This is a genomic window from Archangium sp. (assembly GCF_036277355.1).
Lineage (GTDB): Bacteria > Myxococcota > Myxococcia > Myxococcales > Myxococcaceae > Archangium.
Window position 1 is genome coordinate 1 of the sequence record NZ_DASUNC010000093.1, and the last position, 56,204, is coordinate 56,204.

Annotated in this window: 50 protein-coding genes and 2 pseudogenes (1 of these 52 running past the window's edge); 17 read left to right on the forward strand and 35 right to left on the reverse strand. The window is 68.9% G+C overall.

From position 1 onward, the window contains the following. The 7 genes from VFZ09_RS51870 to VFZ09_RS24040 form a co-directional block, all read right to left on the reverse strand. Window positions 1-405, reverse strand: a 405-nt coding sequence (locus VFZ09_RS51870) for a PAAR domain-containing protein (protein ID WP_329728677.1), incomplete at its 3' end; no start/stop codon positions are given. Next, window positions 402-1,712: a hypothetical protein gene (locus VFZ09_RS24015; protein ID WP_329729972.1), complete on the reverse strand. Its 1,311-nt coding sequence runs from the start codon at window positions 1,710-1,712 to the stop codon at window positions 402-404. The genes VFZ09_RS24015 and VFZ09_RS51870, both read right to left, overlap by 4 nt. Before the next feature lie 491 nt (window positions 1,713-2,203). Beyond that, window positions 2,204-3,133, reverse strand: a complete 930-nt coding sequence (locus tag VFZ09_RS24020) for a DUF2381 family protein (protein WP_329729973.1) — start codon at window positions 3,131-3,133, stop codon at window positions 2,204-2,206. A 90-nt stretch (window positions 3,134-3,223) separates the two neighbouring features. After that, window positions 3,224-4,999, reverse strand: coding sequence for a serine/threonine-protein kinase (locus VFZ09_RS24025; protein ID WP_329729974.1), 1,776 nt, complete (start codon window positions 4,997-4,999; stop codon window positions 3,224-3,226). A gap of 162 nt (window positions 5,000-5,161) precedes the next feature. Then, on the reverse strand, window positions 5,162-6,403 hold the full coding sequence (locus tag VFZ09_RS24030; RefSeq protein ID WP_329729975.1) for a cyclic nucleotide-binding domain-containing protein: 1,242 nt from the start codon (window positions 6,401-6,403) through the stop codon (window positions 5,162-5,164). A gap of 115 nt (window positions 6,404-6,518) precedes the next feature. Further along, window positions 6,519-8,129, reverse strand: a complete 1,611-nt coding sequence (locus VFZ09_RS24035; RefSeq protein ID WP_329729976.1) for an adenylate/guanylate cyclase domain-containing protein — start codon at window positions 8,127-8,129, stop codon at window positions 6,519-6,521. A gap of 31 nt (window positions 8,130-8,160) precedes the next feature. Further along, complete coding sequence (locus VFZ09_RS24040) at window positions 8,161-10,041, reverse strand: protein kinase domain-containing protein (protein WP_329729977.1); 1,881 nt, start codon at window positions 10,039-10,041, stop codon at window positions 8,161-8,163. 306 nt (window positions 10,042-10,347) lie between these two features. On the opposite strand from VFZ09_RS24040, the gene VFZ09_RS24045 reads away from it, so the two are divergent. Further along, window positions 10,348-11,028 (forward strand): Crp/Fnr family transcriptional regulator, encoded by a 681-nt coding sequence (locus VFZ09_RS24045; RefSeq protein ID WP_329729978.1) that lies wholly within the window; start codon window positions 10,348-10,350, stop codon window positions 11,026-11,028. Between the two features lies 1 nt (window position 11,029). Here VFZ09_RS24045 and VFZ09_RS24050 read toward each other — a convergent pair whose 3' ends face one another. The 3 genes from VFZ09_RS24050 to VFZ09_RS24060 form a co-directional block, all read right to left on the reverse strand. Continuing rightward, window positions 11,030-12,343, reverse strand: coding sequence for a M18 family aminopeptidase (locus tag VFZ09_RS24050; RefSeq protein WP_329729979.1), 1,314 nt, complete (start codon window positions 12,341-12,343; stop codon window positions 11,030-11,032). Between the two features lie 65 nt (window positions 12,344-12,408). Next, the gene (locus tag VFZ09_RS24055; RefSeq protein ID WP_329729980.1) at window positions 12,409-13,824 is read right to left on the reverse strand and encodes a hypothetical protein; all 1,416 of its coding nucleotides are present in this window, start codon (window positions 13,822-13,824) and stop codon (window positions 12,409-12,411) included. A 212-nt stretch (window positions 13,825-14,036) separates the two neighbouring features. Continuing rightward, window positions 14,037-16,097: a S46 family peptidase gene (locus VFZ09_RS24060; RefSeq protein WP_329729981.1), complete on the reverse strand. Its 2,061-nt coding sequence runs from the start codon at window positions 16,095-16,097 to the stop codon at window positions 14,037-14,039. 313 nt (window positions 16,098-16,410) lie between these two features. Here VFZ09_RS24060 and VFZ09_RS24065 point away from each other — a divergent pair, with 313 nt between their 5' ends. Then, on the forward strand, window positions 16,411-17,448 hold the full coding sequence (locus tag VFZ09_RS24065; protein ID WP_329729982.1) for an acyl-CoA desaturase: 1,038 nt from the start codon (window positions 16,411-16,413) through the stop codon (window positions 17,446-17,448). A gap of 432 nt (window positions 17,449-17,880) precedes the next feature. After that, window positions 17,881-19,059, forward strand: coding sequence for a heparin lyase I family protein (locus VFZ09_RS24070; RefSeq protein WP_329729983.1), 1,179 nt, complete (start codon window positions 17,881-17,883; stop codon window positions 19,057-19,059). Window positions 19,060-19,089: 30 nt separating this feature from the next. On the opposite strand, the gene VFZ09_RS24075 is transcribed toward VFZ09_RS24070, so the two are convergent. Further along, window positions 19,090-19,548 carry an Imm26 family immunity protein gene (locus tag VFZ09_RS24075; RefSeq protein WP_329729984.1) on the reverse strand — a complete coding sequence of 153 codons (459 nt, stop codon included), beginning with the start codon at window positions 19,546-19,548 and terminating at the stop codon, window positions 19,090-19,092. A gap of 560 nt (window positions 19,549-20,108) precedes the next feature. Then, window positions 20,109-21,023, reverse strand: coding sequence for a transcriptional activator NhaR (gene nhaR / locus VFZ09_RS24080; RefSeq protein WP_329729985.1), 915 nt, complete (start codon window positions 21,021-21,023; stop codon window positions 20,109-20,111). A gap of 138 nt (window positions 21,024-21,161) precedes the next feature. Between nhaR and VFZ09_RS24085 the strand changes: the two genes are divergently transcribed. Continuing rightward, a complete protein-coding gene (locus VFZ09_RS24085) occupies window positions 21,162-21,959 on the forward strand; it encodes a carbonic anhydrase family protein (RefSeq protein WP_329729986.1) in 798 nt (265 codons plus the stop codon). 150 nt (window positions 21,960-22,109) lie between these two features. Further along, window positions 22,110-23,648, forward strand: coding sequence for a Ca2+-dependent phosphoinositide-specific phospholipase C (locus VFZ09_RS24090; protein ID WP_329729987.1), 1,539 nt, complete (start codon window positions 22,110-22,112; stop codon window positions 23,646-23,648). 23 nt (window positions 23,649-23,671) lie between these two features. Here VFZ09_RS24090 and VFZ09_RS24095 read toward each other — a convergent pair whose 3' ends face one another. After that, the gene (locus VFZ09_RS24095) at window positions 23,672-24,673 is read right to left on the reverse strand and encodes a hypothetical protein (protein ID WP_329729988.1); all 1,002 of its coding nucleotides are present in this window, start codon (window positions 24,671-24,673) and stop codon (window positions 23,672-23,674) included. Between the two features lie 44 nt (window positions 24,674-24,717). Beyond that, window positions 24,718-25,413 carry an isochorismatase family protein gene (locus tag VFZ09_RS24100; protein WP_329729989.1) on the reverse strand — a complete coding sequence of 232 codons (696 nt, stop codon included), beginning with the start codon at window positions 25,411-25,413 and terminating at the stop codon, window positions 24,718-24,720. 214 nt (window positions 25,414-25,627) lie between these two features. On the opposite strand from VFZ09_RS24100, the gene VFZ09_RS24105 reads away from it, so the two are divergent. Beyond that, window positions 25,628-26,626 carry a LysR family transcriptional regulator gene (locus VFZ09_RS24105; RefSeq protein ID WP_329729990.1) on the forward strand — a complete coding sequence of 333 codons (999 nt, stop codon included), beginning with the start codon at window positions 25,628-25,630 and terminating at the stop codon, window positions 26,624-26,626. 90 nt (window positions 26,627-26,716) lie between these two features. Beyond that, window positions 26,717-27,256, forward strand: coding sequence for a TlpA disulfide reductase family protein (locus tag VFZ09_RS24110; RefSeq protein WP_329729991.1), 540 nt, complete (start codon window positions 26,717-26,719; stop codon window positions 27,254-27,256). A gap of 16 nt (window positions 27,257-27,272) precedes the next feature. On the opposite strand, the gene VFZ09_RS24115 is transcribed toward VFZ09_RS24110, so the two are convergent. The 3 genes from VFZ09_RS24115 to VFZ09_RS24125 are packed head-to-tail and all read right to left on the reverse strand — an operon-like array spanning window position 27,273 to window position 28,828. Beyond that, window positions 27,273-27,563, reverse strand: coding sequence for a hypothetical protein (locus VFZ09_RS24115; protein ID WP_329729992.1), 291 nt, complete (start codon window positions 27,561-27,563; stop codon window positions 27,273-27,275). Beyond that, complete coding sequence (locus VFZ09_RS24120) at window positions 27,560-28,108, reverse strand: RNA polymerase sigma factor (RefSeq protein WP_329729993.1); 549 nt, start codon at window positions 28,106-28,108, stop codon at window positions 27,560-27,562. Before VFZ09_RS24120 ends, VFZ09_RS24115 begins: the two co-directional genes overlap by 4 nt. Window positions 28,109-28,120: 12 nt before the next feature. Beyond that, on the reverse strand, window positions 28,121-28,828 hold the full coding sequence (locus VFZ09_RS24125) for a DUF6249 domain-containing protein (RefSeq protein WP_329729994.1): 708 nt from the start codon (window positions 28,826-28,828) through the stop codon (window positions 28,121-28,123). A gap of 111 nt (window positions 28,829-28,939) precedes the next feature. On the opposite strand from VFZ09_RS24125, the gene VFZ09_RS24130 reads away from it, so the two are divergent. Together VFZ09_RS24130 and VFZ09_RS24135 are read left to right on the forward strand one after the other, a co-directional pair. Then, on the forward strand, window positions 28,940-30,196 hold the full coding sequence (locus VFZ09_RS24130) for a hypothetical protein (protein ID WP_329729995.1): 1,257 nt from the start codon (window positions 28,940-28,942) through the stop codon (window positions 30,194-30,196). Window positions 30,197-30,227: 31 nt separating this feature from the next. After that, complete coding sequence (locus VFZ09_RS24135; protein ID WP_329729996.1) at window positions 30,228-30,809, forward strand: hypothetical protein; 582 nt, start codon at window positions 30,228-30,230, stop codon at window positions 30,807-30,809. A gap of 16 nt (window positions 30,810-30,825) precedes the next feature. Here VFZ09_RS24135 and VFZ09_RS24140 read toward each other — a convergent pair whose 3' ends face one another. The 3 genes and pseudogenes from VFZ09_RS24140 to VFZ09_RS24150 form a co-directional block, all read right to left on the reverse strand. After that, a complete protein-coding gene (locus tag VFZ09_RS24140; RefSeq protein WP_329730029.1) occupies window positions 30,826-31,542 on the reverse strand; it encodes a hypothetical protein in 717 nt (238 codons plus the stop codon). Then, window positions 31,539-31,733: an Imm52 family immunity protein gene (locus VFZ09_RS24145; RefSeq protein WP_329730027.1), complete on the reverse strand. Its 195-nt coding sequence runs from the start codon at window positions 31,731-31,733 to the stop codon at window positions 31,539-31,541. The genes VFZ09_RS24140 and VFZ09_RS24145 overlap by 4 nt, the downstream gene beginning before the upstream one ends. Further along, window positions 31,714-32,164: pseudogene (locus VFZ09_RS24150) on the reverse strand (transposase); the annotation flags it as partial. The pseudogene VFZ09_RS24150 and the gene VFZ09_RS24145, both read right to left, overlap by 20 nt. Window positions 32,165-32,166: 2 nt before the next feature. Between VFZ09_RS24150 and VFZ09_RS24155 the strand changes: the two are divergent. Next, entirely contained in the window at window positions 32,167-32,325 is a 159-nt protein-coding gene (locus VFZ09_RS24155; RefSeq protein WP_329729997.1) for a hypothetical protein, read from the forward strand. Window positions 32,326-32,338: 13 nt separating this feature from the next. Here the strand turns inward: VFZ09_RS24155 and VFZ09_RS24160 are convergent, their stop codons facing one another. The 4 genes and pseudogenes from VFZ09_RS24160 to VFZ09_RS24175 form a co-directional block, all read right to left on the reverse strand. Then, window positions 32,339-33,430: a HEPN domain-containing protein gene (locus tag VFZ09_RS24160; protein WP_329729998.1), complete on the reverse strand. Its 1,092-nt coding sequence runs from the start codon at window positions 33,428-33,430 to the stop codon at window positions 32,339-32,341. A gap of 30 nt (window positions 33,431-33,460) precedes the next feature. Continuing rightward, on the reverse strand, window positions 33,461-34,762 hold the full coding sequence (locus VFZ09_RS24165) for a DUF262 domain-containing protein (RefSeq protein WP_329729999.1): 1,302 nt from the start codon (window positions 34,760-34,762) through the stop codon (window positions 33,461-33,463). A gap of 12 nt (window positions 34,763-34,774) precedes the next feature. After that, window positions 34,775-35,938 (reverse strand): annotated as a pseudogene (locus VFZ09_RS24170) (DNA methyltransferase); the annotation flags it as partial. A gap of 235 nt (window positions 35,939-36,173) precedes the next feature. Continuing rightward, window positions 36,174-37,523 carry a DUF6986 family protein gene (locus VFZ09_RS24175; protein ID WP_329730000.1) on the reverse strand — a complete coding sequence of 450 codons (1,350 nt, stop codon included), beginning with the start codon at window positions 37,521-37,523 and terminating at the stop codon, window positions 36,174-36,176. Window positions 37,524-37,723: 200 nt separating this feature from the next. Between VFZ09_RS24175 and epsC the strand changes: the two genes are divergently transcribed. Together epsC and cysK are read left to right on the forward strand one after the other, a co-directional pair. Continuing rightward, on the forward strand, window positions 37,724-38,569 hold the full coding sequence (gene epsC / locus VFZ09_RS24180; RefSeq protein WP_329730001.1) for a serine O-acetyltransferase EpsC: 846 nt from the start codon (window positions 37,724-37,726) through the stop codon (window positions 38,567-38,569). Window positions 38,570-38,622: 53 nt separating this feature from the next. Further along, entirely contained in the window at window positions 38,623-39,543 is a 921-nt protein-coding gene (gene cysK, locus VFZ09_RS24185) for a cysteine synthase A (RefSeq protein WP_329730002.1), read from the forward strand. 62 nt (window positions 39,544-39,605) lie between these two features. On the opposite strand, the gene VFZ09_RS24190 is transcribed toward cysK, so the two are convergent. From VFZ09_RS24190 to VFZ09_RS24230, 9 genes are all read right to left on the reverse strand, one after another. Beyond that, complete coding sequence (locus VFZ09_RS24190) at window positions 39,606-40,973, reverse strand: DUF4215 domain-containing protein (protein ID WP_329730003.1); 1,368 nt, start codon at window positions 40,971-40,973, stop codon at window positions 39,606-39,608. Window positions 40,974-41,002: 29 nt separating this feature from the next. Then, entirely contained in the window at window positions 41,003-42,001 is a 999-nt protein-coding gene (locus tag VFZ09_RS24195) for a carboxypeptidase-like regulatory domain-containing protein (RefSeq protein ID WP_329730028.1), read from the reverse strand. Window positions 42,002-42,009: 8 nt separating this feature from the next. Then, window positions 42,010-44,904 carry a serine/threonine-protein kinase gene (locus VFZ09_RS24200; protein ID WP_329730004.1) on the reverse strand — a complete coding sequence of 965 codons (2,895 nt, stop codon included), beginning with the start codon at window positions 44,902-44,904 and terminating at the stop codon, window positions 42,010-42,012. A gap of 314 nt (window positions 44,905-45,218) precedes the next feature. Then, window positions 45,219-45,398 carry a hypothetical protein gene (locus VFZ09_RS24205; RefSeq protein WP_329730005.1) on the reverse strand — a complete coding sequence of 60 codons (180 nt, stop codon included), beginning with the start codon at window positions 45,396-45,398 and terminating at the stop codon, window positions 45,219-45,221. After that, complete coding sequence (locus VFZ09_RS24210; protein WP_329730006.1) at window positions 45,388-45,612, reverse strand: hypothetical protein; 225 nt, start codon at window positions 45,610-45,612, stop codon at window positions 45,388-45,390. The genes VFZ09_RS24205 and VFZ09_RS24210 overlap by 11 nt, the downstream gene beginning before the upstream one ends. Next, a complete protein-coding gene (locus VFZ09_RS24215; protein ID WP_329730007.1) occupies window positions 45,609-46,481 on the reverse strand; it encodes a hypothetical protein in 873 nt (290 codons plus the stop codon). Before VFZ09_RS24215 ends, VFZ09_RS24210 begins: the two co-directional genes overlap by 4 nt. Then, the gene (locus VFZ09_RS24220; protein WP_329730008.1) at window positions 46,478-47,542 is read right to left on the reverse strand and encodes a hypothetical protein; all 1,065 of its coding nucleotides are present in this window, start codon (window positions 47,540-47,542) and stop codon (window positions 46,478-46,480) included. Before VFZ09_RS24220 ends, VFZ09_RS24215 begins: the two co-directional genes overlap by 4 nt. A 59-nt stretch (window positions 47,543-47,601) precedes the next feature. Continuing rightward, window positions 47,602-49,149: a hypothetical protein gene (locus VFZ09_RS24225; protein ID WP_329730009.1), complete on the reverse strand. Its 1,548-nt coding sequence runs from the start codon at window positions 49,147-49,149 to the stop codon at window positions 47,602-47,604. Next, window positions 49,131-49,904, reverse strand: coding sequence for a TadE/TadG family type IV pilus assembly protein (locus VFZ09_RS24230; RefSeq protein ID WP_329730010.1), 774 nt, complete (start codon window positions 49,902-49,904; stop codon window positions 49,131-49,133). Before VFZ09_RS24230 ends, VFZ09_RS24225 begins: the two co-directional genes overlap by 19 nt. Window positions 49,905-50,110: 206 nt before the next feature. On the opposite strand from VFZ09_RS24230, the gene VFZ09_RS24235 reads away from it, so the two are divergent. The 3 genes from VFZ09_RS24235 to VFZ09_RS24245 are packed head-to-tail and all read left to right on the forward strand — an operon-like array spanning window position 50,111 to window position 53,274. Continuing rightward, on the forward strand, window positions 50,111-50,812 hold the full coding sequence (locus tag VFZ09_RS24235; protein ID WP_329730011.1) for a zf-TFIIB domain-containing protein: 702 nt from the start codon (window positions 50,111-50,113) through the stop codon (window positions 50,810-50,812). Window positions 50,813-50,830: 18 nt separating this feature from the next. Further along, complete coding sequence (locus tag VFZ09_RS24240; RefSeq protein WP_329730012.1) at window positions 50,831-52,240, forward strand: NADase-type glycan-binding domain-containing protein; 1,410 nt, start codon at window positions 50,831-50,833, stop codon at window positions 52,238-52,240. Next, on the forward strand, window positions 52,237-53,274 hold the full coding sequence (locus tag VFZ09_RS24245) for a hypothetical protein (RefSeq protein ID WP_329730013.1): 1,038 nt from the start codon (window positions 52,237-52,239) through the stop codon (window positions 53,272-53,274). The genes VFZ09_RS24240 and VFZ09_RS24245 overlap by 4 nt, the downstream gene beginning before the upstream one ends. Before the next feature lie 6 nt (window positions 53,275-53,280). Here VFZ09_RS24245 and VFZ09_RS24250 read toward each other — a convergent pair whose 3' ends face one another. Next, the gene (locus VFZ09_RS24250; RefSeq protein ID WP_329730014.1) at window positions 53,281-53,586 is read right to left on the reverse strand and encodes a YciI family protein; all 306 of its coding nucleotides are present in this window, start codon (window positions 53,584-53,586) and stop codon (window positions 53,281-53,283) included. A 53-nt stretch (window positions 53,587-53,639) separates the two neighbouring features. Between VFZ09_RS24250 and VFZ09_RS24255 the strand changes: the two genes are divergently transcribed. Together VFZ09_RS24255 and VFZ09_RS24260 are read left to right on the forward strand one after the other, a co-directional pair. Next, complete coding sequence (locus VFZ09_RS24255) at window positions 53,640-55,415, forward strand: serine/threonine-protein kinase (RefSeq protein ID WP_329730015.1); 1,776 nt, start codon at window positions 53,640-53,642, stop codon at window positions 55,413-55,415. Between the two features lie 17 nt (window positions 55,416-55,432). Next, on the forward strand, window positions 55,433-55,873 hold the full coding sequence (locus tag VFZ09_RS24260) for a DUF1801 domain-containing protein (protein WP_329730016.1): 441 nt from the start codon (window positions 55,433-55,435) through the stop codon (window positions 55,871-55,873). An 82-nt stretch (window positions 55,874-55,955) separates the two neighbouring features. Here the strand turns inward: VFZ09_RS24260 and VFZ09_RS24265 are convergent, their stop codons facing one another. Further along, window positions 55,956-56,204, reverse strand: the final stretch of a protein-coding gene (locus VFZ09_RS24265) for a hypothetical protein (protein WP_329730017.1). 273 nt of this gene lie beyond the right edge of the window; 249 of the gene's 522 nt are visible here — the last part of the coding sequence; the start codon falls outside the window, past its right edge; its stop codon occupies window positions 55,956-55,958.

Consider the following 56,204-nt stretch of genomic DNA (forward strand, 5'->3'; position numbering starts at 1 on the left):
GGTGGGCAGTTGCAGCGTCTTCGCGCCCGGCCCCTTCTTGCGCGGCGGCGAGGGCATGCCGATGTCCTGGCAGCTGAGCACCGGCAGCAGCATGTACGTGAAGGGCTCGTCCTCCACCACCACGGTGGAGCTGCCCATGAACGTCTCGTTCTCGTTGCCGGGCGGTTTGGCGAAGACGCCTCCCATCGGGAAGTGCGGCGGCAGCGTGCGCCCGCCCGTGCCCGCCTGCGCCCGAGGCAGCCCGTTCACCACCACCGTCGCCCCGATGATGGGCAGGTAGTCGAACGGGTCGAACACGATTCCAATATGCGGGTGGGGAATGGGCACCACCGGCCCGGGCGGGGTGATGATGAAGTGGATGTCCACGCCCAACACCGGGTCCAGGTGCTTCACCGCGGGCATCATCGCGGCTGCCCTCCCTCGGCCGGAGCCTCCGGCCGCCAGTCCGTGCCCAGGAGCGACTCCACCTCCGATTCCATGGCCCGCGCCGCCCGCGCCCCCTGCCGCTCATGGCTCAGCCGCACCAGCGCCTCCGCCACGTAGGGCAGCGTCGAGGTGTCCCGTGTCTGCGCGTCCATGGCCCGGCCCACCTCCCACGCGCGCTGGCCGTGCTCCCACGCCCGCTCCACCTCCTTCGTCACCTCGCGGCACCAGCTCGCCATCCGCCAGCACTCCAGCTCCATGCGCGCGTCCTTCAGCTCGCGCGCCAGGGGCGCCGTCTCCTCGTACAGCGCCGCCGCCTGGGCGTACTCCTGGGCCGTCACCCGCGCGGCGCCCTGTGCCATACGCGAGCTCAGCCGGAGTTGTGCGCCCTGGGGCTGTCCTTTCGCCGCGGACTCCCCGGCCGCCGCCTCCGCCTGCTGGTACTGCTCGAGCGCCTCCCGGGGCCGGCCCGCTCCCAGCAGCGCTCCCCCCACCGCGAAGTGCGCCGCCACCACCAGCTCGTACAGCCCCTGCCCGGCCGCCACGGCCACCGCCTGTGCTCCCAACGTCCGCGCCCTCTCCACGTCCCGCTTCGCCGCCGCGTTGCCCAGGCGCACGAAGAGCTCCCGGAACTGCCCTCCCGGGCTGTCCAGGTTGCCGGCCTCCTGTGACAGCTCCTCCAGCGCCCGGCCCATCTCCAGCTTCGCCGGTATCGTCACCACCTTGTCGGGCCGTGCCTCCGCCAACGGCTCCAACACCCGCGTCCTCGCGTCGTCCAGCACCACCAGGCGCACGTGGGCGGACCGCGCCTTCTCCACCGCGCTGCCCAACCACTTCAGCCAGGCGCTCGCATCCGTCCCCTGCGCCGGCAGCAGCACCACCACCAGGTGCTCGCACAGGCTCTCGTAGTGGCTCCGCAGCGAGTCGCACGCCGCCAGGAAGGCCTCCACGTCCATTCCCCCCTCCTTCACCGGCGGGCACCTCCAGCCCGGCAGACCCTCCTCCTCCAGCCCGGCGCGGCTCTCCTCCTCCATTCGCACCAGCGCCTCACGCAGCGCGTATCCGTAGCGCACCGGCTCATCGAAGGGCTCGTCCAGGCGCAGGAAGAGGTCCGGGCACTCCCCCATCCGCTCATCCCCCTCCTTCTCCAGGAACGCCTCCACCATCCGCACCTCGTCCGGCTCCACCACCCAGCGCAGCAGGCGCGCCTCGGGGAGCTGGGCGAACTCCATCCACTGGTCGTGGAGCAGGTCCAGCCGCCGCTCCACCGCGTTCTTCCGCACCATCATCGCGTTCCTCCCAGCGCGGAAATCCTCGCCTCCTCCAATCCCCCGAGGCTGGTGGCCCATGTCCGTTGGTGGGCTGCGAACGCGCTGAATGGCTCCCAGGCTAGACGAACACTTTCATGCCCCTCAACCCTCCACTCCGCTTCCCATCACCTCATGCATTTCCCTCTGGCTCGGATCCTCCATCGGCTCCGGCCTCACCCACAGCGCCGGGAGCTCCGCGTCACCCTTCTCGAAGGAGTCGAGGATCGGCGGCCAGCGCTCCCAGAACGAGAGCAGGGGCGGTCATCGTGTACTGGACGGGTGAAGAGCCATCCTGCGCTGTCGGAACGCCGCACGCCGAAAGAGAGGGGCTCGTGCCAATCGTGACCACGTTCGCACCAGCGCGACAACTGGAGGACGTGGCCGGGCGCTTCGGCGTCACCTCATCGGAAGTCGCGACCCTCCTCGTGGATGCTCAACGGAGGGGCGTCTGAAGCGGACCCTTGGTGGAGCTACGGGAAGGTCACGCCGTCGAAGTGCTCGCTCGCGCGGCCCGCCTCCCGGCCCCACCACTTCAGGGTGAAGGTGCCGCGCGCCGCCTCCCGCGGCACCTCCACCTCCACCCCGACGCTGCGCTTCTTCCCTGGAGCAATGGATTCCTCCGTCCACACCCCCAGCACCTTCCACTCCTCTCCCTTCGGCCCCACCAGCACCGCGCCCCCGGGCGTCCAGGGCGTGCTCCCATTGTTCTGTAACTGCTGCGTCACCAGCAGCCGCACCACCTCGTGCCCGCCCGCCACGCGTGTGGTGTCCGAGCGGTAGCTGCGGGCATCCATGGATTCGAGGGTGTTGCCCGGACGAGAGATGACGCTCCGGGTGATGTCCTTGCTGGCGATGCCGCTCTCGCCCAGCAGCCCCTGGGCGAGCAGGCCCAGGACTCCGCGCTGTCCGCCGCACTCCTCCGCCAGGCGCGCCTTGTCCTCCTGGCATTGCCGCGCTTCCGCTCGCGCCTGCTGCTCGCCTTGCCGGTTGGACTCGAGCGAGCGCGGCTGGCGTGTCACCTTCACCAACCGCGCGGCCTCGGACGGATGCACCACCAGCAGGAAGCGCACGCCCTTCGGGTCCGCGCCGTCCTGGAAGGTGAAGCCCAGCTGTACACGCTCTCCTGGGGTGAGGGCCCCCGTGGGCACGAGCGCGAACCCTGTCTCACCCGCCATCACCTGGAACCGTTCCCGTCCGGGCAGTTCCACGCGCCCCAATTCCGCGTCGAAGAGGAAATGGGTGGGCAGCCCCGGATGGATACACACCGCCAGCGCCTCGCCGGGGGTGTCCTCCGTCAACTCCAGGTGGCGTGTGCCTGCTTCACAGGCAGGCGGCGCGGCGTCCATGGGAACGGCGAGCAACACGAGTCGCAACAGGGCAGCGGCGGAGAGCACGGACATGAGGAAGGCACCTCACGGGGACGAGACCGGAGGAGTGGGGCTCTACCACACCTCCTGTCCGGTCGTGTCCGTCCCGATTCCGGGACGCCCCTACGGGAAGCGGTCCACCACCCGCACCCGCACGACGGGGTCCACCATCATCTTCCCCGGCCCGCTGCCGGGCTGGAGCTCCAGGCCGACGTTGCCACCCGTATCCATCAACTCCAGGCACACCGGGTACACCACCCCTTGAGGCGTGCGGGCCTCGGTGAAGCGGCCGTACACCCGCCCCTTGTGGACATAGAGCCTCCCGAAGAGGCGGGTGTTGTTCGGCAGCGCCACCGCCCCGCCCTTGCCCCCCCAGTTCGCTCCCACCTCCCAGTCTCCCCCCACCCGGAGGGTCGCGTCCTCCTGGACGTGCACGGACCTGCCGCGCACGCTGCTCCAGTCCACGCTCGTCCTTTCCCCGAGGCTCAGGCCGAGCGTGTTCGTCATGGTCTCCACGGCCCCGGCGGGGCACGCCTGGGGAGGCGGAGCGGGGCGCTCGGACGGCATCTGCTGCGGGGTGCCCATACAGGCCTGGAGCGCGGCGCCGGTGAGTCCGAGACACGCGGTGCGCACGGCGGCTCCCTGGCGCTTGGGGGCCATTTCAGGTGGGGGGCTGGAGGGCTGCTGTTTCACGGGAGCACTGTCCTTTCGAGGCGCCAGCGGCGGGGCGGCGGCCGGGGGAGGAGGCGCCTCGGGCGGAGGCGCGGCCACGGCCCGCACAGGTTCCGGTGCTGGCCCACCCGGCGCCACTTCCCGGCTGGAGCCGAGCCACCACGCCCCCACCGCCACCGCCAACCCCACGCCGACCCCCGCCAGCGCCCGGGCCCAGCGCGCCCAGGGCTTCACCGCGCGCCGCCGCTCCGGGTGCAGCACCTGCCGCCAGTCCACGTCCGTCCGGGCCCTCAATTCCTTCAGCGCCCGGCACAGCGTCACGGCGTCCGGGTAGCGAGCCTCCGGTGTCTTGGCCAGCAACCGCAGGCACACCGCCTCCACCTCCAGGGGCACCCGCGGGTTGACGAGGTGCGGCGGCAAGGGCTCGCGGTGCAGCACCGCCTCCACGTCCTCGCCCCCGTGCTCGGCGGGGCGGAAGGGAAAGCGGCCCGTCAGCAGCCGGTAGAGGACGACGCCCACCGCGTACAAATCATCCCCCACGCCGGCCCGGTAGTGCGCCCCTGGCTCGCCCGCGTGCGCCCGGCCATACGCCCACGCCTCGGGGGCGCGGTAGGCCGGCGTGCCCGGAGGAAACATCCCCTGTGTCAGCGTGGGGCAGGCCGGGTGCCAGCCCACCCCGAAGTCCACCAGCACCGCCTCGCCCGTCTTCTGGCACACCAGGATGTTGGCCTCCTTGACGTCACGGTGGATGACGCCCGCCTCGTGCGACACCGCCAGGCCACGCGCCACCTCCAGCGCCCGGTCCATCACCTCGCCCAGCGTGCGCCCGGGCGCCAGTCCCCACGTGTCCAGGGTGGGGCCCTCCACCAGCTCCAGCTTCACCCACAGGTAGCGCGGGTTCTCCAGGGGCCACTGCCCCGCGCCCAGCTGACGCACGAGGTTGGGGTGGTTCAGGCGCGCGCCCAGCGCCATCTCCCGCCAGGCGCGCTCGGCCCGCTCGGGGCCCTGGTCCAGGGGCAGCACCTTGAGGGCGGACACGTAGCCGCTCTGGCTGCGCACCCGGTACACCGTGGCGAAGCCGCCACGCCCCAGCACCCCCTCCACCACGTCCCCACCAATCCGGGTGCCCACCGGCAGCGGCGGCGTGTCATCGGGCGGAAGCAGGGCGGCCACTGCGCCGCGGAGAATGGGGTGCTCGGGGCTGGGGGATGGCGGATGTGTGGACACGCGGGGCCTACCTCGGAGGACTCAACGTAGCAGGTTGAGCGGCCCCCAAGGCACGGGACGCCTGGCGCGCCTCGCCTCGCTTCACTCGTTGACGTCAACGATCATCACACACCCACCCACACCACTCATTGACGTCAACGAGTGGTGTACGGCTGACAGCACTCAGACGCGCGAGTCGCCCTCGAGCGGCTCCTGTCCGGAGACGAGCAGCGCGGTGCGCTGGAGGCGCTCGGTGCTCAGCCGCGAGAGCGCCTCGCGCACCCCGGGCTGCACGAGGATGTGCTTCTCGAAGGACTCCCGGTCCAGCCGCAGCAGCGTGCAGGGCGAGTCCGTGCGCACGCTGGCGGTGGCCGGCAGGCCCAGCATCATGGACAGCTCGCCGAACACGTCGCCCTCGCGCAGCATCGGGTACGGGCTGTCCTTCCCATCCGGGTGGCGGTGCGTCACCCGGCACCGGCCCCGGAGGACCAGGTACAGGGCCTCGCCCCGCTGGCCCTGGTTGAGCAGCGTCCTGCCCGCCGGCTGCGTCTCCATCTGGAAGGACTGGGCCGCGGCCTCGCGCTGCTTGGGCGTGAGCGTGGCGAAGAGCTTGTTGCCGCGCAGCACGTTGGCCAGCAGCCGCTCCTGGTGGAAGGAGCGCAGCACCCGCCCCACCGACGCGTCCCGCTGCACCAGCCGCGCCACCATCGCCCGCGTCAGCTCCAACACCACCGTGCGCTCGGCCGCCACCACGCTCGCCAGCCGGGGACTCTTGGACAGCAGCGCCATCTCCCCGAAGAAGTCCCCCTCCCCCATGGCGGCCACCTTGCGCCGCTGGCCCCCCTCCAACTGCCGCACCACGTCCACCCGCCCTTCCACGATGGCGAACATGGACGTGCCCGCCTCCCCCTCCGTGACGATGGCCACCCCCGCCTCGAAGGTCTTCAGCTCCAACCCCTCCAGCAGCGCCACGAAGGACTCCTGGCCCAGCTGCGAGAAGATCGGAATGCGCGGCAGCGCCGCCAGCGCCTCGGGTTGCGCCGCCTTGGACGGCTCGGGCGCCACCGCCACCGGCACCGTGTGGATCATCCGCGCCGGCTGCTCCATGCGCCGCGCGTACAGCTCCGCCAGCATCCGCTGCGTCCGCCCATGCCTCGGGTCGATCTGCAGGATGACCTTGCACAGCGCGATGGCGCGCAGCAGCCAGCCCTGCTTCGCCCACTCACCGGCCACCCCCGCGTAGGCCTCGATGGCCTCCTGCTTGCGGTTCAGCCGCTGCAGCACCTCCGCCACCTTCTGGCGGCTCGCCAGGTCCTCCGGAGCCACCCCCGCCACGAACCGGTACTCGGCGAGCGCCTCCTCCAGCCTCCCCTCCGCGAAGAGTTGGGCGGCCTTGTCCTTGTGCTCCCGAAGATTCTCGACCATGGCGTGACTCCCTGGATGAACTCCGCGGCTCCTTCCAGGCCCGCGAACATCTCCCTTCTCTCACGGAGCCCCTGACCCGGAAGTGACGCGGTCAACACGCCGGGAGTGAGGTCCGTCACAACGTCATCGAGAAATCGCGCCACTCCAACCGGTAGAGCGTCAGCGCCTTCTCCTTGCCCTTCACCTGGACGGGAGGCAGCTGCTGCACGGGCCACTCCCTCGCGAGCCAGCGCTCGAAGGTCGTCTCGTTCATGCAGATCTCCCCGTCCTTGGCGGCGGAGCACACCCGGCTGGCCACGTTGGTGGCGTCTCCAATGGTGGCGTACTGCACGTACTGCTCGGAGCCGATGTTCCCGGCCGCCACCCGGCCCGTGTTCAGGCCCACGTGGATGTTCAGCTCGGGCCGGCCCTGGGCCCGCCAGCGCGCGTTGAGCTCGGCCAGTGCCCGCTGCATCTCCACCGCGGCGCGCACCGCCCGGTCCGCGTCGTCCGGGTGGGAGAACGGCGCGCCCCACACCGCCATCAGCGCGTCGCCGATGTACTTCTCCAACGTCCCCTCGTGCCGGAAGACGATGTCCGCCATCACCGGGAAGTAGTCGTTGAGCAGATCCACCACCTGCCGGGGCTCCAGAGTGGAGGACAGCGCGGTGAAGCCACTGATGTCCGAGAAGAGGACCGTCACCTCCGTCTCGATGGTCTCCAGCGGGCCGCCCCGGGCCATCTGCAGCTTCTTGAGGGTGGCCGGGGGGAAGAAGCGCAGGTAGACGTTGCGCAGCACCGCCTCCTCCTCGAGCCGCTTGGAGAGGAGCGAGTTGTCGAGCGCGATGGCCGCCTGGTTGGCGAAGGCGGTGAGGAACTCCAGGTCCTCCTCGCTGAAGCCGTTGGGCCGCGAGAGGTTGTCCACGTACAACACGCCGAGCACCTCGTCCCGGGGCTTGAGCGGCGCGCACATGGAGGCCTGGATGGACTGCAGCACCACCGAGGCGGCGTCATCCAGGCGGGGATCCAACCGGGCGTCGGAGAAGAGCGCCGCCACGCTGTGCGAGCGCACGTAGTCGACGATGCGCTGGCTGAAGAACGGGCCCGAGGGGGCCTCGCCGGCCGCGGTCCGGGCCACCCGGGGAACCAGGCGCCCACTGGCCGCATCCACCAGCAGGATGGCCGCCCGGTCCACCTCCATGATTTGGAAGACGAGGTCCAGGATGCGCTCCAGCAGCGCGTCGATGGAGCCGGGCGAGGACAGCAGCTGGCTCACCTTGAGCAACACCTGCAGCTTGTCGGTGGCGCGGTTCTCCCGGTTGGCGTGCCGCACCTTCAGGGCCGAGCCCTCGCCGGGCTCCGAGTGCCGCTCCAGCAGCTCGTCCATGGAGCCGGGAGAGAAGCGCGTGAGGAGCGGCTGCACCTGCGTGGGTGACAGGTCCGCCGGCAGCGGGAGCGCGGAGGACACCAGCTTGAAGCGGACCTCGCCACACCGGAAGGCCTCGCCGCTGCGCAGCTCGTGGCGCTCGACACGGGCCTCGTTGACGAACGTCCCGTTCTTGCTGTTCAGGTCGACGAGGAGGATCCGCTCGCCCTCCCGCTCGAGCCGCGCATGCCGCCGCGACAGGCTCTTGTGGAGCACGCAGATGGTGCTCTCCTCCGTACGGCCGATCGTCACGGAGCCTTCGGGGAGCTCGAACACCTGCTCATCCAGCAGGCCCGGATTCATGATGAGCTGCATAGACATGGGACGTTAACACCCGAGCCCGAGGCGGGGGCTAGCCGATGGAGACGGTCCGATCCGCGCTGGAGACCCGCTGCTCCCTGCGGGCCACGACCTCATGGACACCCAGCTCCGAGCCGCGGCCGGGCAGGTTCCTCGTTCCCACGCCCAGGCAATCGAAGCCCGTCTCCACCCGCGGCAGGAGATGGGCCCCGATGAGGAGCTGATCCTTTCCGGCCTGCTGGGCCAGCCAGGCCGCGGTATTCACCGGCTCCCCGAGCACCGTGTAGTCCAGCCGGCCCAGGCCCCTGGCGCCGATGCTGCCGCAGAGCAGCTCGCCCGAGTCCAGGCCGATGCACAGGCCATGGGCATACGGAGAGGCGTCCCCGGAACGGAAGGCCATGGCGCGCAGCTGCTGGCGGGCCGCCAGACAGGCCTCCAGGGCCCGGCCCAGGTGCCCCTGGCCCCGGAACACCGCCATCACCGAGTCCCCGACGAACTTGTCCACCACCCCGCCCCGCGAGAGCAGCTCCGGGACGATGACCTCGAAGTTCGCGTTCAACCGGCGCACGGCCGCCTCGGGCTGCTCCTGGCGCACCACCGGCGTGAAGTCCTCCAGGTCCAGGAAGGCCACCGTGGCCTCCACCCGCTCGCCTTCCAGCATGTCCGGGCCGCGCATCAGCGGGGTGGCCCGCTCGAGCACGCCGCCGTGCACGAACATCCGCAGCAGCTGGTTCTCCTCCGCCGAGCGCACCATCTGGCGGAACTCCTTCACGTGCTTCAGCGCCTTGACGAGCGTGGCCTCCAGGTCCTGGAAGTCGATGGGCTTGACGAGGAAGTCGAAGGCCCCGCGGTTCATCGCCACGCGGATGTTGCTCATGTCGCTGTAGGCGGAGACCATGATGACCTTGACGAGCGGATTCACCTCGCCCACCCGGGCCAGGAAGGTGAGCCCGTCCATCCTCGGCATGTTGATGTCGGACAGCACGACATCCGTATCCGGGTGCTGGCGCAGCTTCTCCAGCGCGTCCTCGCCATCGCTGGCGAAGATGAACTCGTAGACCTTGTCCCGGATGAGCTTGCGGAAGCGCTGCCGCATCAGCAGCTCCACGTCCGGCTCGTCATCGATGACCAATATCTTCGAGGCGCGCGAGGGGCGGCTGGCCTCCACCAGCGAGGCGAAGGCCGCGGCCAGCTCCCGCGCGGACTGGAAGCGGCGCGTGGGGTCCGCGTCCAGGGCGCGCGAGAAGAAGACATCCACGCCCTGGCCCAGCTCGGGCACCAGGGTGGACGGCGGCTCGGAGAACGGGAGGGTGCCGCCGCGGCCCAGCTCTCCGAGCGCATCCGCGGCGAAGGGGAAGCGGCCGGTGAGCGCCCGGTAGGCCACCACGCCCAGCGACCAGACATCCGTGCGGGAGTCCACCCCGGCCTCGCCCCGCATCTGCTCGGGGCTCATGTAGCGCGGGGTGCCCATCACCCGGCCCGGCTGCTCCGAGACGGCCGCGCCGCCGGCGTCCCACCGCGCCAGCCCGAAGTCGAGCACCTTCACCACCTCGGCGCTGTCCACGCGGGCCAGGAAGAGGTTCGCCGGCTTGAGATCCCTGTGGATGACGCCACAGGCATGCGCGGAAGACAGCGCCCGGGCAATCTGATTGAGCAGCGAGGAGACCACGGCGGGCGACAGCCGGCCCTGCCGCTCCAGGCTCGTCTCGAGATCCTCCCCCTCGAGCAGCTCCATCACGATGAAGGGCGTGTCCCCGTCCACGCCGTAGTCGTGGATCTGCACCACATGCGGGTTGCGCAGCTGCGCGACCGCCTTGGCTTCCTGCTCGAACTGGTGGCGCGCCGAGGAGGAGGTGATGCGCTCGGGCGCCATCAACTTGAGCGCCACCCGCCGCTGCAGCTGGGCGTCGAGCGCCACCCAGATGGCACCCATGCCACCGCCAGCGACCCTGCGCTCCAAGACATACCTGCCGCCAATCCTGCGTCCCGACATAATCCTCGATCCACCTCGGGGGGCCGGGAGTGCCAGTCCCCATTCTCCACATTCGAGAAGCATCATCGCACAAGGACCGGGGATGCGTCGTGCGGCCCGGGATGCACCCCTGGCGCGAATCCCGCGCGAAGATGAGCGGGTCTGGACAAGGAAGCGTGCAGGGCGTCGCTCGACCCTGGCCCGGCCGCGTGGCTCCGTGCAAGATGACTTCCGGGTGGGCAGGTTCCACCAGGAAAGCAGCGAGCCATGTCCTATTCGGAGCTCCTCTCCCAGGTTCCTCTCTTCTCGTCGCTCGGGTCCGACGACCTGGAGCGGCTCTCCGCCAGCCTTCAGCCACGCCGCTACGAGCGGGGGGAGATCATCTTCCACCAGGGCGATGTGGGGACGGACCTCTACATCATCCGCAAGGGCGAGGTGACCATCCGCCTCAGCTCGGCGGATGGGCGGGAGGTCGCCCTGGCCCTGCTGCGGCGGGGAGATGCCTTTGGCGAGCTGGCGCTGCTGGACGAGGCGCCCCGCTCGACGGACGCGGTGGCGCGCGAGGAGACGGCGCTGCTGGCCTTGAACCGCAAGGACTTCCAGAAATTCCTGGAAGAGCGCCCCCAGGTGGTGCCCACGCTGCTGGCCGAGCTGAGCCGGCTGGTGCGGCGCGTCACGCAGACGGTCCACGACGCCAGCTTCCTGGATGCACGCGCCCGGCTGGCGCGCGTGCTGTTGGACCTGGCGCAGCGGCGGGGAGAGCCCGGGAGCGAGGGGGTGTCCATCACCCCCCGGCTCACCCAGACGGAGCTGGCCAACCTGGCCGGGCTCACCCGGGAGAGCACCAACCGGTGGCTGCGCTTCTACGCTCGCGAGGGACTGCTGTCCTACGAGGAGGGGCGCATCACCCTGTTGGAGCCCGACAACCTGCGGCTGAACGTGGAGTGAGTCAGCGCACGTAGCACTGGCGCAGCACGGAGATCATCGCCGCCACGTCCGCCGCGGCGGCCAGCTCGCGGATGGAGTGCATGGACATCATGGGGTTGCCCACGTCCACGGTGCGCATGCCCAGCTCGCCGGCGGAGATGGGGCCGATGGTGCTGCCACAGCCCAGGTCCGTGCGGGTGACGAAGTTCTGCGGCGTCACGCCCGCCTCGCGGCAGCAGAGGGCGAACCAGGCCGCTGTCTCTCCGTCGGTGGCGTAGGACTGGTTGACGTTGGACTTGATGACGGGGCCGCCGCCCAGCACGGGCGCGTGTCTGGGCTCGTGCATGGAGGCGTAGTTGGGGTGCAGCGCGTGCGCCATGTCCGCGGACACCAGGTAGGAGCGCTGGATGGCGCGGTGCAGCGAGTCCCCCCGCCCGTCCGAGTGCGCCAGGGTGATGCGCTCGAGCAGGTCCTTCAGGAAGGGAGACGCGGCGCCCTGGGCACTGACGCTGCCGCACTCCTCGTGGTCGTACAGGATGACGCCGCAGGTGGCCTCGCGCGGCCCGCTCATGGAGAGCAGCGCGGACAGGCCGGCGTGGCTGCTGGCCAGGTTGTCCAGGCGCGGCGCGTGGAGGAACTCGCCAAAGGCGCCGGAGCGGGTGGAGGGCTGCAGATCATAGAGGCACAGGTCGAAGCCGAGGATGTCCGCCGGCTCCACCTGGGCGCCGCTCCGGGCCAGCTCCGCGGAGAGCATGCCCTTGAGGTCCACCGTGCCCGAGCGCTCCAGGGCGAGCACCGGCACCAGGTGCTCCTGGGCGTTGAGCTTGAGGCCGTCGGTGTTGACGGAGCGGTTGAGGTGGATGGCGAGGTTGGGGATGCGCAGCAGGGGGCGGCGGAAGTCCACCAGGTGGTGCGTGAGGCGGCCGTCCTTCGCGCTCACCACGCGGCCGGCGAGCGACAGGTCCCGGTCCATCCAGGTGCTGAAGAGGACGCCGCCGTACACCTCCACGCCCAGCTGGTGGAAGCCGGAGCGCTGCACGAGGGCATTGGGCTTGAGGCGCAGGTTGGGCGAGTCGGTATGGGCACCCACCAGGCGGAAGCCGGCGCGGTCCACCGGCACGGTGCCGAGGTGGAAGGCGGCGATGCTGGTGTCACCCCGGGTGACGTACACCTTCTCCCCGGGTTTCAGGTCCCAGGGCTCGCGCTCATCGAGGGCGCGGTACCCCTGGGCGGTCAGGCGGCGGATCGTCTCGCGCACCGCGTGGTAGGGCGTGGGCGAGGCGTCGATGAAGGCCAACAGGTCATGGGCGGCGGCGTCGGTATCGGAGGGAGTCATCCCCTCCAGGCTAGCGCCGCCGCCGGGCCCCGCCACAGGAAAGGCGAGGCCCTGCCGGGTAGCGGTTAGTGGGGGGCCGCCGAGCCGGGTACGGTGGCCTGCTGGCTGCCCGCGGGCTCCGCGCCCTGGTACACGGCCGGCAACGAGGCCGACACCGCGCCCACGTAGTAGAAGCCGTGGTAGCCATGGCGGTTCTTGCCGCCGAAGAGCTGCACGAAGTAGCGGTCGCCGTTGTCCTCGCCCTTGGTGCGCGTCACCCCGCAGTCCAGCTGCTGCTGCCGGGTCATGGCGCAGATCCACGCCGTGCCGCTGTCGTAGGCGATGTCCAGGGAGTAGACGTGGGGGAACTGCTCCGCCAGGCGCAGGCCCATGGGGCGGTAGTCCGGAGCCCCGGGCAGGCCCTTGACCTGGCGCGGGTGGAGGTTGGCGCTCAGCACCAGCAGCGCCCGCTTCTTCGACCTGCCGGCCACGTCCTGCACCGTCGCCGCCATGGCCTCCTCGCGCGCGTCACCCTGCAGCGCGGGATGATCGAAGGAGAAGACCCTCACGTCCAGCCCCTGGCGGCGCAGCTTGCGCAGGGCCTCGATGAGGTAGACCACGCCCTCGCTGTTGCGGCCGTCCGGGTAGGGGCTGCGCCAGAAGGGGATCTCCATCAGCTTCGCCCAGTCCTGCTCAGTGCCGGCGCTGGCCACGAAGGTCTCCAGCCGCTCCTGGTACACGGCCGGAATCTCCAGGCCCACCGTCACGGGGATGCCCTGGGTGGCCACCTGGCAGGCGCTCTGCGCGAGGAAGTGCGGCACCTGCTGCGTGCCATGCAGCTCGCCCAGCAGCACCACGTTGCCGGCCCGCGCCAGCTTGCCCAGCCCCAGCACGGGCACGCCGCACTCGATGTCGGCCTCCTTCGTCACCACCACGTCGGGGCTCTCGCTGGACTTCTTCGCGTCCTTCTGGAGCGCCGGGGCGATGCTCTTGAACACCTTCCACTCCAGCACCATGTCGCGCGCGGTCTGCTGGGACTCGCCGAGGACGGCGTTGTCGCCATTGACGGTCTGCATCGCCATCTGCCGCGCCACATCGCTGCCCACGCCCAGCGGGTTGTCCTCGGAGCGCGAGTCCACGCCCCACACCAGCTCGGCGCCCGGGGCCTGCAGCGCCTTGTTCATGCTGCGCGACTCGCGGGTGATGATCAGCTTGCAGCGGTTGGAGCCCTCGGGCTTCGCGATGACCATGTAGCGGTGCCAGTAGCCGGCGATCCGCGAGCTCATGAACTCCTCGCGCCACTCCGTCTCCAGCTGGGCCCCGCCCGGGACCTCACGGTAGACGAAGCCCCGGGACGAGAAGTACGTGCGGACCTGCGGCCACACCTCGTCGAGCGGATACTCGTAGATGGCCTCCTCCTCCGGGGCGAAATCCACGAAGCGCCCGGAACAGCCCGCCAGCGCGGCCAGCAACAGCAGACAACCGAAGGCCATCCTTCTCATTCAGTACTTCCTCCTGGGTTCCCGCTCACTTGGAATCGATGGCCCGCGCACTGCCCGGACGCACCGCCGGAGGCGAGGCTGAGACAGCCCCCACGGAGAAGACGCCGTGGAAGCCGGCCTCGCTCGGCTGGTCGAAGAATGACACGAAATACCGGTTCCCGTTGTCCTGCCCCTTCGTGGGCCGCTCGCATCCATTCCTCCCATGGCCTGTCCTACCCGCCCCCACCCTGCCCCAATTCCTCCAGCAGCCGGCGGGCGTTGTAGACCTTGCGCAGCCCCTCGAGGATGCCCTCGCCGTGGACGGACACGGTGCGGTTGGTGGCCTCGTCGAAGCCGTACTCGCCGCCCAGGGACTGCCGGTTGCCGTCGAAGACGACGCCGACGATCTCCGCGTCCTTGTTGAAGATGGGCGAGCCCGAGTTGCCCCCGATGATGTCGTTGCTGCTCACGAAGTTGAACGGCGTCTGGAGGTCCACGCGGGGCTTCGCCTGGAGCCAGCTGGGGGGCAGGCGGAAGGGATCCTCGCCCGTGGCGCGCTCGTAGAGGCCGGCGAGCCGGGTGAGCGGCTCCACCGTCTTCCCCTCCGCCGAGTATCCCTTCACCTGCCCGAAGGACAGACGGAGCGTGAAGGTGGCATCCGGGTAGGTGCCGGTGCCGTAGGCCTCGAAGCGGGCCCGGGCGATGAGCTCCCCGTTCTGATCGATGACGGACTCCACCTCCTCCTCGAAGCGCTCGCGGACGGCGCGGGCCTCGCCATCCAGGGCGCGGACGAGCTCCAGCATGGGATCCTTGGAGGCACGGATGGCCTCCGGGCCGCCCTGGTAGAGCTGGCGGCGCACCTGGGGACTGGCGAGCCGGGAGCCGGAGACCACCTTGCGCGCGAGGGCCTGGGGGGACTGCTTGCCCAGCACCTGTTTCACCACCGGCTCATCCGGCCCGAGCTGCTCGCGCAGCTTCGTCAGGTAGAAGGTGAGCAGCGCCTCCTCCAGCTTGGGGTAGACGGGAGCGGGGCTGAAGAGCTGCTGCTCCAGCTCCGGCTTGCGCGCCTCGGCGAACTCCTCCAGCCGCTGCTCGTTGGGTCTGGGCAGCTCGTCGGCCGAGCGGGCGAGCAGGCGCGCGAAGGCGAAGAGCTCCGAGCCCGAGCCAGCGCCCTGCTCCAGCAGCCGCAGCCGGATGCGCATGGAGCGCAGCGTGTCCGTGGCCCGGGCAATGGGGTCCCACGCCTGGCCATAGCGCTTCTGCCGCTCGGGGTCCGCCTTCACCCACTCGCGCAGCTTCTGCTCCTCGGCGGCCTTCTTGCCGAAGAAGTCCCGGTCCACGAGCGCCTCGCGCCGGCCCACCAGCGACTTGTAGGCGTTCTCGAGGCCGAGCTTGAGGTTGCTGGAGATGCGGGAGTACTCGGGGCCGCGCTGCTGGAACTCGTCGAGCAGTCCGCGCAGCTGGGCGATCTGGAAGAGGCGCTCGGGCAGGGCGTAGTCGCGCTGGTAGAGGAGCTGCTCCACCGTCAGCAGGCGCGAGGTGCCCCCGGGGTTGCCGGCCACGAAGGTCAGCTCGCCCGGCTGCGCGCCCTTCGCGGACCAGCGGAGCCAGTGGTCCACCTTCGCCGGCTTGCCGTCCTGGTACACGCGCACGAAGGACACGTCGTAGTCGTAGCGGGGGAACTCGAAGTTGTCCGGGTCCCCGCCGAAGAAGGCGATGGCCTCCTCGGGGGCGAATACCAGCCGCACGTCCTGGAAGCGCTGGTACTGGTAGAGGTTGTACATGCCGCCCTGGTAGAGCGTCACCACGTCACAGCGGACGTCCGGAGCGGTGGCGCATGCCTTCTCCAGGCGGGCGATCTCCGCCCGCTGCGCGTCGCGGAAGGCCGCGCCCTCCTTGCCCTGGGTGGCCTTCGTCAACTCGCTGGTGACGTCGGTGATCTTCAGCAGCGTGTTGACCTCCATGGCCGGGCACTGGCGCTCCTGGGCCGCGGAGGCGGCGGAGAAGCCCTTCACGATGAAGTCGTTCTGGGGCGTGGAGAGCTGCTGAACGCACTCGCGGACACAGTGGTGGTTGGTCATCACCAGCCCGTTGGGAGACACGAAGCTGGCCGAGCAGCCTCCGGCGATCCTCGCCACGGAGAGCTGGACCCGGGTGAGCCATTCCTGGCTCGGGGAGAAGCCGTAGCGGGCCTTCACGAGGTCGGAGGGGAAGTTGTTGAAGGTCCACATCCCCTCATCGGCCCGGGCGAGCCCGGCGGTGAGCAGGAAGAGGACGGGGAGCAACCGTGTCATGTCGGAGTCTCCTTTGAGCGCGGCTCGCACCGGATTGCTCACCCACCCGGGGAGCCGGGTCAAAGACTCGTGTACAGGAACCGGCCGCATCCGTCCGCCCGGATACGCTCGCGCCGGGAAGGTGACGTCCAGCGGACGGAGCCGGGCTCACGCAACGACAGCGACAACGGCGGCTCCAGCTGGCGGTTCTCGGGAACACTCCGCCCGCTCGTGCGAAGTCGTCGCGTGGTGGCCGGTGATCCCACACGGAGGGCGCATGGATTCACCGGGCGGGCTGGACGATGATGAAGGCACAGCCCCCCGGAGACTCCCGTTGTCCGCCCTGCCCTCCTTCACCCCAGCATCCGCCCCCACCGCCTCCGAGCCCTCCCAGACGCCCGAGCACCTGAGTGGAGCCCGCCGGGCCCTGGTCCTCTTCGTCGTCCAGGGACTCCCCCTGCTCGGCTTCTGCGCGGGGGTGTGGCTCTTCCTGCGCGAGGGCGTCAGCACCTGGGACCTCGGCCTGCTGGGAGGGATGTACCTGCTCACCATGGTGGGCATCGAGGTCGGCTTCCACCGCTACTTCGCGCACCGCACCTTCGAGACGACCCGCTCCCTGAGTGCCCTCTTCCTCATCCTCGGCTCCATGGCGGGACAGGGCTCGGCCCTGCTGTGGAGCGCCGTGCACCGCACGCACCACGCCCATACCGACCAACCGGGAGACCTGCACTCGCCGCTGCTCGGACGGCGAGGCTTCTGGGGCGGGCTCCGCGGCTTCTTCTGGGCCCAGTTCCTCTGGTACCTCGAGGTGCCCGCCATCGGCCGCTTCGGCCGCCTCCTGGACCGCTACCGCGCCTCGCCCGCCGACCTCCTGGCCTCGCGAGAGGAGGACCAGGCCCACCGCATCGCGCGCACCCTCCCCGATCTGCTGCGCGACGAGCCGCTCGTGCGCCTCAACCAGCGCTATGGCACCTGGGTGCTGCTCGGCTTCGCGCTGCCCACCCTCGCCGGAGGCCTCGTCACCGGCTCGTGGGCCGGAGCGCTGCGCGGGCTCGTCTGGGGCGGCCTCGTCCGCTACTACATCGTCCAGCAGGTGACCTTCGCCATCAACTCGGTGGGCCACACGGTGGGTGTCCGCTCGCTGAACAGCCGCGACACCAGCCGCAACAACGTGGTGATGGCGCTGCTGACACTCGGCGCGGGCTGGCACAACAACCACCACGCCTTCCCCGGCTCGGCCCGTGTCGACTTCCGGTGGTGGCAGGTGGACCTCGGCGGCCTGCTCCTCCGCCTGCTCGCTCGCTTCGGGCTCGTCTGGGACCTGCGCGCGCCCTCTCCGGACGCCCTCCTGGCCGCCCGGATGGAGCGCTGAACGACAGCATGGCCACCCGGCCGACGGAGTTCATCCGCGCCCTGGGGTGAGACCCCTCCCCGCCAATCCCTGACGGCAGTGCGCGGGATTCGCGCTCCACGCCACGCGTCCCCGGTCTGTCGTCCGAGAGGCGTTGTGAAGAATTACAGCCCCATGGATTGACATCCATTGCGGCGCCTGGCTGCCCAGCGAGCAGGCATCGGGACACAGTGTTGAGCAGCAAATAAAAGTGATGGATGCTGATTCCGCTCGAATGACAGCCCCATCGGGCGGCCGTCGAGCAGGAGTTGCCGAGCCACGATCCATCCCATGCCTCTCCGGGCGCCGGGGCCGATGAGCCTCGTCTGGCGCGACGGGAGGGCCGCGTCCCGAAGTCTGGTCTGTCATTTCTTCCTGCCGCTGTCTGTCTTCATTCATCGAGAGAACCCATCCGTGAAGAAACTCCTCGTGTTGGCTGAAACCCTGTTCCTCATCGCCGGTGCTGGTTGCGGCGCCCCCGATACCTCCGCCACCGGGGAAGCACTCGAGACCCTCACTACAGCGGCCGACGGGCTGACCGTGCAGAACTGCGTCCCCCTCACCGCGACGTCAGCGATTGCCTCCGGCCATGACGGCAACGTGCCGGACAACACGCGGGATGACCGGCTCGACACGCGCTGGAGCAACCTCGGCAAGGGCTCGTGGATCGACTACGACCTGGGCTCCGACAAGGCCATCTCGGGGGCGGCCATCGCGTGGCACTCGGGCAACCTGCGAACCAACACCTTCACCCTGATGGTGTCCTCGGATGGGGTGAACTACACGCAGGTGTACAGCGGCACGAGCAGCGGCACGACGGCGGCGGCGGAGACGTACACCTTCGCCGCGCGCACCGCGCGCCGCCTGCGCATCTACGTCAACGGCAACAGCGTGAACGACTGGGCCAGCATCTCCGAGGCCCGCGCGTGCGCGGCGCCCGCCGCCTCCACCGTGGTGTGGCGCGGCGACTTCGAGACGGGAGACCGGACCCAGTGGAGCAGCACGCAGATGGTCAGCTCGGACCGGCTGCAGGTGGTGCCCTCGCCGGTGCGGCAGGGCAGCTACGCCCTCAAGGCAACCGTGCGCCAGGGCGATGATCCCATCAACTCCAGCGGCAACCGCAACGAGCTGGTGAAGATGACGCGCGAGCCGGTGGGCTCGGAATACTACTATCGCTTCAACACGATGTTCGCCCCGGACTTCCCCAGCGTGAAGACGTGGCAGCTCTTCGCCCAGTGGCACCACGAGGGCAACAGCGGCTCGCCGCCGGTGGAGTTCTACGTGTATGGCGAGGAGATGCGCCTGAACATCGGCGGAGACCCCGGCGTCATCGTGTGGAAGGCCCCGCTGGTGCGCGGGCAGTGGCAGGACTTCATCTTCCACGTGAAGTGGTCGCCGGATGCCACCGCCGGCTTCGTCGAGCTGTACCACAACGGCCAGCTCGTCCTGCCCAGGCGCTCCATCGCCACCCAGTTCTCCGGGATGCTCAACTACCTGAAGGTGGGCCTGTACCGCAGCGACACCGTCACGCAGACGGGCGTCGTCTACCACGACGGGTGGGTCATGGGCCGCACCCTCTCGGACGTGCTCTGAGCCACCGGGCGCTGGAGCAAGCCAGGCGCCCTATTGCAGTCGTACTTTCAGGCGCTCCTCAGCGGCATTGGGCCGCCCCAGGAGGGAATCGAGCAAGCGCTCCTCGATTCCCTCCTGTTCCCAGACCGCCGCCCGCTCGAGCCCCACACATTCCTCGGGCTCGGCCTCTCGCTCCTTCCCGGCGGTGTCGAAGATGGTGCAGCGGCGGAAGTCTCCCAGATCCTGCATGAACTGAACGACAGGTTCGGTCAAGTGCTCCTCGAGCGCCCTCTCCCCAATGAACTCCCACGCATCGAGAGCCAGGTGGCGGACAGCAATCCTGAAGAGGAGGGGTCTGGACGCAATCCTGTCCAGGTCGGAATCCGGGCTCGTGGTTCTGTAATCGTAGAAGGCCGCATAGGGCGATTCGAGCAGTCTGCCGTAACCAAAGGAGCCGTCGGCGAGCGTCATCCTGACGAATGCGCCCGGGATATGCTTCTTCCTGCCCATCTCTCAATCTCCGGTGTAGGGGTGGAGTTGACCCCAGTGCTTCACGGCTGAGTCGTGGAACAGCCAGCCCAATGGATTGTCCTTCGCCACACCGCGCTGGATGTTCTCGGTCCGATACGGCTCTTGTGTATCGGACTGAGCGCCGCCAAAGGAGTCCATCAACTGCTGCTCTCTTCCACGAATCCGCCAATAAGCAATATCACTGTATCTACTCGCGTACTCGACCGCCGCTCCGACATCGAACTTGTCAAGCAGGGCCTCCTGGAACGCAGGGCTTATGGGTTCATCGTTTTCGGGTCTTCGGTACGTCGAGTGGGCAGGAGCGCGGACCCGAAGCCGTGCGCATGGGGAGGACTTGGGGTTCAACGTACTGGTGCCCGGCTCTCCAGCCCAGCTCGTCCACCCCAATGACTTGCAGCCCCTCCTGCGTGCACCGGACCATCGCGATCACCGATTCCGGAGCAAGCCGATCAGTGATTCCGGGCCAAGCCGATCACCGGTTCCGTAGCAAGCCGATCGCCGATTCCGGAGCAAGCCGCTCACGACAAGATGTCCGGGGGCTAGCCGCCCTCGGGGCGGGGGAAGAGCGACTCCCGGGCCGCGCGATAGATGATCTGCACCGCGGGGTGGTGCAGTCTGCGCTCCACGGTGATCGCGTAGAAGCGCTCGCGCACCTCGTCCAGCCGCCCCACCACCTCGACGCCATACTGCGTCTGGATCTCCTGCTCGATGAAGGTGGGCCCCGGAAACACGCCCGCGCCCAGCTGGCCGAACGCCTTCAGCAGCGCGCTGTCCTGGAACTCTCCCCGGATCCTCGGATGGAGCCCGGCGTCGGCCATCCACTGCGTCAACGCCCGCCGCAGGCCGTTGTTCTCCGCGGGCAGCAGCAGGGGCACCCCGTCCAGGGACCTGGGAAAGTGCCGCCGCAGCCGCTCCGCCAGCTCCTTGCGCGCGAACAACGTCACCCCGCTCTCCCCCAGGAGATGATCGTAGGCCCGCACGTTCGAGTCCGCGGCCACCGGCGCGTCCGACACCACCACGTCCAGGGAATGGGCAGCGAGCTCCGCCAGGAGCCGCTCCTGCGTGTTCTCGTGGCAGACCATCCGCACCTCCTCCTTCATCCCCAACACCGGCGCCAGGATCCGGGAGGCCACCAGCTTCGGCACCGCATCCGTGATGCCCACCATCAAGCGGGTCCTGCGTTGTGAGGAGCGCCCTCGCAACGACTCCTGCAGTTCATGGCCCAGGATGAAGATCTCATCCGCGTACCGGTAGACGTGGGCGCCGCCCTCGGTGAGCACGAGCTTGCCGCCCACCCGCCTGAAGAGCTCCAGCTCCAGCATCTCCTCCAGCGCCTTGAGCTGCTCGCTCACCGTGGGCTGGGCGACACGCAGCTTGCGCGAGGCCGCGGAGACACTGCCCTCGCGGACCACGGTCCAGAAGTACAGCAGGTGGTGGTAGTTCAGCCGGAGCATGGCCGGAGGATATCGGTTTTCCCTATGGGAGAACCATGGATTACCTCGTGGCGGCCGCGCGCCGCGTCTGATTAATCAAGAGCACCCCACAAACCGGGGAATCCAACGCATCCCACATTCGGGCCTGGAGGGCTCATCATGAACACCCATCGTCAAGGCGCGCGCATGTCTTTGTCTGGCATCTCTCCCCTGCTGCTGGCGTTGTGGGCCACGACGGCGTCCGCGCAGGCGCTCGAGAGCGAGGGCTGGAGCTACACGGGCACCTTCGGCCCGGAGCGGTGGGGGGAGCTGCCCGGCAACGGGCTGTGCTCGACGGGACAACAGCAGACCCCCATCCCCCTGTGGAGCCTGACCACCCTGCCGTTGGATCTCTCCGCCCCGTCCTTCTCCTACCAATTCACCCCGGTGAACATGCGCAACACGGGCTCCACGGTGGAGTTCACCTACGAGCCGGGCAGCACCATCCGCTCGCTGGGCACGAACTACCGGCTCGCGCAGTTCCACTTCCACACCCCCAGCGAGCACACGCTGGACGCGGTGAGCTACCCGCTGGAGCTGCACCTGGTGCATGTGGATGCCAGCGGCGCGCCGGCGGTGGTGGTGGGCATGTTCATCAAGCGGGGCGCGGAGAACCAGGCGCTGGCCACCGCCTTCCGCAACCTGCCGCAGAACAAGGGTGACGTGAGCCAGCCGCTCGGCGCGGTCATCAACGCCGAGAACCTGCTGCCCCGCAACCGCACGCACTTCATGTACCCGGGCTCGCTCACCACGCCCCCGTGCACCGAGGGCATCCGTTGGTACGTGATGCGCACGCCCATCGAGATGTCGGACGCGCAGATCGCCGCCTACCAGCAACTGCCGCAGCTCAACCCCTCCGCCCGGCCCCTGCAGCCGGTCAACGGGCGCGTCATCCTCAAGCACCTGGATCTGCTGTAGGCAGCGGCGTGGGCCTCGAGCCCGGCGTTGGAATCCGGGCTCGTTCCACCCACCTCTCTCTGGGTGGAAGTCACAGGGCGGGTAGTATGCACGCTCCCGGCCCTGTGACTGAACCGGGAAGCAACTCTCTCGTTCTGGAAGTGCCTCCCCATGAAGACCCCCACCCCCTTCGTCCTCCCCGCGCTGCTGCTGCTCGCGCTCGCGCCAGCCGCGGTGGCCCAGCCCGCCTACAACGAGGTGCGCCAGAAGTCCTCGCACAACTCCTATCAGCGCGCCGAGGCCCTGCTCGATCAACTCGTGTACCACCGCGTCCGCTCGCTCGAGCTCGACATCCACAATGGCAAGAGCGGCTGGTCCAAGGTGACGGGCAACTGGTTCGTCTACCATACGGACATCATCGACAACGGCACCACCTGCCACCGGCTCTCCGACTGCCTGGACGAGCTGCGCGCCTTCCACCTCGCCAATCCCAACCATGAGGTGGTGACGCTCTGGGTGGACCTCAAGGACGGCTTCGAGTCCGGCCGCATGCCCCAGGACCTGGACAACCGCATCACCGCGCACCTGCCCGCGTCCTGGCTCTTCAAGCCCTCGGACGTGATGGCGGCCTGCCCGGGTGCCACCAGCCTGCAAGCCGCCGTGACGGGGGGCTGTGGCTGGCCCTCCACCTCGGCGCTCGAGGGCCGCTTCATCATCGCCCTCACTGGCGGAGACGTGTCCTCGTCCACCAGCAAGCTCAACACCTACGTGTCCAACGGCTCCACCGCCACCAGCCGCGTGGCCTTCATCGCGCCCGACCTCACCAGCGCGCCGGCCATCGGCTCGAGGAGCTACGCGGTGTTCTTCAACCTGGAGAACGCCAACGCCACCCTGGCCTCCAGCGTGTACCCGGCGGGCTTCATCAGCCGCGTGTGGGGCGTGAACGACTCGGCGTCCTGGAGCCGGGCGGTGTCGGCGAGCGCGAACCACATCGCCACGGACAAGGTGAACTACCACCAGGACACGTGGGCGGTGACGCACAACGGCCTGGGGTGGCCCTTCGGGTGCATCGCGTCCTGGCCGTGCGGCGGTTACCAGGAGGCCGTGGACGTCATCGGCGCCGAGGTGAGCTCCGGGGACATCTGGGGGAGCAGCGACAGCTTCCTGTTCGCCTCCGAGTACAACGGCGCGGTGACGACGACCACCTGGACGGCGGCGGTGGACACGCCCAACAGCCACGTGGACGAGTGGGCCAAGGGGTGCCTCATGGTGCGCGAGAGCACCGCGGCCAATGCGCGCTACTTCGCGGTGTGCCGCCCGGCGGACAGCCAGAAGCCGCGTCTCCAGTACCGCACGAGCACGGGAGGCTCCACGTCCTCGGCCGAGGTGGACATCGTCGCGGCGGACACCGTGGACCAGGAGAGCGTCACGTTCCTGCGTCTCACGGTGCAGTACGACGGGACGCAGACGTGCGCGTGGGGGTACGGCTCGCAGAACGCCTCGACGTGGAAGTTGATCGGCAGCAGGTGCTACTCCGGGCTGCTGGGCCACCAGGGGCTGGCGGCCAGCTCGCACGGCAGCGGCCCGGTGAAACTGCTCTTCGGCAACGTGAAGCGGGGCTCGACGCTCTACCGCCAGGCGTCCTTCCCCTCCAAGGTGGCCGTGGGCGGCGGCGTGAGCGGCTGGCGGCTCTTCGACGGGGTGTTCTGAGCACGTGCGGAGGACGCCGAGCCCTACCGCTCCTGGTTGCCGAGGGAGTACTGGAAGCGCAGCAGCAGGTTGTTCTGGGTCTGCACGGCGCGGACGAACTCGCGGTCGTGGACCACGAGCAGCTGGTAGCTCAACGTCAGCCAGCTCAGGATGCCCACGTTCGCCCGGGCATCGAGCACGAGCCGCACCCGCTCCAGGGGCGTGAGCCCGGCCGCCCCGTTGCTGACGAGCGGCAGCAACGCCGAGGCGCCCAGCTCGTAGCCGAGGCGCCCCTCCTCCAGCCCTCCCCTCATCCGGGTGGCCAGCGCCAGGCCCGCCTGGAACACGGGGCCCACCTCGAGGGCATCCACCTCGGGGGTGTCCTCGCGCTCGAGCATGACGAGGGTCCCCTCGCGCAGCAGCGTCTGGCGCGCCCCCGCGCCCAGCCGCACGTCCCACGTGAGCCCGGGCGAGCCCACGGGCCGGACGGACCACCCCGCGGACTCCTCCAGCGTCAGCGGGCTCAGCCCCGGCGACAGGCGCAGCCGGCTCTGGACGAGCCGCTCGACGGTGCCGTCCCGCCGCTCTATCCGGTAGGGCAGCTCGACGGGGCGCACGTCCTCCGCGGGCAGCAGGTGGGTGAGCAGCCCCCACTGCGCGTACGGCCCCGTCCAGTCCAGCACGCGGTACGCGTAGAGGCTCTCGGCGCGCAGCACGTCGTTGCTCTTGACGAGCTCGGCGGCCGCGGGCGTCCGCGCCCACGCCAGCTCGAGCTGGAGCGAGTTGCTCAGCGCGTGCGGGCCTCGCACGTAGGTGGCCTGGCCGGCCAGGGACGTGCCCACCAGCACCGTGAAGGCATCCGCCTGGCCCACCACGTCGCCACTCTGGATGAGGTTGAGGGTGGCCCCCCACGTCACCCCTCCCCGCCAGCCTCGCGGCTCCTCGCCCGTGGCGGACGGCTGCTGCGCGAGGGCCGGTGTGGCCAGACACGACACGGTCAGGGTGAGGAGGGAGGCGAGCCTCGCCCCGGGCACATGGCGCTTCATCGTCGATTCCTCCCGCATGGGGCACCGCGCGAGGTGCCAGGGTTCTACTGCACGCTCATGTCGGCGCTGGGATCGGACGGCTCGCCCACGGTGCTGGACTTCAGGTGGGCGCCCATGAGCTTCATCAGCTCCTTGCCCTCGGGGGAGTTCCAGTCCTTGAGCAGCTCGGTGGAGACCGTCACCCAGGAGGTGAGGACAGCGCCAGCCCTGGACAGCCGGGTGAGGGCCGTCTCCTCGGACAGCGTGTTGTTGGTGCTGGAGACATCCGCCACCACGTGCACGTCATAGCCGGCGCGCAGCAGATCCAACGTGGTGTGCAGGGTGCAGTTGTCGATGGAGATGCCGCCGATGATGACCTTCTTGCGGCCGGTCTTCTTCAGCCACGCGGCCACCTCGGGGGTGAGGCCGGTGGGGGTGGTGCGGTTGAAGTACTTCGCGTCCCCGGCGTACTGACGCACCTCGGGGTAGAACCTGCCGGCATACGCGCTCTCGTCGCCGAGCACCGCCACGGGCACCTTCTTGTAGATGGAGTGCAGCTTGAGGAAGGCGGTGACGTTGTTGCGGAACTGCTTGCCGGGCACCGTGGTGAGGTAGTCGTCCAATCCGCTCAGGTAGTCGACGTAGAGGATGACGGAGTTGTCCGCGGTGAGCGACTCCAGGTTGGCGTTGCGGCTCTGGGCCTGGGTGGGGACGCTGACGAGCACCAGGGCCGTGAGCGCGAGCAAGGACAGATGACGCATCGTGTTATTCCTCGTGGGGCAATGGGAGGAGCGCCCCGGAGAGGCGCCCCCGTTGAAGGCCCGCCCAAGATGCAGGGAAGCGGACAACGACGAAACCACCAGTGGCGGAACAGTCTGTTACGCGCATGTGCCGAATCGCCCGTGCGCCGCGCCCCGCGTGGAACGAAGGCGGACACCTGTGGCACAACCCGGCGTACACGCGAAGGGGAGCCCCATGGACCGCTCATCCACACTCGGGCTGGACGACATGATGGTGTTCCTGGCCGTGGTGGAGACCGGCAGCTTCACCATCGCCGCCCGGCAGCTGGGCGTGCGCAAGTCCACGGTGAGCCGCCGGGTGAGCGCCCTGGAGGAACGGCTCGGGCTGGAGCTGCTGCAGCGCACCACCCGGCACCTGCGCCTCACCGACGCGGGCGAGCGCTACCATGCCCGCTGCACCCGGATCGCCGCCGAGGCGCATGCCGCGGAGGAGGAGCTGCGCAACGAGCGCGACGTCCCCCGGGGAACGTTGCGCGTGAGCACGGAGCCGCTGCTGGCCGAGCTCCTGTTGCCGGCGCTGCTGAGCCCCTACCTGTCGCGCTACCCGGAGGTGGAGGTGGAGGTCCTCACCTCCTGGGCACGCACCGACGTGATGACCGGGGGCTTCGACCTCAGCCTGCGCGCGGGGCCGCTCGCCGACTCCTCCCTGCGCGTCCGGACCCTCGGCTCCGCGCGCGTGGCGTACTGCGCGAGCCCGTCCTATCTGCGTGAGCACGGCACGCCCCGCACGCCTCGCGAGCTGCGCGAGCACGTCTGTGTCGGCATCACCGAGGCGGGCTCGCCGGTGCTCTGGCCCTTCGCCGGACCGAAGGGGCGGCTGCTCCAGGTTCCGGTGACCACGCGCCTGCGCGTCAACCACTTCCCCCTGGCGTACCGCGCCGTGCTCGACGGCCTGGGCCTGGGCCGCTTCCCGCAGCCCGTGGTGGCCCGGGACGTGGCCGCCGGCCGGCTCGTCGAGCTCCTCACCGGCTACCTCCCTCCCAGCTTCAACGTCCACGCGCTCTACCCGAGCAACCGGCGGCCCCCGCCCAAGGTGCGGGCCTTCCTCCAGCTGCTCACGGAGCACCTCCAGTCACACCCCGGGACGCTGCACGCCCCGCTGCTCCCGGGTCCGGGGCGCAAGGTGGCGGAGGTCTCCTCCCCTCTGGTTGCCATGGCGGGGAAGCCCACGTGACCGCCTCGGGCCGGCGGTTCGTCCAAGCCAGGAGGAGGGAGCAACCCGTGACCCGCCGCTCCTCGCCGCGTACCTCGTAAGATGCGCCCCATGAGAAGGACGTGGGAACAGGTGAAGGACCTCTGGCACCGGGCGCGCGAGCGCTGGTGGGTGCGCCAGGTGATGGACGTCGCGCTGGTGGGGCTCGTCTTCGTGGCGGTGATGGCCTGGCAGACGCGCCATCTCCCCACGGGCGCCCCCGCGCCGGACTTCACCCTGCGCACCCTCTCCGGCTCGCGGGTGCGCCTGTCCGAGCTCCAGGGCAAGCCGGTGGTGCTCGCCTTCTGGGCTCCCTGGTGCGGGGTGTGCGAGGCCGAGTCCTCCACCCTCTCCGCGCTCCAGGGCCTGGTGGGCGGCTCCGCGCACGTGCTGTCCGTCGCGGTGGCCTACGAGGACGAGGAGGACGTGCGCCGCTTCACCCGTGAGCACGCGGTGGACTACCCCGTGCTGCTGGGAAGCGAGGAGCTGCGGCGGGCCTACGGCGTCGAGCAGTTCCCCACCACCTTCTTCGTCTCCCCCGAGGGCCGGCTCGAGCGGGCGGCCGTCGGCTACACCACCCGGCTCGGACTGCTCTGGCGGATGTGGCTGTAGGCCCTTCCCGCTCCGCTCACCTCAGGCTGTCCACGAGGTACCAGAGCAATGCCGTCCCCAGACAGCATGGGACGAGCAGGCTGCCCGCGTCCGAGGCGAACACCCCCGTGCCTTCTCCCGAGGGCAGCAGCAGGACGAGGGCGCCCACCAGCCACGTGAGGCCGAGGCCGAACACGCGCCGCGCGGGCCGCGGGGGCGGGGGCAGGCGCTCGAGGAGCCGTGCCCGGAAGCCGTCGTCGGAGGAGCCCGAGGGCAGTTGCCGCTGGAGCAGCGTGTCCAGCCAGGCCTCGTCATCGCGGACGTTCATGGGACCTCCTCGAGTTGCCGGCGCAGCTTCTCCTTCGCGCGCGCGACATGGGTCTTCAGCGTCCCCACGGGGCAGTCGAGGACGACCGCCGCCTCCTCGTGGGTCAGCTCGTTGGCGTAGGTGAGGACGAGCGCGGCCCGCTCGCGGGGCTTGAGCAGGGCGAGCGCCTTCTCCAGATCGTGCCGCTCCAGGACCCGGTCCGGCAGGGCCAGCTCCGTGCTCCCGGCCTCCAGGGCGGGAGGCTCCAGGGGCGCATCGCGGCTGCCCCGGTCCCGGCTGAAGAAGACGTTGCAGGCGATGCGGTAGAGCCAGGAGGAGAACTTCGCTCCGCCCCGGTACCCCCGCAGCCCCCGGTAGGCGCGCAGGAAGGTCTCCTGCGCCAGATCATCCGCCTGCGCCACGTCTCCCCCCGTCAGCCGGCGCAGCAGCCCGCGCACCGCGGACTGGTGCCGTGCCACCAGCTCGCCAAAGGCGCGCCGGTCGTCACGCACGAGCACCCGGGTGATGAGCTCGGCGTCCGAGGGGGCTTCGGGAAGGGAGGCCATGGGGCAGGAGGACTAGTGCTGGGGCTCCGTCGAGAGCGCGGCCGCCACCGCACCCCGTCCCTGCTGCAGACGCCAGACAATCATGTGTCCCACGCCGATGAGCAGGAGCGTCACCCCCGCCCCCCAGGCCCCCGGCATGTCCGGCAGGGCGCCCAGGAAGATGGCCAGTCCCAGCCCGGAGGTGGACAGGATGATGCCCCGGCGCAAGTCCGAGGGCTTGCGGCGCGGAACCGGCGCGAGCAGCCCCTGGGGAATCTCCGCCCCCTTCTCCACCATCAGCCGCACCGTCTCGTGGAGCTGGCGCGCCCTGCGGTAGCCGGCCACCAGGAACGCCAGGAAGCCCGTCAGCATGCTGCCGAAGAAGGACATGCTGACGATGGCGGTGGTGGGATCGAAGTCGTTCCGCCGCCGCGCCTCGCGCTCCTGGAGGAGATCATAGAGCTGCTGGGAGGAGAGCCGCCCATCCGGGTCGAGCCGCTTCGCTTCCGCCTCGATCTGCTGGATGTCGGACTCCAGCGCCTGCCGCTCGGCATCGAGCTCGCGCTGGCGGGCCTCCAGCTGCTCGCGCTGGGCCTGCAGCTCCGGAGGCAGCGGGGCCTTCACGGTGGAACCCGTGGGAGGAGCGGGCGGGGCAGCAGGCGTCCCGGGCATGGGGGCGGACAGGGCCCGCCCGCCCGCGAGGGTGGCCAGGAGGCACACGGTGAGCAACGAGGTCTTCATGAGGGAGTCCTTCCGTCGGTTTTACGGGCGTTAGGACTCCCGGATCCGATTTCTTGGATTCACCCCGTGTTTTTTTCCGGGTGCCGGCCTGTGGCAAGGTGCGTCACCAACATGAGAACGCGAGACCGCCTGCTCCTGCTGATGCTGGGAACCGTCTGGCTCGGGCTTCCGGGCTGCTCCTCCACCCCCGTGGACCCTCCCGAGGAAGGCCCTCGCTACGACGGAGGACCCGTCTCCTGGCACCGGGACGTGTTGCCCATCGTCCAGGAGCGCTGCCAGGGGTGCCATACCCAGAACGGGGTCGCCCCCTTCGCCCTGGAGACGTACGGCGCGGCGTCCGCGATGCACGCGGCGCTGGCCAGCTCGGTGCAGGCGCGCCGGATGCCGCCGTGGATGCCCGCGGAGGGCCCCCACCGCTTCCGCGACTCGCGGCGGCTGACGCAGGGCGAGGTGGACATCCTCTCGGCCTGGTCCGCGCAGAGCGCGCCCGAGGGGGACCCGCTGGATGCGCCACCGCCCCGCGAGCCCGCGCCGCCCCTGGCCTGGACCGATCTGACGATCGGCCCCGAGGAGCCCTACCTGCCCAAGGACACGGCCTCGGACGACTACCACTGCTTCCTGTTGGATCCCCACCTCACGCAGCGCAAGGAGCTGATCGGCTTCGAGGTGATGCCGGGGGTGACGCAGCAGGTGCACCACGTGCTCCTCTTCGCCGCGCCCCGCCAGACGGCGCTCGAGCGGGATGCGCGTGACGCGGAGCCCGGCTGGACGTGCTTCGGGGACTCGGGCATCGGGGGGGCCTCGCTGCTCGGGGCCTGGGCTCCGGGCTCGCCGCCCACGCGGTACCCGGAAGGCACGGGCGTGCGCGTGGCCGCGGACGCCGTCTTCGTCATGCAGGTGCACTACAACATCTCCCAGCGGCAGGCCGGCACCGTCACCGCGATGCATGGCGAGGCCCAGCCGGACCTCACGCGCATGGCGTTGCAGTTCGCGCGCGAGCCCGTCTCGAAGCTCGCCTCGCTCTACCCCCTGGTGGATGCCGGGTTCTCCATTCCCCCGGGAGCCACCGGGTACGCCCACCACACCGTGCAGTACGTGCCCGCGGGCACCCTCTGGGGCGTGCTGCCGCACATGCACACCCAGGGCAGGCGCATCCAGGTGGAGCTGGGCGGCGAGCGCCTCATCGAGATTCCCGCGTGGGACTTCCACTGGCAGCAGATGTACTTCTACAAGCAGCCCCTGCGCGTGCCGCTCTTCAGCCCGATGAAGCTCTCGTGTACCTGGGACAACCCCACGTCCCGCACCGTGGAGTGGGGCGAGGGCACCGGCGACGAGATGTGTCTGGCCTACCTGTATCTGACGGATTGACGCGCTCGCGCGCGCACGGCGAGGGACAGCGATGAAGCGGCAAGGAACGAAGATGGGGCGGGCGGCGCTCGTGGGCGCACTGCTGTGCACCGGCCTGCCGGAAGCCCGGGCCGAGGAGCCGGACGCGGGGACTCCGGTGGCGATCAGCGCCCAGCGGCGCGGCATCCTCACGCTGCGGGCCTCCTGGGGGACGGGCGTGCCGGACTACATGGGCGGCTCGCTGACGGTGAATGCCATTCCCCTGGTGGACGTGGAGCTGGGCGCCACGCTCGTCAATCCCCTCATCAGCTCCCTGTATCTCCGGGCGGGCCCCCGCTGGAGCCTGTACGAGGGCCGGAACGACGCGGGACGGGGCCTGTCACTGCGGATGTCGGCGCTCGCGGGCGCTCGCGGCACCACCACCTACGTGGTGGGCCAGGGAGGCTATGGCGGGCAGTGGGGGCTCAACGCCGTGGCGACGCTCGAGGGGACGTACTGGCTGGCACGCTCCTTCGGCGTCAGCGCGCAGCTCGTCGCCGGAGGCACCACCTACTTCCCCCTGCGACGGCCCGTACAGGTGCTGCTGGGACCCCTGACGCCCGACGCCCGCTTCTCCCTGGGCCTGTCCTTCTGAGCTGGACCTGCCCCGGCTACCTGGAGTCCGCCGCCTGGGCGCCGTCCTTGGACTCCTCGCGGCACCGCTCCAGGAGCTTCTTCTTCTCGACGGCGCTGGCCGTCTTCCACTCGGGCAGTTGCGAGGCGACGCAGGCGGGCGGCGCGGGCTCGGAGGTCTGCGGCTCGGCCGTGACGACCGGCGAGCCGGGCCCGCTGGAGGCCGCCAGTTCCAACTCCAGCATCATGCCGCGGAGGGTCTCCGCCTCCTCGCGGCCCGTCATCTGATCGAGGCCATCCCAAGCGACCCCGGCGTAGACATCCTCCACGCACGCCGGCACCCAGGCCGGGGCCTCATCGCTGCATACCTCGCTGCCATTCAGGGTGGGCTTGCCAAACAGCTGCGCCTTCGTGGTGTCTCCCTGGGGTGTCAGCAGGACATAGAACGTGGACCCCACCGTGCTCGTGGAGCCGGACACGACGGTGGAGTTGCCCGTCACGGTCGTCAACGCCGCGCGCTGGCCCTTGAAGACGTAGAGCGTGGCGCCGTTCTTGCGCTTCTGGCGATCCGTCACCTGGAAGCCACGCTTGGAGAACAGCTCCGAGAACCGGCGTGCCGCATCGTCCGTCGTCCCCGTGAGGACGAGGTGGGACCGCTTCTCCGGGAGCTGGGTCTGGCTGCTCGAGCGAACCACCTGGAAGCAACCCGTGCTCAACACCATCAGGCCCATGAGGGCCCACTCGTGGGTTTTCATGTGCGCGCATCGTAGCCGCCCTCGAGCACGGGGCGAAGGAGACCCTTCGCGTCCAACATCTCCTGGACGCTGCGCCCGAGAGACAGGTGCTGTGGGTTGGACGCGCTCAGCGGCTCTGGAGCCAGGACCAGGAGTGTACCCTTGTCCTCTACCGGCTCCGTTCGGACAGGGGACGCGCTGCCCTCGGGCACGCAGTTCCGCGTGGACGCGAGGACTGCCGTACGTGCCGCGGCTGTCCCGATGTATCTGCGTCACCACCTCGGCCAGGGCCCGGTCCACCTTGTGCCGCTCGAACTCCGGGCGCTCCTTCCAGGCGTAGTAGCCCGAGCGGGAAACGCCCAGCTGCTCGCACATGAATTCCACTGGGAAATGGGCCTTCTGCGCACCGCAGCACTCGCACTTCACGTCGCGCCCTCCTTCGCGACGAAGGCCGCTGCTTTTTCAGGAAGTCGCGCTCCATCTGCAGCTGGCGGTTCTCCTTGCGCAGCCGGACCAACTCCTCCCGCTCGGCCGTGGAGAGCACGCCCGTTGGCTCCTTGCCCTTGTCACCGTCGGTCTCGCGCACCCAGTTGCGCAGGGCTGACTCGGTCAAGTCCAGGTCCTTGGCCACTTGGGGCAGGCTCAATGCTCCCCGAGAGCCTTCGCCAGGACAAGAACCGCATCAACCACCTCGTCGCGAGTGCCGTCTCGAAGATCGTCGGCGGGCAACAGCACAAGGCGTGGGCGACCGAACGGCGCGATGGGAAGAGCGGCAAGTCGATGCTCTACATCATCCGCCGTTGACGCTGGCCAGCGTCTATGCCGCTGGCGCTGCAGCAACGTTCAGCGGGCTCCATACCACGTCGTCGTCAGACGTGAGGGCAACGAGCTTCACATCGGGGTTCTTCGGATACTTGAAGTCCAATCCAACACCGATGCCCTTGGGAGCGTTTGCACTCGGTTCCACCTCCTCCACATCGGCATCGTCGATCCGCAGGCTCTGGATGCGGCCCCAGCGGGCACCAGTGGATTCAAGGACGACAAACACCGGCTGCCCGACGAAGAGCCTCTGGGCAGGCTTGTCGACAACAACGATCGTCTGGTTCTTGAAGGGCCCGTCCCCCGCATGCAGCGCCAGCTCGATGCGGTTCGCTGACGCGTTGTGGTGGGCCTCGAGATAGCGCCCGACCACCAGCCCGAAGATCGACCTCGAGAAACTCTCGATGAAAGCCACCGCGTCGCTCATCGCCGCGCTTCCGAGGAGGTCAACGGGATTTCCTCCACGGTGAGCGACCTGATTCCTGCGTTCGACGATGTCCTTGAGGCGCTCCTCGAGCACCGTTCGCTTCACACGATCCTGTGGCACCGTATCGAGTCCCTGCGCGGCGCAGTACCAGGCCACCATCGCGTCGGCGCGACACGCGCGGTCGCAGATCTTCTCGATGCCGACCGCTCCGAAGGCAGCATCGACTTCGCCCGCGCGCAGGTTCGCGTCGTGCGCAATCACCACCGCCTCGTTCAGGGCGTACGGCGTAGTGCCGCTCAAGCACTCGAACAGGTTCTTGACCACGCCTAGCTCACTCATGCCGACGTAGCGCCCCTCCCCGAGTCGGCCGCGCCACAGGAGTTCTGCCGTCCCTGCCAGATGCTTGTCCGTCAGCTTTTGCGGCAGCGCGGCATAGGCGACGCGCCGAGACTCGAGACGAACATACGCCGTGATGAGGTTCTCGACGAACTTCTCGAACGACGCGTATAGAGCAACGGCGAACGCAGCGTAGTCGAAGCGACGCCGGATCGAGACGTACTGCTGCACCACGGTGTCCTTGTGGCCCGCCAGTGCGAGGTTGACCGGCTCGATCGACGCCACGAGCGCCTTCAGATCGGCCAGCTCAGTGATGAGTTCATCCAACGTAGAACGCACAGGCAGGCTCCGTCGCGATCACTTCTGGGTCTTGGCGATCGCGGCGGCGAAGGCCTCGCTCACGCAATGGTTCCGGTTCTGGGTGTCCGCGAAGTTGGTGCGACGCCCGGCGAAGAGATCGTGCTTCGCCTTGTACATGGCCTCGAGCTCGCCCCGAAGGACTGCCTTCTTCGCGATGAGCTTCGCTCGATGCGGGACGACCGCAGCACTGTTGGCCACGAACATCAGCGGGTCGTAGACGATCTTGGTGGGGCGCTTGGAGAACCCGAGCACCGTGAACGCCTCAGCCCCGAGCACCTCCCACAAGAAGGAGACGGTCGACTCGAACATAGTGCGGTAGTCCGCCAGCAGCGCCGGCGCGAAGTTGTTGCCGCGGACGATGAACAGGTCGAGGAACTCGGAGATCTTGTTCAGGCCAGCCTTGAACTCGTCGATCTGGCGATAGGCGAAGAAGCGCAGAACGAGTTCCACGTCCTCCATCTTCTCGAACATGCGCGTGCCCGCTGCGGTCGGCTCGTCGACGGTCTCCTCGGACTCCTCGTCGGCCTCCTTCTCCTCCGGCGACGGGTCGAGCGGGATGCCCCACATCCGCCGGAAGTTGTCGTTCTCGGAGAGCGCGAGGCAGAGCGTGTTGAGTGGTCCACCGTAGACGGCGTTGCGCGTCTCCTGGCTGCCGAGCTTCACGCCTCCAGAGTTGAGGCGCTCGAAGACCATCTTCTTGAGCATCGCGGCCTGCTCTTCACTGACCGCCGTCTCCTTGAGGAGGATGATCGACGAGATGTACCGGCGATCAATGCCGTCCCGGACCATCGACGGAAGCGTCGAGTAGCTTCGCCCGTCCAGGTCCGACCAGTACTGCAACCCGGTGAGCTTGAACTTGCCGGCGTAGAAGTCACTCAGCGCGGTCAGGCGCTGGCGTCCATCCATCACCTCGTAGCGTGCGAGGTCACGCTCGTACAGAAACACGGGCGGCACCGGCACGTTCATCAAGAACGACTCGATGAGCCGCGACTTCCGCTCGACGCTCCATCGATGCCGACGCTGGTACTCGGGGTCGCGCTTGTAACGGAGCTCCTTCTTGCCGCCTTCGCCTTCGATCTCCTCCTTCAGCATTCCCAGGATGCCCGCAAGCGGATACCGCGCTTGCTCCGTGACGATGCGGATCTCGCCCTTCGCGTAGCGGCTGTTGAGCTCCTCGTCACTGGCCTTCGGCTTGGTCGCTTCGTCATCGAACGAGAGCTTCTCCCCCTTGAGGAGATGGCTCGCCGCTGCTTGCGTCTTCGCGCCTGCCGCCGGTTTCTTCTGGTTGCCCTTCGTCACTGGCTCTCTCCCTCAGGCACGGTGGCAGTACACGTCATGCTCGGTGATGGCCTTCTTGGGTTCGGCCTGGAACTGCCGCACCTGTCGGCGCCCGCTATCGGAGTCGGGGACGGCCTTTGCCGTCTTCATCTTCCAACCGGAGTCGACCAGCGACTTCTTCAGCACGTCCATCGGATCGGCGTCGCGGTCGTGAATCCCGCCGTAGCGAATGATGAGGCGTGCGCCCTTCGTCGTGTGGGCGGCGACGTTCTTCCAAACGCGGCCCATTTCGGCCGCGAAGTGGTCGGCGCCCGAGTGCTCGAGCTGCCCCTCAGGCTGCCGGTACTCGACGTAGTCGGGGCCACCGAGGAACCAGAGCCGAAGCCACTGGTCCGGCAGGTAGGTGCGCATGCCGAAGTACGGAGGCGACGTCACGACGAAGCGCGCCTTGGGCATGTCCTTGAACGTGTCCGCCACACGGCTGTCGCCGAGCTCCACCTTGCCTTCGACGTCAGGCGGCGGTTCGGAGAGGTAACGATCGGCGCGCGCCTTGATGACACCCAAGACATCGACGGCGTCCGGGCGCATGCCGCGCTCAGTCCAGAACTTCACGGCATAGTTAGGCTTTGGCGCGAACGTCCTGGGCGACTGGTTCGAGAAGTACGACGGCGTGCCCTTTGGACGCGGACCGTGCAGCGCGCCCAGGATGATCGCCCGCAGGAGAATAAGCGTCGGTGACGAGCAGTCGGTGAGTAGGGCGTCCCTCAGTCGGCAGAGCTGGATGAGGGTCTCCTCGTGGTACGCGAGCTTCCAGAATGCGCCCTTCGGCACAGCAGTCGGCTCCTTCGCCGCGTTCAGAATCGCTCGAGCGCTCGCGACTACTCGGCCAGGCTCTGCGTACGCGAGCTTGGCCTGCGCGAGGGCGGCGGCGACGGGGCTGCTATCCACCCCGACCGAGGGCATCTCAAGTAGGCGGGCCGCGAAGTTCGTCGTGCCACGACCGCAGAAGGGATCGATGACCCACTCGCCGCGCTTGCCGTGCTCCTTGAGCACCCGAAGCGGAAACTCCAGCGGGTACATGGTGTAGTAGGGGCAGATGGCATTGAGTGCGTCGAGGCTCATGGGCTGGCTCCGGCGCTGGCATCTCCCTCCGCTGCGCCATCGTGTACACGGTCTTGTCCATGACCTTGAGCAAGGCCGCGACCTCTTGAACCGTGAATATCTCGTCGCTCATCCAGTAGGCGCTCCGGGCTGGATGGGGTCCGCTTCCAACGGATGCCAAGGTACGGCAAAGGGCACCTCCGCACAATGACGAAGGGGGTGCGCCCGTTCAGGTACGGCCTACCGCCGGACCTGCTCCAACGCCGTCCGCGGCTCGGCCCACTGGCGCACCGCTTCGGAGCCACCTCACGCTTGGAGGCTTTCGAGTGCGTCAGCCCTTCCGGCGCCCCTGGAGGATCTCCAGGAACGAGCGGGTGCGCAATTCCTCCAGGGTGAGCCCGGCGGCGCGCGCCTCGTCCTCCGTGAGGGCGCCACAGGCGATGCCGCGCAGGAAGAAGTTGATCAACCCCTGCCCCGTGGCCGCGTCGTCGAAGACATCCCCCAGCCGCGTGGCCTGGGCCGCCTTGTCCATGAAAGCCTTCAGCCGGCGCGAGGCCTCGTCCAGCCCTTCCAGGAAGAAGGCATACACGGCGGCGTAGCGCACGGGCACCTGCGCCGGGTGCAGATCCCACCCCTGGTAGAAGCCATCCGTCAGCGACCGGCGCACGTTGTCCGCGTGGAGCCGCCAGGCGCGGTGCACGGCGGCGCGGTTCTCCTCCTGCTGCTCCGGCGTGAGCGCGCCTCCCTTGGGCGCCTTGTGCGGCCCCACGGGCATGGTGGTGGTCGCACCATCGGACAGATGGATGCCCGTACCCGCCAGTGACACCTGCATCACGTGCCGGGCGAAGTCACAAGAAGGATGGAACAGGTGCTGGTGCGCCGCGGTGATGCCACACGCCGCCGTGTAGTCGTACGCGCCGAAGTGCACGCCGGTGCACCGTCCCCGGGCGGCCCCCACCAGCAGCGGCAGTTCCACCCGTCCCTCCCGATCGAAGAGGGCTTGCGGCGTCTCCACCATCAGCTCCACCTTCACCACGCCCCGCGCCAGGCACAGGCCCTCCTCCAGGCCGATCAACACGGAGTCGAGCGCGACCACCTGCTCGCGGATGGAGACCTTGGGCAGGGTGACCACGAATCCCGGCGGCAGGCGCCCCCCCGTCTTCTCCACCAGCGCGGAGAGGAACAGATCCAGGGTGCGCACCGAGCGGCCGAAGAGCTCGTCACTGAAGGATTTGATGCGGAGGCCGATGAAGGGCGGCAGCGAGCCCTGCTCCAGGCCCCGCGCCATCTCCGCCGCCGCGGCCAGCGCGTGCCCGTCCTCCTCCGCGTCCGGCCGATGGCCATAGCCGTCCTCGAAGTCGATGCGGTAGTCCTCCACCGCCTCGCGCCGCAGCTTGGCCACCACGCGCGCGTGGACCGTCTCCGCCAGTCCGCCCTCCGGCAGCCCCAGCACGCGGGCCAGGGTGCGCCCATCCGGCGCATGCTCCTCCCACGAGCGCAGCGCCACCTCCGCCAGCTTCGAGGCCGTCTCCGCCTTGAAGAGGTGCGCCCCCCCATAGACGGAGTGGATGGGCTGCCGCCGGGAGGACTCCCCCGGGTAACGGTGGTTGAAGGCCTTGTTCGCCGCCTGGAGGGCGGTCCGGGTGTCCGAGAGGCTCTGGGCGGTCAGGGTCGTCTTCATGGCGCGGCCGGAGACTCGCCCTCCCGGGCCCGGGACGCAACTTCACGGGGCCCTCGGGCGCACGGCTTCACGGACGGCCTCCGGGGCGCCGGCATCCAGGGCCTCGACAAGGCCGTCTGGGGGGGTGGAGGACCGTGTGCTGTCCGCCGCCGTCAGCGCACTGGGCGGAGGCCGGTACTAACGGGTAACGTGCCCGGCCCATGGACGAACCCAACGGCCGGCTCATCCAGACCCTCATCGAGGCGCGCAGGCACCACTGCTTCCCGCCTGACGTGCGCGCCGCGGCGCCCGAGCTCATCGAGAAGGTCCTGGCTCTGCTCTTCCCCCACTTCGCCGAGCGGATGGACTGTAGCTCCGTCGGCATCCGCTCCGAGGTGGCCGTGGTCGAGGCCATCCTCACGCGCGCCCTGGACACGCTCGCCCCGCGCTACCCGGGCCTGTCCGCGGACATGCCCCAGCGCTTCATGGAGCAGCTCCCGGAAATCTACGCCTGGCTGCGCCAGGACGCCGAGGCCATCAACCAAGCCGACCCCGCCGCCCGCAACGTGGACGAGGTCATCCTCACCTACCCCGGCTTCTACGCCATCGCCATCTACCGCATCGCCCACGCCCTGCACCTGTTGGGCTTCCCGCTCCTGCCCCGGCTCCTCACCGAGCTGGCCCACCAGCGCACCGGCGTGGACATCCACCCCGGCGCCACCATCGGCCGGCGCTTCGTCATCGACCACGGCACCGGCGTGGTCATCGGAGAAACCACCCTCATCGGCACCGGGGTGAAGATCTACCAGGGCGTCACGCTCGGCGCCCTCCAGGTGCAGAAGGACCTGGCCGACAAGAAGCGCCACCCCACCATCGAGGACGAGGTGGTGGTGTACGCCAACGCCACCATCCTCGGCGGCAACACGGTGGTGGGCCGCGGCAGCATCATCGCCGGCAACGCCTTCATCACCCACAGCATCCCCCCGGAGTCCATGGTCACCCGCCGCAGCGAGGTGCGCCACCGGGAGCCCAATGCCGAGTTCGACGAGCTTGAATACCACATCTGATGTAGCGGATATTCGTCTTCTGTAACGGACAGCTTCCCAAAGAGGGCATCCCCATGAAGGTGAACAACATCCTGGAGACGATCGGCAACACGCCGCACGTGCGCATCAACCGGCTCTTTCCCTCGCGCGTCGAGGTGTACATGAAGCTCGAGCGGGCCAACCCGGGCGGGAGCATCAAGGACCGCATCGGCCTGGCGATGATCGAGGACGCGGAGAAGCGGGGCCTGCTCAAGAAGGACAGCGTCATCATCGAGCCCACGTCGGGCAACACGGGCATCGGCCTGGCGATGGTGGCGGCGGTGAAGGGCTACAAGCTCATCCTGGTGATGCCCGAGTCGATGAGCATCGAGCGCCGCCGGCTGATGGCGGCGTACGGGGCCACGTTCGAGCTGACGCCGCGCGCGCAGGGCATGAAGGGCGCCATCGCCCGGGCGCAGGAGATGGTGACGCAGACGCCCAACGCGTGGATGCCGCAGCAGTTCGAGAACGAGGCGAACATCGAGGTGCACAAGCGCACCACGGCGCAGGAGATCCTCAAGGACTTCCCCGAGGGCCTGGACTACATCATCACGGGCGTGGGCACGGGCGGCCACATCACGGCGTGCGCCGAGGTGCTCAAGGAGAAGTGGCCGAAGCTGAAGGTACTCGCGGTGGAGCCGGTCAAGTCGCCGGTGATCAGCGGCGGGCAGCCGGGGCCGCACCCCATCCAGGGCATCGGCGCGGGCTTCATCCCGAAGAACCTGCACAAGGAGGCGCTGGACGGCGTCATCCAGGTAGCCGAGGAGGAGGCGTTCGAGTTCGCGAAGCGGTCCGCTCGCGAGGAGGGCATCTTCGTGGGCATCTCCTCGGGCGCGGCGCTGGCGGCGGTGAACAAGAAGCTGGCGGAGATCCCCGACAAGAGCCGGGTGCTGTGCTTCTGCTACGACACGGGCGAGCGCTACCTGTCCATCGAGAACCTCTTCCCGGCGCAGTAGCCCCGCCCATCACCCCCACTCCTCCCTCTCCCTCTGGGAGAGGGCCGGGGTGAGGGTGTGAATCACTTGCAGAACCCGCCCCGGCAACCCAGCCCCTGCACACAATCCTCATCTACCGAGCATCGTGCATCCTTCTCGCAGTCGCGGCCGACCCCCCCTGTCATCCCGTCCACGACGAATCCCTCATTCTCAACCGACTGGATGATGGGATTGTTCGCGAACGCCCCTTTCGACTTGTGCGTGAAGCTCACGCTCATCGATTTGCTCTCGTGCTCGACGTTCATGCTCAACTTCTTGGGGCTGAAGAGGATGGAATTGAAGACCTCTTGGGCGACATCTTCGGCCGACCAATCATTCCCCAATACAATGGGCACATGCGAGCGCGAGACCTGTCCATCACGATCGAACTCGAAGAACACCCGCTTGCGCCCATCGCTGATGGAGAACACCTCGCCATCCTCCAGCAGTTTTCCCTCGGGCACCGTGATGAGTCCCTTCGCCTCCGTGGCCGGTAGTCTGATGCACGAGGCACTGCAGGTACCACAAGCACCGGCATTGCCGTCGTCACACTGCTCGGTCCCCACGTTGAGGTAGCCATCACCACACCGGGCCGCGGTGCAGTTGTTCAAACAACTGTCGTTATTGCTGCCGTTGCCATCATCACACACCTCTCCGGCGCTGACGTTCACGATGCCATCACCGCACGCCGGAAGGGTGCAGTTCGAGTTGCAAGCCGCGGTCTCGCGTCCGTCATCGCACGCCTCGACATGCTCCGGCGCCCCCAGTGTATTCACATGTCCATCGCCACAGCGGGCCAAGGTACAATCACTGAGGCAGTCCGCGGTGTTATCGGTATTGCCCTCATCGCATGCCTCACCGCGATCCAGGATCTTGTTGCCACAGACCTCGCCGGAGTGACAATCGGCGCTGCACCCATCTCCCGCTACCCGGTTGCCGTCATCACAGACCTCGCCGATGACGGAGTCCGTGTAATGGTTTCCACACGTCTCATCCGATAGACAGTCCGCGCTGCAGCCATCCGCGGACCGGGTGTTGCCGTCATCGCACTTCTCCCCCATGGAGACGTCGACGACACCGTTTCCACACTTCTCGTTGGATTTGCAATTGGCACTGCAGCCATCGCCATCCCGGGTGTTGCCGTCATCGCACACCTCACCGGAGGCGGAATCCAGCACACCATTGCCACAAGCCTCCACGGACTCGCAGGTGCGGCTGCAGCCATCCCCATCCAGGATGTTGCCATCGTCACACGCCTCACCGGCCTGGAGGATGCCGTCTCCACAGTCCGTCTTGATGCAGACGTCCTGGCTGGCGGCGCACTTCTGCCCCGAGGGGCAGGCACGGCCCGAGGAGCAGAGCACGCTCTTGGGCTCCATGCAGGCGCAGAGCGACAGGACGAGGAGTGACAATCCGAAAATCTCTCTTTTCATCGGTCAGCTCAGAAGCGAAGGGACATGGACGCACCACCCACCCCATCGCCCACCAGGGGCGCGACGCTCAGCGTCCGCACACCCGGGTCGATGCGATAGGGCTGGGGTCTGTTGAGGAAGAGGAGCACCGCGCCCGTGACCAGCGCGGCCCCTCCAGCGGCATATGCGCCCAGGGACACGGTGCGCAGCAGGTCTCCCTGCTGACGCGCCTCCGTCAGCGCTGGCGCGGGCATACAGCCGCCACACGCCTCGACACCTTTATCGAAGGTGTCATAGCTGCCGAGCACCCCCAGGTGGAGCAGACCGCCTCCCGCGGCCACGGCCGCTCCCGCCCCCAACACCGTCCAGGGAATCCAGACGGGCCAGCGCGTCTTGTACCGGGTGAGTTCCTTCTCCGTGTAGAGCTTGAGCTCGACGGGTGTCGTCGCCCCGGGCATCAGCGTCTGGCGCAGCTCCGTGGGCTCGTAACCGCCCTTGGTCGCGGAGACATGGTACGTCCCGGGACGCACCAGCTTCTCGACACGATTGGGGGCAACGAACAGGAACTGCCCGTCCAGCGACACGCTGGCGCCAGGCTCATCACAGCTCACCTCCACGCGCGCGAGCTGCTTCTCGACGAGCGCCAGGTAGCGGCGGCCGTTCTCGTACTTCTCGCTCCCCAGGGGGTCCGGGCCGTAGCGCATCGCCTCCGTCAGGTGGAGATGGACCTCGAGAGGCCTTTCGAGGCTCATCAACGCCAGCGCCATGTTGTAGTGGATGGCGGGATGGTTCCACTGCGCGAGCGCCTTCTGGTAGCTCTCGAGCGCCTGCACGAAGAGGCTCTCTTCCAGCCGCGCGTTGCCCATCTCGAACAGCTCGAGCGCTTCCAGCCGATTCTTCTTCGGGACACCGCGGACCCAGGGATTCACTTCCGCTGACTCCAGGGTGGAGCCGCGCTCCTGCGCGGACGCAGGTCCGGCCCCCAGCGCCAGTGAGCCCACGGCCAGGCTCAGCGCAACCGCCTTCATCACCGCTCTCACTGCTCCACTCCCTTCAAATTCTTGATGTACCCCCCCAGCTCCGACTCCAGACGGAAGCGGCGCTCCTGCTCGCGAGCCAGCGCTTTCTTGAGCTCCTCGGCCGCCGAGTCCGCGTCCTTCCGGGCCTTGCGCTCCGACTTCGCGCTCTTCACGGCCATCCACTTCAAGAACCGGGCACGCCGCGTCGCCAGCTCGGCGTTGTCCAATGCGTCCTCCAGCATCTCGTTCTTCTCCAGCAGCGCTTCGTTGGCGCTCTCCGCCTGGCGGACGGCCTCCTCCTCCTGGCGCAGCGCCGTCTGGCGCTCCAGCTCCTTGGCCTGCACTTCCGCCAGGCGCTGCTTCACCTCCACCGCCGACGCCCGCGCCGCCACGGCCTGCCGCTCGGCTTCCCGCTGCGCATCGCGGATGCTCACCAGGGCCACCGCCGAGGCCGCCAGCAGCAGCAGCAGGAAGACCGTGGAGCCCACCACCAACGCCCGTTTGAGCCGCCCGGCCCGCGCCGCCTGCGTGAAGACGGCCTCCAGGAAGTCGCGCTGCAGCTTCGGCAGCTCGCTCCGGTAGCGCCGCTGGAAGCGGTGGGCCTCCTCCACCATCTCCCCGCGCCACAGCAGCCCACTGTCGAGCCCCTTCACCTGCCACTGCCGGGCCGCGTTGCGCAGCTGCTCCAGGAAGGCCGCGTCCTCCTGGCCCTCGTCCAGCCAGCGGCGCAGCGTGGGCCAGCTGTGCAGGAGCGACTCGTGGACGAGCTCCACCGTCGCCCCGGCCGTCCCTCCTCCCGTCTGCACCACCAGCAGCCGCGCCTGCACCAGCAGGTCCACCAGCCGCCGCAGCGCCGCCGTCTCCGACGACAGCTCGCCCAGCTCCTCCACCGAGACAATCGCCCGCGTGCGCTCGGGCGTCACCAGGCGCAGGAAGACGGAGCGAGCCAGCACGCGCTCCGCGGAGGACAGCCCCGCCAGCACGCTGTCGGCGTGCGTGGCGAGCGCACCGGCGATGCCCCCCATGGCGCCGTAGCTCTCCCGCGTGAGCAGCTTGCGCGCGGGGTCTCTCGACTCCCAGAGCTGGGTGGCGGCGAACTGCAGGAGCGGCAGCGCTCCCGGCGTGGCCGCCAGGTGCTCGAGCATGTCGTCCACCATGTCCGGGGACTCGAAACGGTAGCCGGCCATCTCCGCGGGCTGCACCAGCGCGTCCCGCAGGCCCTCGCCGTCCGGCGCCGCGAGGAAGAAGAGGCCCTGGCTCAGCTCGGCCATGAAGCGCTCGTCCTCGGACACCCGGTCCAGGAAGTCCGAGCGCAGCGACACCACCACGCGCATGGGCGAGGTCGCGTCATCCGCGATGCCGGCCAGGCACGCCGTGAAGGCCAGGCGCTCCGCGGCATCGGGCACCTGGGTGTAGAGCTCCTCGAACTGGTCCACGAAGAGAAGGATCTTGCGGCCCTGGCGCCGGGCGCGGCTGCGCAGCACGGTGCCGACGAAGCCGGGCTCGATGCGCAGGCGCTCGGCGAGCCGCTGCTGCGTCTGGAGGTCCTCCTCCACGGTGGCCGAGGAGCTCACGAAGGGCGCCACCATGCTCGCCAGCGCCGAGAGCGGATGACGGCCGGGGCGGATGACGAGCGCCTCCCACTCCTCGCCGGAGCGCTTGAGGACGGGCACCAGGCCGGCGCGCACGAACGAGGACTTGCCCGCGCCGGAGGGCCCCACCACGGCCAGCAGCGGCCGGTCCCCCATCCGGTTCATCAGGGCGGCGATCTCCCGGGAGCGGCCGAAGAAACGGTCCGCGTCCGCCTCCTGGAAGGAGCTGAGCCCGGCATAGGGGCTCTCGTCGATGCGCAGCTCGCGGGCGTAGCGCCCGGGCAGGAAGGGCTCGAGCGCGCGCAGGAGCGCGAGCGCATCCGGGAAGCGCTCCTCCTTGTGCTTGAGCAGACAGCGGTCGACGATGGCGGCCAGCTCCGCGGGGGCATCCGGCAGCGCGTCGCGCAGGCGGGGCATGGGCTCGTCGAGGAAGGCGGTGACGGCAAGCTGCGAGCCGCGCAGGGGCTCCAGGGGGTGGCGGCCCGCGAGCATCCGGAAGAGCATGATGCCCACGGCCCAGATGTCCGTGCGGTGGTCCACGGGCACCCCGTTGCCCCACTGCTCGGGGGACATATAGGACATGGTGCCCAGGATGGCGCCGTGTTGGGTGAGGCTGGAGTCCTTGGGCGGGAGCGCGGACACGTCCGCGGCCTGCACGATGACCGAGGACTCCTCCTGGCGGAGCACCTTGGCGATGCCGAAGTCGAGCACCTTGATGGCGCCCGAGTCGGTGACGAGGATGTTCTCGGGCTTGAGGTCGCGGTGGACGATGCCCTGCTCATGGGCACAGGCCAGGGCGCGCACCACGGGCACCATCAGCTCCACGGCGCGGGACGGCGGCAGGCGCTGGCCCTTGAGGAGCTTGTTGAGGGGCTGGCCCTTGAGGAACTCCAGCACCATGTAGGGGCTGTCGTTGAACTCGCCAGCGTCGTAGATGATGACGATGTTCTCGTGGCTGCACCGGGCGGTGGCGCGGGCCTCGAGGATGAATCGCTGGGTGAGCGCGGGCTCCTGGGTGTGGAGGAACTTGATGGCCACGCGGCGGCCGAGCCGGGTGTCTCGGGCGAGGAAGACGGTGCCCATGCCGCCACTGCCCAGCTCGCGGATGAGCTCGTAGTGGTGGATGCGCGCGCCGGGGCCCGGCACGCCCGGCACAGGCGCCTCGGCGGAGTGCTCCGGGGCTTGCCGCGCTCCGGCGGAAGGGCGTGCCTTCACGTCAGGGCCCTGGCGCGGGTGGCCCAGGTCTCCGGGTACGAAGTTCCTCATGTCGATGCCCGCGGGATGCTCCCCGCGCGCGGCACCGGCGTCGTTACTGTTCATGATTGGATCGAGCCCCCTGATGCTGGATGAATCGGGGCACCGTGCGACACGCGGCGGCAGACTTCATGCCGCTCTCTTCGCCCACGCCCCTGTCGAAAAGTACACGAACGTGTTTGAGCACTGGAAGCAGACGTCCTCGACCGTGCTCCTTCTCGACTCCCAGCAGGCCAGACGGGCAGACGTCCGTCCACCTCAGCTACAGAAGATCCAAAAATTCTATCAGTCCCCCGAGACCGAACAAGCCGTACACCGGGCTGTGAGCCATCAGGCGTCTGGCTTGTCGAGGAGCGAGGTGGCAGCCGGCCGGGCGGCGCTCATATCGCCGGTGACTGGATGACGTAGTAGAGGGACTGGAAGTACCGGTGCAATGCATTGAGAAGCTGGATGAGGAACGGCCAGCCCATCACCGTGAAGCCCATGATGGCCGCAGTGACGATCGCGTATTCCACCATCGCCTGACCCCGAGGCGTCCTCTCCAGGCGGCTACCGCGCATCCGCTTCATCCTCCTTGCACTCCTTCACACACGTCTTCTCCTCCTGCTCGCAGGCCTTCACACACTTCGCCGTGCCTCCCCCCGCGTGCTCCTCGCAGATGGCCACGCACTGCCTCGTCTCCTCCCGGCAGTACTTCTCACAGCTCTCGGCCCGCGCCAGCCCGCCCGCCCACAGCAGCCCGCCTACCAGTCCCCACGTCCATGCGCTCTTCATCGAACCGCCTCCGGGCCATGCCCCGCTGGAGCGCGCATGCGCTCGGTCAATGACAGGTAGACTTCCGCATCCAGCAGCGAAGGAGCCTGGCGCACCATCACCAGGCCGCGCACGCCGCCTCGGTGCACCTCCAACTCCGCCGCCAGCTCTCCCGGCTCTTGCAGCGGCTGCACGCTCCACCCCCGCCCCTCGAACGTCCGCTGGAGCAGCTCCGCCGCCCCGGGGACGGACATCCCCGCGAGCCGCCCGGACAGCGTGTACTGCGTGGCTCCCTCCATCTGGAAGGTGAGCACCGTGGGCTCCTCCGTCTCCTCTGGCAGGGGAATCCACCCAGGCACCTCCGGCGCCCCCTCGAGCAACGGCGCCACCTGCCCCGACGAAATGAACACCAGCGTCTCGCCCCCCTGCGCCAGCACCGACACCAGGTGCACCGCCTCCGCCGCCGGGCTCCAATACCCCACGTAGCCGGCGTACTCGCCGTGGCGCTCGCCCAGCACCGGCAGTCCCGCCTCCAGCAGCGTGTCCCGGTAGTGGCTCAACACCTGGTCCGGCGCATCCTCCGTGGAGAACCACGCGACCGCCACGGGCGCGTCCGGCCCCAGGTAGTCCGCCGCCAACACCTCCGGGCGGCTGCCCCGGGGATAGGGTGGAAAGGCAGACAGCGCCCGCTCCAGCACCGCCTCCTCCTCGGGCGTCCGCGCCCCTCGCCGCGCCACCGGGCGTGCCTCGTCCGGCACCACGCGCTCCACCGGCGCTGGCGCCACCTCCTCCGCCAGGCGCCCCCAGCCGAAGCCCACGAGGCCGCCCACCACCACCGCCGAGAACAGCAGCGACAGGACTCGCACCGCCAACCGTGGCACCCTGCTCATCGGCACGTCCCCGGCTTGCGGCAGCCCATGTAGTACGGGCCCCGCTTCTCGTAGGTCTTCTGGTTCCGGTTCTGCTCCCAATCCTTCCACTCGGTATTGAAGTAGCTGCTGGAGCCGCTCGCCTGTTTGATTTTCTCACTCGGCGCCTCCATGCCCGCCGTATGCGGCTTGATGGAGAGATTGGGCTTGCGCGGATCGTCCCCCCCCTCGTCCGGCAGGAACTTGCCGTCGAGCAACGACTGCCTCGCATTCTTGAAGAAGTCTTCGGCGCCCTTCTTCATCTGGACGTAGCCCTGACTCTGAGCGCTCGCGTAGACGTTGTTCACCCGCTCGTACAGCTCCCCTTCCTTCTTCCCCGGCCGCGCCTGCGCCGGCTTCGTCAGCGCCCAGGTGTCCACGAGGATGGACATCTCCTGCTCCTTGATGAAGTAGGCGGAGCCCTTGTCGCCGTCCTTGGCGTTGTCATGGTAGCCGTTCCCGCCCTTCTTCGCGCGCCACATCTTCTTCGTCAGGTCCACCCGCTCCTTGTCATCCGAGAACTCGGGGAGGAAGCGCTGGGGCAGCAGATAGTTCTCCACCACCGCCCGGGCCGAGCAGTGGATGAAGCCGCCCTGGTTGAACTCGCCGGACGAGTGGTAGCCCGCGTACAGCCCGTCCGCCCCGAGGTCCCCCACCGACTTGTCCGGGCCCACGCACGTCACCTGCTTGGTGTCGCCAGGCTTGTCGACACTGTCACCCTTCGCCTTCTCCCTGCTGTTGAGCCAGCACACGTGCGCCACCAGCGCCGTGCCGTCATGGTGGTCCTCCTCGGCGCAATCCTTGAGCTCGCCGCTCTCGGTCTTCTCGTCGTAGCGGTTCTTGCCGGACTCGTGATCGCAGTACATCAGGCGGGCGTAGTGCTGCACCGTCACGGGATTGAACTTCTTGTCTCCGGTTCCCGTGTAGTCCTGCACCGTGTAGTCCCACACCGTGGAGACGACGGCCTCCTGCACGTCCAGCGAGTAGCGCAGCAGATCATCCAGGAAGAGGGCGTAGAGGAAGATGGGGATGAGGACCAACATGCACAGGGCCATCTCCACCGAGGCGGCGCCTCGAGCGGCACACCTGGATACGGAGGAGCTCATAGCGCCAACCTCCCGGCGCCCTGGACGAGCCGGGCCGCGTCCTCGTCCCCGGCGGCCTCGAGCACCTTCACGGCCTGCTCCCGGGTGAGCGGGTGCAGCTTGGCCCGCCAGTACGGGCTGAAGAGGTTGGGCGCCTCGCGCCAGCCGTTCTCCCCGAAGCGGTGGTAGTAGACGAGCGCCTGGGACAGGGCCGCGCCCTCGTCCGCCGCCAGGGTGAGCTTGCCGGTGGAGGCCCCCTGCCGGAACGTCACCGTGGCCGAGTCATTGAGTTCCCAGGGAAGCGGCTTGCCACTGTCTCCCCAGCGCAGCTTCCGGGACAGATAGCTGTAGACGCGAGGCTGGCCCCAGTCCCGCCTCGCGTCGTCGTTGGCGCGGAACTTCATGAAGCAGTTGCCGCCTCGCGCGCAGGCGGTGAGCCCCTTGGTATTGACGCCCTCGAAGCGGTGACGGCCCTGGTGGGCGCCCCCCGGACGATGGCCGCCACCGTTCTTGTCGCTCCACACGCGCACGGAATAGGAGCCGGAGGGGGCGATGCCATGTTTCCACTGGTTGAACATGGCACCCGACTCGTCCGCGGAGACGGCGAGGCCTTCGTTGCCCGCCGACTGCCCGGGCCCATGCAGCGCACCGGGCGACTGCACCGTCTTCGCCGTCCCCTTGTGTTTGGGAAGCACCCAATGAGACCCCTCGCCGGGGATGTCGCGGAGCTCTTTGAGGAAGTCTCCATGGAGATAGGAGGGATAGCTGAAGAAGACACCGCGGTTGGCGGGCCAGCCGGGGCGGGAGGCATTGGCCACCTCGGTCATCACCCGGGCGCGCGCCTTCAGAGGGGAGCTGGCCACGCTGCTCTCGCAGGGCCTGCCGTCCACCGCGCACTCGAGCTCGTCCGCGTTGAGGCGCCCCACCTGCCCGGGAAGCTCCCCCACACCAGGGGCGTTGGCGTCCGCCAATCTGCCCAGCCCGTGGGCCCGGCCGTCGCGCACCGCCTCCAGCGTCCGCGTGTGCACCTGGCTCTGCGAGGCGTGGATGTCGTCCACCATCCGATCCAGCCCCGTCATGATGGTGTTGAAGTTCCCTTCCAATCCCCGCACCTTCCGGTCGTACTTGCGGCCCGCGCTCCCGTACTTGCTGGCGATTCTCAACGCCTTGAAGGCATGCACGCAGTGCTTGAAGCACTTCTTGCAGCCGCACTGCGCGAACTCCTGCGCCGCGATGAGCTGGAAGTTGCCACGCGAGGCCCGCATCATCTCTCCGGTGACACTGGAGGCGGCCATGTACGCGTGGATGCTGTTCATCGCCACGTACGAAGCGGCAATGGAGCGGTTGCTCACCGCGTAGTAGTTGAGCGCGCGCGCCTCCAGCACCGCCATCGAGTAGGCGAGCACGTCGCTGTGCTGCTGGAGGCTGACCTTCTTGCGCAGCGCATGGCCGAGGTTGAAGCTGAGCGCCACCAGCAGCGCCAGCACCAGGAAGGTGAGCGCACCGAGCACCATCGTCTGGCCCCGCTCACGGCGGCGCGAGGGCCTCAGAACATGAAGCGGCATTCGTTCTTCCCGGGCAGAGGGTACTTCTGCGGGTAGAGGTTGGACTGCATCCGCATGGTGTAGGTGGCGCGGATGGGAAGGATGTAGAGGCCCCGGCTGGCGAGATCGTTGTACAGGTCGACCTTCACCGGGGTCCGGTCGGAGCGGCGCTTGAGCCGGAGCACGGGGGTGATGTCCCGGTGGCGGCTGGCCGCGTGGATGACCTGGTTGGCGAAGGGAATGGGCATCCGGTAGTTGAACGTCACCTGGACGCGCAGCTTGGTACGCTCACTCTCCTTCCAATCGCCGCCGTTGCCGGTGGACCACTCCGGGTCATCGAAGTCCACCTCGGCCGGGTTGCCGGGGAAATCTTCACTCACCGGCCCGCAGATGGTCACCGCGGCATGGGGGAGCCCATCGGCGTCCGGCATCTCGTTGACCTGGACGCTGTTCCACTTCCACTTGGCGTTGAAGTCGTCCGCCGTGGTGACGGACTTGATGTACTCACCGCCCCCCAGATCCCGGCTCACCAGCGGCAGCAGGACGGCGAGGGCGGCACGCTCCATCATGTCCACATCCGCGTGGTGCAGGGAGCCCGCCCGCGCGGCCTTGTAGGCCGCGTACTTCGTCATCAGCCGCGCCTGGTGCATCAGGGACAGTTGCAGGAGGCCCAACAGGAGGAACACGAACATGGGCAGCACGATGGCCGACTCCACCGCGGCCTGCCCTGACTCGCGTCCGCCGCCTGGACGCTGAATGGCTGCTCTTGCTTTCATGTGACGGGAGGGCCGGCCCTGGCTCACGCCTCACCCACGCCCTGATCCAACACGCTACACAGACACACCCGCGGGGTGAAAGCAGACGTCCTCGACCATGCTCCCTCTCGACTCCCCCCAGCCCGGGCGAGCGGACATCCGCTGCCGTTCAGCAGGCACCGGGGACGCGGCTATACTCGGCGAATCTCCCCACCCTCGGAACCTCCGTGACCCCCTGTCCCTTCTGTCATCACGGCACCATGCGCCCCACCCTCCTCGGGGGCTTCCTGCGGGAGGAGTGCGGAACCTGCCGCGCGGTGTGGTTCGAGGAGGGCTCGCTCGCCAGGGTGGTGGGGGCTCCGGCGCTCGTCGTCCTGGTGCGAAAGGCGTTGAAAAGCCTCGGAGAATGCAAGCACTGCCAGGCCACGCTGCGGGAGGCCCCGAGCTGCCCCTCCTGCGGGGAGGAGGCCTCGCGCTGCCCCCAGTGCGGCAGCGGTCCACTGGCGGTGGCCAAGGTGGCCGAAGTGCCCGTGGATGTCTGCACGAGCTGCCGGGGCGTGGGCCTGGATGCGGGCGAGCTGGAGCTCCTGCTGCGCATGCCGAAGGCGGCACCGGACCCGTGGCCGCCAGCGCGCGGCAAGGGCCCCCCGGAGCCAGCGCCTCCAGAGGACTCCTGCGCCGGCTGCCACCGCGAGCTGAAACGAGCGCATGCCTTCGCCTGGGAGGACAAGCACTGGTGCGGGAGTTGCGCACCAAAGGGGGCGAGCCCGGTGGAGGTGGCGCTCACCCCGTACGACCCTCAGACGGATGACTCCTTCCTCCCGCCTCAGGTCCTCACCCTGAGGGAGCGAAATGACAAACCCGCTGGTCCAACACGCGCCGAGGTGGAATCCGCGCTGGTGTGGTTCTTCTCGAAGCTGCTGGGGTGATCGGTATAGAAGGAGATCATGCGACCCCTCCTGCTGACCGTCCTGCTTCCCTCACTCACCGCCGCTGGCGGCTTCCAGCGCCTGCACGCCGAGCAGGCCACGGCCACCAGCTTCCTCAAGAGCAACTGGAACAAGTACGAGGAGAACTACCACCCCAGCTACGTGCTCGATGACGATGTGAAGACAGCCTGGGTGGAGGGCGCCGAGGGAGATGGAATCGGCGAGTCGCTGACGATTCCCGTCTCGGCTCTCAAGTCGGCGCGGGCCATCCGCCTCGTCGTCTTCAATGGCTATCAAAAATCCAAGGCGCTGCTGAGCGCCAATTCCGCGCCCCGGCAGCTCACCGTCACCGTGCGCGGCCCGGGAGGCCAGGAGTCCGCGAAGACGCAGCTCACGCTCGAGCGGAAGATGGGGCCCCAGTCCTTCGACATCCCCGTGACGGGCGCCGTGGCGGACGTGGTGCTCACCGTCGACAGCGTGCACCCGGGCTCCAAGTACAAGGACACCTGCGTGTCGGACGTCCAGGTCTTCGTGGACAGCGACGTGCCGTACAACGCCGCCGTCGAGAAGGGAAAGCACGAGGCCCTGCTCCAGTGGAAGAAGGAGCGCCTGGAGGCCGCGAAGTACTTCGCCCGTCTGCCCAAGAGCTACCCGTTCGCGTCCTCGCGCTTCGAGCAGAAGGTGGAGCAGAAGCTGCTCTCCAAGCGCTACGCCCGGGTGCTCGACGAGGACAAGGACGGCCATGCCGAGAAGGGCGTGCCCGCCAGGGACTTCGTTCCGCTGCTCACCCAGGTCGAGAAGGGACAGCTCGCCGGCCCCCTGGCCGAGCCGGACAAGGCGCTGATCCAGGAGCTCGGCAAGCTCGCCGCCGCTCCGCCCCAGGAGGGGAAGTGGTACTCGCTCACCCAGCGGGGCCGCGTGGTGCTGCCGGAGAACTTCTCCTACCCGGAGGACTTCTCCCTCTCCCCACTCATGGTGCCCCTGTTCAACCTGTCCGAGGCCACCCTCTTCGAGGCCAAGGGGCGGGGCTCCCTCACCCCGAGGCTGAGCGACGACGAGGGATACCGGCACGGCACGGTGCTCTCGAATCTGCTGGTGCTCGAGGGCTCGGCCACCGACGTGAAGAAGGTGTACTTCACCCAGACGCACGTCGTCGTCGAGCGCACCTCCTCCACGACCACCACGCATGCCATCGCGCTGCTGGAGGGCGGAAGGCTCACGCGCCTGGTGACGTTGGAGACCAGCGAGGATGACCTCGGGAGCCCCATCGTGACCGTGGGCGTGACGACCGCCACGTACACGAATGGAAAGGTGTCCCGGCTCGAGCGGACCGAGCTGGTGGACAGCAATTCCGAGTACGAGGGAGTGGACCCCGAGTCGGGAATCTCCGTGCGGAAGGCGACGAGCGAGGCCGTGTCGAGCACATGAAGCAGGTGGCACTCCTCGCCCTGCTCCTGGCCACGGCGGCGGGGGCCGAATCCCCCTCGCCCTGGGACTTCGGGAGCTTCCTGGAGCCCGTGCGCGTCTCGGGCGCCTCGGCGGAGACGTGCGAGTCGTGCCACCCGGAGGTGTACGAAGCGTGGACGCGGTCCCGCCACCGGCGGAGCCTCGACAACGCCGTGTTCCTCGATGGCTTCGCGGCGGAACCGCATCCCCGCTGCGTGTACTGCCATGCCCCGCTCGAGGCGCAGGCGAAGGCGGCGCTGCGGCGGCGTCCGGCCCTGGTCCGCGAGCGCTCCCTCGCCTCGGTCCCCCGGGAGTCGCTGGCCCACGAGGGCATCACCTGTGTGACGTGCCACGTCCGCGAGGGCGTGGTGATGACGGCGAATCCCCGACCTCCGGAGGCCGATCACCCCCTGCGCTCCGAGCCGAAACTGGCCGAGCCCTCCTTCTGCGCGAGCTGTCACGAGTTCCTCGGCCACGAAGTGGTGGACGGGAAATCCGTGCTCACGGACGAGAAGATGCAGACGACCTGGAGCGAGTGGCGCGACTGGCGGGACCGCGGCGGCCAGGGCACGTGCCAGAGCTGCCACATGCCCGGCGGCTCGCACGCGTTCCGGGGAGCGTATGACCGGGACTTCCTCCGGGGCGCGCTGTCGCTCCGGGTGGAACGGACACGGGGGCAGCTCGTCGCGGTGCTCGAATCTCGCGGCGTGGGGCACGCCTTTCCCACGGGGGACGTGTTCCGCCACCTGACGCTGTGGGCCGATGACAGGCCCGTGGCGCGGCTCGGGCAGACCTTCGAGCTCACCGCCTCGGAAGGGGGAGGCCTGCACGTGCGCCGCACCGGCAACACGGCGCTCCAGCCCTTCGAGCCCACGCGCGTGGTGCTACCCACTGACACCCGGCGCGTGCGCGTCACGTACCACTACGCCGAGGAGCGTCACGAGCGGCGAGGCACGGTGCCCCGGGACCAGCTCGTCATCGAGCTGGCCGCCCAGGACGTTCCCGTCCGCCGGTGACGGGCCCTACTTCGCGGCCGGACGGGCGAAGGCCGAGGCCATGGGGAAGATCTCATAGCGCCCGATGGCCCGGGCGGGATCCTTCTCGAGCAGGGCACTGAGCGCGGCCATGGACTCCGCCTCGAACACGGCCAGGCCGAAGACGCCCTTGGGATCCATCACCGGGCCCGCCACCACCAGGGAGCCGGCCGAGAGCTGGCTCTGGAGGAACGCGCTATGTGCGCCCATCGTGGCCTGCTCCTCGGCGGTCATGGACATGGGGAAGTCGGGACGATTCGGCACGAGCCGGGCGAAGAAGAAGCTGGAGGGCATGAGGCGGGTCCTTGGTTTGGAGGGCGCGGGCTCCATCCACTACGCTCCCGCGCGTGACGCCATATACCATGCTGCACCTCGCGCTCGCGGGCGCGTTCCTCGTCCTCGCGCTGGTGCATTTCGTGACCTGGGCCGCCGTGCGCACCCAGCGGGTCCAGCTCTGGCTCGCCTCGAGCTTCCTCGGCTTCGCGGTGCTCACCTTCACCATCGGTCTCACCAGCCGCGAGGCCAGCGCGATGATCGCCGACACGCGGCCATGGCTCATCCTCGGCGTCCTCCCGTCGATTCCCCTCCCCTACACCCTCCTGCGCGTCCTGTGGTCGCTGTTGGATCAGCCGCTCACCCTCTGGCGGCGGGTGATGCTGGGCGTGGCCCTCGCGTTCGGGACGGTGCGCGTGGTCGACGTGACCTGGTCCGTCCTCACGCTGCCCACGGCCGGGTTGACCTCGGAGCAGCTCACGCATGCGACCGCGGGCCTGAGCCTCCCCCTCTTCTGGCTGCTGGCGACGAGCGTGGCCGGGACCTGGGCCGTGGAAGCGGCGCGGCTCCTGAAACGCCGGGGCGCGATGGCGATCGCCGTGCTCGCCGCCGCCCTGTGCGCGCTCGTGCTCCTGGGCCGCGAGCTCGCCATCGACGCGGGCTGGCTCCCGGGCCCTTCGCTCTTCGCGCTCGTGGGACTCCCCTTCCTGCTGTTCGCCTCCTCCGCGCTCGCCATCCTCACCGCCCGCTCGCTGCGCGGCGCGGACCTGGGCACCGGCATCCACCGCTACCGCCGGCTCACCCGGCTCGGACGCGGCGGCATGGGCGAGGTGTGGCTCGCGGTGCGCACCGGCCGCGCGGGCTTCCACCGGCTTGTCGTCCTCAAGCGCATGCTGGATGAGGAGCACGAGGAGCCCGAGGTCCGGCTCCACCGCTTCATCGGCGAGGCGCGCACCGCCGCGCGCCTCCACCACCCCAACATCGTGTCCGTCTACGATCTCGGCCAGGTCGATGGCGGGTGGTTCATCGTCATGGAGTACCTGAGCGGCGTGAACGTGCTCGAGCTCGTCCGGCGCGTCCACAAGGGAGAGCCGTTGCCGCTCGAGGTGATCGTCGAGATCTGCCAGCAGGCCCTGCGGGGGCTCGCCTATGCGCACGAGCGCGGCGTGATTCATCGCGACATCAGCGCGGACAACCTCGTCGTGTCCTTCGATGGCGTGGTGAAGGTCGTCGACTTCGGCATCGCGCATGGGTCCGGCGAAGCGCAGGAGCAGGTCACCCCGAGCGTCGCCTCGCTGCCCGCGACACGGCTCACGCAGGTGGGCGGCATCATCGGGAAGGTCCCGTACATGCCCCCCGAGCGCATGGAAGGGGCCGAGGCGACGATCTCCGGAGATCTCTTCGCGCTCGGCTGCGTGCTCCATGAGCTGCTCTTCGGCAGGCTTCCCGACCTCTCCTCGGGCCGCCTCCAACTTCCGAACGCGGAGCGGCCCGACGCCCCCGCCGCGTATGCGCTGCTCCGGAACGTCCTCGCGACCGCGCTTCACCCGGCCGTGGCACGGCGTTACGCCGACGCGAGGGCCTTCCAGCGCGGGCTCGAACCGGTCCGGCAGGCGCTCCCGGCGGTCGAGCTCACGAGCTGGCTGCGAGAGAACTTCGCGGAGCGGTGGGCACGCGAGCGGAATCTCTCCGAGCTGGGAGATCCCACGCCCGCCGAGGTGGAAGCGTTGCTCACGCGTGAGATCGCCGCGGCCCCCGGAGTGGACTCGGGGACCACGCGGATCATCGGTGCGAAGGCCGAGACGCCCATCGAGGAACAGACAACGCGACTCATCCAGCGTCCCCGCTGAACCCCAGGGAGTGCGACGTGGCCACGAAAGCCGCCAGCAAGAAGCCCGCGAGCAAGAAACCCGCGAAGCGCAGCGCGTCCGAGCCCGAGAGCGTCGAGGCCTTCCTCGCGTCGCTCGAGCACCCGTTCAAGCAGGAGATCGCCGCCCTCCGGCGGATCATCCTCGGTGCGGATCCGAAGATCGCCGAAGGCATCAAGTGGAACGCGCCGAGCTTCCGGACCTCGGAGTACTTCGCGACCTTCCAGCTCCGAGCGAAGGACGGCGTGCAGGTCATCCTGCACCTGGGTGCGAAGACGCGGGACACCGCGGTCACGGGCATCCAGGTGGCCGACCCCGAGTCCTTGCTCGAGTGGCTCGCCAGGGATCGGGCGTCGGTGAAATTCCGCGACGCGAAGGACATCCGCGCGAAGCAAGCCGCCTTCGCGAACATCCTCCGCGAGTGGATCCAGCACGTGTAACGCGGAGGCTTGACCCACCCGAAACGAAACCGCCGCCCGCGAGACCACGCGGACGGCGAAGGAGCACCAGCGGGGGCTGGTTCTACATCGGGCCCGCGCAGTTCGCCGTGTGCGCGCCGGCGGGGCACCAGTAGTTGCGGATGTTCAACCCATCCTTCGTGCCCGTGCGCGAGCTGCAGGTGTTACCCACCCAGTTGGCCTCCTTCAGGGTGATCCGGTTCGGGCTCGGCGCCGTGTCCACGTCCGCGACGTACGCGACGTGGCCGTACACACTCGACGTCGGGATCATCGCCACGCAACCCCTGTGGGCGTGGTTGCTGTTGATGATCGC

Excerpts from the sequence above, each read along its gene's own strand:
- VFZ09_RS24125 (WP_329729994.1), bottom strand. The coding sequence starts at position 28,828 with ATGAAGACCTCGTTGCTCACCGTGTGCCTCCTGGCCACCCTCGCGGGC.
- VFZ09_RS24045 (WP_329729978.1), top strand. The coding sequence starts at position 10,348 with ATGTCCTATTCGGAGCTCCTCTCCCAGGTTCCTCTCTTCTCGTCGCTC.
- VFZ09_RS24195 (WP_329730028.1), bottom strand. The coding sequence starts at position 42,001 with ATGAAGGCGGTTGCGCTGAGCCTGGCCGTGGGCTCACTGGCGCTGGGG.
- VFZ09_RS24035 (WP_329729976.1), bottom strand. The coding sequence starts at position 8,129 with ATGTCTATGCAGCTCATCATGAATCCGGGCCTGCTGGATGAGCAGGTG.
- cysK (WP_329730002.1), top strand. The coding sequence starts at position 38,623 with ATGAAGGTGAACAACATCCTGGAGACGATCGGCAACACGCCGCACGTG.
- VFZ09_RS24115 (WP_329729992.1), bottom strand. The coding sequence starts at position 27,563 with ATGAACGTCCGCGATGACGAGGCCTGGCTGGACACGCTGCTCCAGCGG.
- VFZ09_RS24050 (WP_329729979.1), bottom strand. The coding sequence starts at position 12,343 with ATGACTCCCTCCGATACCGACGCCGCCGCCCATGACCTGTTGGCCTTC.
- VFZ09_RS24015 (WP_329729972.1), bottom strand. The coding sequence starts at position 1,712 with ATGATGGTGCGGAAGAACGCGGTGGAGCGGCGGCTGGACCTGCTCCAC.
- VFZ09_RS24090 (WP_329729987.1), top strand. The coding sequence starts at position 22,110 with ATGAAGACCCCCACCCCCTTCGTCCTCCCCGCGCTGCTGCTGCTCGCG.
- VFZ09_RS24130 (WP_329729995.1), top strand. The coding sequence starts at position 28,940 with ATGAGAACGCGAGACCGCCTGCTCCTGCTGATGCTGGGAACCGTCTGG.
- VFZ09_RS24095 (WP_329729988.1), bottom strand. The coding sequence starts at position 24,673 with ATGAAGCGCCATGTGCCCGGGGCGAGGCTCGCCTCCCTCCTCACCCTG.
- VFZ09_RS24120 (WP_329729993.1), bottom strand. The coding sequence starts at position 28,108 with ATGGCCTCCCTTCCCGAAGCCCCCTCGGACGCCGAGCTCATCACCCGG.
- VFZ09_RS24020 (WP_329729973.1), bottom strand. The coding sequence starts at position 3,133 with ATGTCCGTGCTCTCCGCCGCTGCCCTGTTGCGACTCGTGTTGCTCGCC.
- VFZ09_RS24040 (WP_329729977.1), bottom strand. The coding sequence starts at position 10,041 with ATGGGTGCCATCTGGGTGGCGCTCGACGCCCAGCTGCAGCGGCGGGTG.
- epsC (WP_329730001.1), top strand. The coding sequence starts at position 37,724 with ATGGACGAACCCAACGGCCGGCTCATCCAGACCCTCATCGAGGCGCGC.
- VFZ09_RS24245 (WP_329730013.1), top strand. The coding sequence starts at position 52,237 with ATGAAGCAGGTGGCACTCCTCGCCCTGCTCCTGGCCACGGCGGCGGGG.
- VFZ09_RS24230 (WP_329730010.1), bottom strand. The coding sequence starts at position 49,904 with ATGAAAGCAAGAGCAGCCATTCAGCGTCCAGGCGGCGGACGCGAGTCA.
- VFZ09_RS24060 (WP_329729981.1), bottom strand. The coding sequence starts at position 16,097 with ATGACACGGTTGCTCCCCGTCCTCTTCCTGCTCACCGCCGGGCTCGCC.
- VFZ09_RS24030 (WP_329729975.1), bottom strand. The coding sequence starts at position 6,403 with ATGGTCGAGAATCTTCGGGAGCACAAGGACAAGGCCGCCCAACTCTTC.
- VFZ09_RS24110 (WP_329729991.1), top strand. The coding sequence starts at position 26,717 with ATGAGAAGGACGTGGGAACAGGTGAAGGACCTCTGGCACCGGGCGCGC.
- VFZ09_RS24240 (WP_329730012.1), top strand. The coding sequence starts at position 50,831 with ATGCGACCCCTCCTGCTGACCGTCCTGCTTCCCTCACTCACCGCCGCT.
- VFZ09_RS24085 (WP_329729986.1), top strand. The coding sequence starts at position 21,162 with ATGAACACCCATCGTCAAGGCGCGCGCATGTCTTTGTCTGGCATCTCT.
- VFZ09_RS24225 (WP_329730009.1), bottom strand. The coding sequence starts at position 49,149 with ATGCCGCTTCATGTTCTGAGGCCCTCGCGCCGCCGTGAGCGGGGCCAG.
- VFZ09_RS24250 (WP_329730014.1), bottom strand. The coding sequence starts at position 53,586 with ATGCCCTCCAGCTTCTTCTTCGCCCGGCTCGTGCCGAATCGTCCCGAC.
- VFZ09_RS24100 (WP_329729989.1), bottom strand. The coding sequence starts at position 25,413 with ATGCGTCATCTGTCCTTGCTCGCGCTCACGGCCCTGGTGCTCGTCAGC.
- VFZ09_RS24220 (WP_329730008.1), bottom strand. The coding sequence starts at position 47,542 with ATGTTGGTCCTCATCCCCATCTTCCTCTACGCCCTCTTCCTGGATGAT.
- VFZ09_RS24105 (WP_329729990.1), top strand. The coding sequence starts at position 25,628 with ATGGACCGCTCATCCACACTCGGGCTGGACGACATGATGGTGTTCCTG.
- VFZ09_RS24155 (WP_329729997.1), top strand. The coding sequence starts at position 32,167 with ATGCTCCCCGAGAGCCTTCGCCAGGACAAGAACCGCATCAACCACCTC.
- VFZ09_RS24215 (WP_329730007.1), bottom strand. The coding sequence starts at position 46,481 with ATGAGCAGGGTGCCACGGTTGGCGGTGCGAGTCCTGTCGCTGCTGTTC.
- VFZ09_RS24205 (WP_329730005.1), bottom strand. The coding sequence starts at position 45,398 with ATGCGCGGTAGCCGCCTGGAGAGGACGCCTCGGGGTCAGGCGATGGTG.
- VFZ09_RS24140 (WP_329730029.1), bottom strand. The coding sequence starts at position 31,542 with ATGAAAACCCACGAGTGGGCCCTCATGGGCCTGATGGTGTTGAGCACG.
- VFZ09_RS24135 (WP_329729996.1), top strand. The coding sequence starts at position 30,228 with ATGAAGCGGCAAGGAACGAAGATGGGGCGGGCGGCGCTCGTGGGCGCA.
- nhaR (WP_329729985.1), bottom strand. The coding sequence starts at position 21,023 with ATGCTCCGGCTGAACTACCACCACCTGCTGTACTTCTGGACCGTGGTC.
- VFZ09_RS24055 (WP_329729980.1), bottom strand. The coding sequence starts at position 13,824 with ATGAGAAGGATGGCCTTCGGTTGTCTGCTGTTGCTGGCCGCGCTGGCG.
- VFZ09_RS24175 (WP_329730000.1), bottom strand. The coding sequence starts at position 37,523 with ATGAAGACGACCCTGACCGCCCAGAGCCTCTCGGACACCCGGACCGCC.
- VFZ09_RS24200 (WP_329730004.1), bottom strand. The coding sequence starts at position 44,904 with ATGAACAGTAACGACGCCGGTGCCGCGCGCGGGGAGCATCCCGCGGGC.
- VFZ09_RS24075 (WP_329729984.1), bottom strand. The coding sequence starts at position 19,548 with ATGGGCAGGAAGAAGCATATCCCGGGCGCATTCGTCAGGATGACGCTC.
- VFZ09_RS24210 (WP_329730006.1), bottom strand. The coding sequence starts at position 45,612 with ATGAAGAGCGCATGGACGTGGGGACTGGTAGGCGGGCTGCTGTGGGCG.